The organism is Sorangium sp. So ce693 (assembly GCF_051521375.1).
Lineage (GTDB): Bacteria > Myxococcota_A > Polyangia > Polyangiales > Polyangiaceae > Sorangium > Sorangium atrum.
The window spans coordinates 3,168,657-3,225,439 of sequence record NZ_CP150347.1 but is presented as its reverse complement, the minus strand read 5'-3'; the positions used below and the strand labels follow the sequence as shown (position 1 = coordinate 3,225,439).

50 protein-coding genes and 3 pseudogenes are annotated in these 56,783 nt (G+C 69.7%); 22 read left to right on the top strand and 31 right to left on the bottom strand.

Annotation, left to right across the window (positions count from 1 at the left end):
* Positions 1-294: 294 nt before the first annotated feature.
* The gene (locus WMF14_RS12440; RefSeq protein WP_437801124.1) at positions 295-1,803 is read right to left on the bottom strand and encodes a choice-of-anchor Q domain-containing protein; all 1,509 of its coding nucleotides are present in this window, start codon (positions 1,801-1,803) and stop codon (positions 295-297) included.
* A 473-nt stretch (positions 1,804-2,276) separates the two neighbouring features.
* Between WMF14_RS12440 and WMF14_RS12435 the strand changes: the two genes are divergently transcribed.
* Entirely contained in the window at positions 2,277-2,426 is a 150-nt protein-coding gene (locus WMF14_RS12435) for a hypothetical protein (RefSeq protein WP_437801122.1), read from the top strand.
* A 689-nt stretch (positions 2,427-3,115) separates the two neighbouring features.
* Here the strand turns inward: WMF14_RS12435 and WMF14_RS12430 are convergent.
* The 3 genes from WMF14_RS12430 to WMF14_RS12420 all read right to left on the bottom strand — a co-directional run bounded on the left by WMF14_RS12430 (position 3,116) and on the right by WMF14_RS12420 (position 7,475).
* Positions 3,116-6,058: an SBBP repeat-containing protein gene (locus WMF14_RS12430; RefSeq protein ID WP_437801120.1), complete on the bottom strand. Its 2,943-nt coding sequence runs from the start codon at positions 6,056-6,058 to the stop codon at positions 3,116-3,118.
* Between the two features lie 426 nt (positions 6,059-6,484).
* Complete coding sequence (locus WMF14_RS12425; protein WP_437801118.1) at positions 6,485-7,207, bottom strand: serine/threonine-protein kinase; 723 nt, start codon at positions 7,205-7,207, stop codon at positions 6,485-6,487.
* 52 nt (positions 7,208-7,259) lie between these two features.
* A complete protein-coding gene (locus WMF14_RS12420) occupies positions 7,260-7,475 on the bottom strand; it encodes a hypothetical protein (RefSeq protein ID WP_437801116.1) in 216 nt (71 codons plus the stop codon).
* A gap of 704 nt (positions 7,476-8,179) precedes the next feature.
* On the opposite strand from WMF14_RS12420, the gene WMF14_RS12415 reads away from it, so the two are divergent.
* Complete coding sequence (locus WMF14_RS12415) at positions 8,180-8,335, top strand: hypothetical protein (RefSeq protein ID WP_437801114.1); 156 nt, start codon at positions 8,180-8,182, stop codon at positions 8,333-8,335.
* Positions 8,336-9,238: 903 nt separating this feature from the next.
* Here the strand turns inward: WMF14_RS12415 and WMF14_RS12410 are convergent.
* Positions 9,239-9,439, bottom strand: a complete 201-nt coding sequence (locus WMF14_RS12410; protein ID WP_437801112.1) for a hypothetical protein — start codon at positions 9,437-9,439, stop codon at positions 9,239-9,241.
* On the opposite strand from WMF14_RS12410, the pseudogene WMF14_RS12405 reads away from it, so the two are divergent.
* Positions 9,348-9,596 (top strand): annotated as a pseudogene (locus tag WMF14_RS12405) (nuclear transport factor 2 family protein); the annotation flags it as partial. The gene WMF14_RS12410 and the pseudogene WMF14_RS12405 overlap by 92 nt on opposite strands.
* Positions 9,597-9,731: 135 nt before the next feature.
* On the opposite strand, the gene WMF14_RS12400 reads toward WMF14_RS12405, so the two are convergent.
* Positions 9,732-10,643 (bottom strand): SDR family NAD(P)-dependent oxidoreductase, encoded by a 912-nt coding sequence (locus WMF14_RS12400; protein WP_437801110.1) that lies wholly within the window; start codon positions 10,641-10,643, stop codon positions 9,732-9,734.
* Positions 10,644-10,854: 211 nt separating this feature from the next.
* Between WMF14_RS12400 and WMF14_RS12395 the strand changes: the two genes are divergently transcribed.
* From WMF14_RS12395 to WMF14_RS12385, 3 genes are all read left to right on the top strand, one after another.
* Positions 10,855-11,211, top strand: coding sequence for a DUF5906 domain-containing protein (locus WMF14_RS12395; protein ID WP_437804197.1), 357 nt, complete (start codon positions 10,855-10,857; stop codon positions 11,209-11,211).
* Between the two features lie 267 nt (positions 11,212-11,478).
* A complete protein-coding gene (locus WMF14_RS12390; RefSeq protein WP_437306528.1) occupies positions 11,479-11,898 on the top strand; it encodes an outer membrane protein assembly factor BamB family protein in 420 nt (139 codons plus the stop codon).
* Positions 11,899-12,225: 327 nt separating this feature from the next.
* Positions 12,226-12,348: a hypothetical protein gene (locus WMF14_RS12385; protein WP_437801108.1), complete on the top strand. Its 123-nt coding sequence runs from the start codon at positions 12,226-12,228 to the stop codon at positions 12,346-12,348.
* Between the two features lie 26 nt (positions 12,349-12,374).
* Here the strand turns inward: WMF14_RS12385 and WMF14_RS12380 are convergent, their stop codons facing one another.
* The 4 genes from WMF14_RS12380 to WMF14_RS12365 all read right to left on the bottom strand — a co-directional run bounded on the left by WMF14_RS12380 (position 12,375) and on the right by WMF14_RS12365 (position 15,799).
* Positions 12,375-13,286, bottom strand: a complete 912-nt coding sequence (locus tag WMF14_RS12380) for an MBL fold metallo-hydrolase (RefSeq protein WP_437801106.1) — start codon at positions 13,284-13,286, stop codon at positions 12,375-12,377.
* 34 nt (positions 13,287-13,320) lie between these two features.
* Entirely contained in the window at positions 13,321-14,079 is a 759-nt protein-coding gene (locus WMF14_RS12375) for a hypothetical protein (protein ID WP_437801104.1), read from the bottom strand.
* A 67-nt stretch (positions 14,080-14,146) separates the two neighbouring features.
* Positions 14,147-15,166: an NAD-dependent epimerase/dehydratase family protein gene (locus WMF14_RS12370; protein ID WP_437801102.1), complete on the bottom strand. Its 1,020-nt coding sequence runs from the start codon at positions 15,164-15,166 to the stop codon at positions 14,147-14,149.
* 84 nt (positions 15,167-15,250) lie between these two features.
* Positions 15,251-15,799, bottom strand: a complete 549-nt coding sequence (locus WMF14_RS12365) for a TetR/AcrR family transcriptional regulator (protein WP_437801100.1) — start codon at positions 15,797-15,799, stop codon at positions 15,251-15,253.
* 364 nt (positions 15,800-16,163) lie between these two features.
* Here WMF14_RS12365 and WMF14_RS12360 point away from each other — a divergent pair, with 364 nt between their 5' ends.
* Entirely contained in the window at positions 16,164-16,721 is a 558-nt protein-coding gene (locus WMF14_RS12360) for a dihydrofolate reductase family protein (protein WP_437801098.1), read from the top strand.
* Positions 16,722-17,696: 975 nt separating this feature from the next.
* Here the strand turns inward: WMF14_RS12360 and WMF14_RS12355 are convergent.
* Both WMF14_RS12355 and WMF14_RS12350 read right to left on the bottom strand, forming a co-directional pair.
* A complete protein-coding gene (locus tag WMF14_RS12355) occupies positions 17,697-18,152 on the bottom strand; it encodes a GNAT family N-acetyltransferase (RefSeq protein ID WP_437801096.1) in 456 nt (151 codons plus the stop codon).
* A 642-nt stretch (positions 18,153-18,794) separates the two neighbouring features.
* On the bottom strand, positions 18,795-19,376 hold the full coding sequence (locus WMF14_RS12350) for a MarR family winged helix-turn-helix transcriptional regulator (protein WP_437801094.1): 582 nt from the start codon (positions 19,374-19,376) through the stop codon (positions 18,795-18,797).
* 105 nt (positions 19,377-19,481) lie between these two features.
* Between WMF14_RS12350 and WMF14_RS12345 the strand changes: the two genes are divergently transcribed.
* The 7 genes and pseudogenes from WMF14_RS12345 (at position 19,482) to WMF14_RS12315 (ending at position 22,747) form a co-directional block, all read left to right on the top strand.
* On the top strand, positions 19,482-19,982 hold the full coding sequence (locus tag WMF14_RS12345) for an SgcJ/EcaC family oxidoreductase (protein ID WP_437801092.1): 501 nt from the start codon (positions 19,482-19,484) through the stop codon (positions 19,980-19,982).
* Positions 19,983-20,064: 82 nt separating this feature from the next.
* Positions 20,065-20,286: a hypothetical protein gene (locus WMF14_RS12340; RefSeq protein WP_437801090.1), complete on the top strand. Its 222-nt coding sequence runs from the start codon at positions 20,065-20,067 to the stop codon at positions 20,284-20,286.
* Between the two features lie 329 nt (positions 20,287-20,615).
* A complete protein-coding gene (locus WMF14_RS12335; RefSeq protein WP_437801088.1) occupies positions 20,616-20,795 on the top strand; it encodes a hypothetical protein in 180 nt (59 codons plus the stop codon).
* A gap of 383 nt (positions 20,796-21,178) precedes the next feature.
* Positions 21,179-21,496 (top strand): hypothetical protein, encoded by a 318-nt coding sequence (locus tag WMF14_RS12330; protein ID WP_437801086.1) that lies wholly within the window; start codon positions 21,179-21,181, stop codon positions 21,494-21,496.
* Positions 21,472-21,876: pseudogene (locus WMF14_RS12325) on the top strand (transposase); the annotation flags it as partial. The gene WMF14_RS12330 and the pseudogene WMF14_RS12325, both read left to right, overlap by 25 nt.
* Positions 21,789-22,514, top strand: coding sequence for a transposase (locus WMF14_RS12320; protein WP_437804195.1), 726 nt, complete (start codon positions 21,789-21,791; stop codon positions 22,512-22,514). The pseudogene WMF14_RS12325 and the gene WMF14_RS12320, both read left to right, overlap by 88 nt.
* Entirely contained in the window at positions 22,511-22,747 is a 237-nt protein-coding gene (locus tag WMF14_RS12315) for a hypothetical protein (RefSeq protein WP_437801085.1), read from the top strand. Before WMF14_RS12320 ends, WMF14_RS12315 begins: the two co-directional genes overlap by 4 nt.
* Before the next feature lie 25 nt (positions 22,748-22,772).
* Here the strand turns inward: WMF14_RS12315 and WMF14_RS12310 are convergent, their stop codons facing one another.
* The 3 genes from WMF14_RS12310 to tnpA form a co-directional block, all read right to left on the bottom strand.
* On the bottom strand, positions 22,773-23,972 hold the full coding sequence (locus WMF14_RS12310) for a poly(ethylene terephthalate) hydrolase family protein (protein ID WP_437801083.1): 1,200 nt from the start codon (positions 23,970-23,972) through the stop codon (positions 22,773-22,775).
* A gap of 746 nt (positions 23,973-24,718) precedes the next feature.
* Entirely contained in the window at positions 24,719-25,120 is a 402-nt protein-coding gene (locus WMF14_RS12305) for a hypothetical protein (protein WP_437804193.1), read from the bottom strand.
* 244 nt (positions 25,121-25,364) lie between these two features.
* Positions 25,365-25,703 (bottom strand): IS66 family insertion sequence element accessory protein TnpA, encoded by a 339-nt coding sequence (tnpA, locus tag WMF14_RS12300; RefSeq protein WP_272101983.1) that lies wholly within the window; start codon positions 25,701-25,703, stop codon positions 25,365-25,367.
* Between the two features lie 519 nt (positions 25,704-26,222).
* On the opposite strand from tnpA, the gene WMF14_RS12295 reads away from it, so the two are divergent.
* Both WMF14_RS12295 and WMF14_RS12290 read left to right on the top strand, forming a co-directional pair.
* Positions 26,223-26,534 (top strand): hypothetical protein, encoded by a 312-nt coding sequence (locus WMF14_RS12295; protein WP_437801081.1) that lies wholly within the window; start codon positions 26,223-26,225, stop codon positions 26,532-26,534.
* Between the two features lie 453 nt (positions 26,535-26,987).
* Positions 26,988-27,143, top strand: a complete 156-nt coding sequence (locus WMF14_RS12290; protein ID WP_437801079.1) for a hypothetical protein — start codon at positions 26,988-26,990, stop codon at positions 27,141-27,143.
* Positions 27,144-27,670: 527 nt separating this feature from the next.
* Here WMF14_RS12290 and WMF14_RS12285 read toward each other — a convergent pair.
* Both WMF14_RS12285 and WMF14_RS12280 read right to left on the bottom strand, forming a co-directional pair.
* Complete coding sequence (locus WMF14_RS12285; RefSeq protein ID WP_437801077.1) at positions 27,671-30,703, bottom strand: glycoside hydrolase family 3 protein; 3,033 nt, start codon at positions 30,701-30,703, stop codon at positions 27,671-27,673.
* A gap of 416 nt (positions 30,704-31,119) precedes the next feature.
* Entirely contained in the window at positions 31,120-31,257 is a 138-nt protein-coding gene (locus WMF14_RS12280) for a hypothetical protein (protein ID WP_272103049.1), read from the bottom strand.
* On the opposite strand from WMF14_RS12280, the gene WMF14_RS12275 reads away from it, so the two are divergent.
* Positions 31,221-31,961, top strand: a complete 741-nt coding sequence (locus WMF14_RS12275) for a transposase (protein WP_437804192.1) — start codon at positions 31,221-31,223, stop codon at positions 31,959-31,961. The genes WMF14_RS12280 and WMF14_RS12275 overlap by 37 nt on opposite strands.
* Positions 31,962-32,510: 549 nt before the next feature.
* On the opposite strand, the gene WMF14_RS12270 is transcribed toward WMF14_RS12275, so the two are convergent.
* Positions 32,511-33,689 carry a cytochrome P450 gene (locus WMF14_RS12270; RefSeq protein ID WP_437801075.1) on the bottom strand — a complete coding sequence of 393 codons (1,179 nt, stop codon included), beginning with the start codon at positions 33,687-33,689 and terminating at the stop codon, positions 32,511-32,513.
* A 131-nt stretch (positions 33,690-33,820) separates the two neighbouring features.
* Between WMF14_RS12270 and WMF14_RS12265 the strand changes: the two genes are divergently transcribed.
* Positions 33,821-34,570 (top strand): helix-turn-helix domain-containing protein, encoded by a 750-nt coding sequence (locus WMF14_RS12265; RefSeq protein ID WP_437801073.1) that lies wholly within the window; start codon positions 33,821-33,823, stop codon positions 34,568-34,570.
* Positions 34,571-34,586: 16 nt separating this feature from the next.
* Here WMF14_RS12265 and WMF14_RS12260 read toward each other — a convergent pair whose 3' ends face one another.
* The 3 genes from WMF14_RS12260 to WMF14_RS12250 form a co-directional block, all read right to left on the bottom strand.
* Entirely contained in the window at positions 34,587-34,841 is a 255-nt protein-coding gene (locus tag WMF14_RS12260) for a hypothetical protein (protein WP_437801071.1), read from the bottom strand.
* A gap of 229 nt (positions 34,842-35,070) precedes the next feature.
* Positions 35,071-35,535 (bottom strand): hypothetical protein, encoded by a 465-nt coding sequence (locus tag WMF14_RS12255; protein WP_437801070.1) that lies wholly within the window; start codon positions 35,533-35,535, stop codon positions 35,071-35,073.
* 230 nt (positions 35,536-35,765) lie between these two features.
* Complete coding sequence (locus WMF14_RS12250) at positions 35,766-36,704, bottom strand: hypothetical protein (protein ID WP_437801068.1); 939 nt, start codon at positions 36,702-36,704, stop codon at positions 35,766-35,768.
* A 1,129-nt stretch (positions 36,705-37,833) separates the two neighbouring features.
* Between WMF14_RS12250 and WMF14_RS12245 the strand changes: the two are divergent.
* From WMF14_RS12245 to WMF14_RS12235, 3 genes and pseudogenes are all read left to right on the top strand, one after another.
* A pseudogene (locus WMF14_RS12245) lies at positions 37,834-38,796 on the top strand (arabinofuranosidase catalytic domain-containing protein); the annotation flags it as partial.
* Between the two features lie 250 nt (positions 38,797-39,046).
* Entirely contained in the window at positions 39,047-39,541 is a 495-nt protein-coding gene (locus WMF14_RS12240; protein ID WP_437801066.1) for a DUF6194 family protein, read from the top strand.
* A gap of 152 nt (positions 39,542-39,693) precedes the next feature.
* Entirely contained in the window at positions 39,694-40,299 is a 606-nt protein-coding gene (locus tag WMF14_RS12235) for a Uma2 family endonuclease (RefSeq protein ID WP_437801064.1), read from the top strand.
* Positions 40,300-40,433: 134 nt separating this feature from the next.
* Here the strand turns inward: WMF14_RS12235 and WMF14_RS12230 are convergent, their stop codons facing one another.
* The 6 genes from WMF14_RS12230 to WMF14_RS12205 form a co-directional block, all read right to left on the bottom strand.
* Positions 40,434-42,242, bottom strand: a complete 1,809-nt coding sequence (locus WMF14_RS12230) for an ABC transporter substrate-binding protein (protein WP_437801062.1) — start codon at positions 42,240-42,242, stop codon at positions 40,434-40,436.
* Positions 42,235-42,951 carry an SCO family protein gene (locus WMF14_RS12225; protein WP_437801060.1) on the bottom strand — a complete coding sequence of 239 codons (717 nt, stop codon included), beginning with the start codon at positions 42,949-42,951 and terminating at the stop codon, positions 42,235-42,237. Before WMF14_RS12225 ends, WMF14_RS12230 begins: the two co-directional genes overlap by 8 nt.
* Before the next feature lie 7 nt (positions 42,952-42,958).
* Complete coding sequence (locus WMF14_RS12220) at positions 42,959-43,576, bottom strand: SCO family protein (protein ID WP_437801058.1); 618 nt, start codon at positions 43,574-43,576, stop codon at positions 42,959-42,961.
* Complete coding sequence (locus WMF14_RS12215; protein WP_437801056.1) at positions 43,573-45,807, bottom strand: YncE family protein; 2,235 nt, start codon at positions 45,805-45,807, stop codon at positions 43,573-43,575. The genes WMF14_RS12220 and WMF14_RS12215 overlap by 4 nt, the downstream gene beginning before the upstream one ends.
* A gap of 20 nt (positions 45,808-45,827) precedes the next feature.
* On the bottom strand, positions 45,828-50,540 hold the full coding sequence (locus WMF14_RS12210) for a copper oxidase (protein WP_437801054.1): 4,713 nt from the start codon (positions 50,538-50,540) through the stop codon (positions 45,828-45,830).
* Positions 50,541-50,872: 332 nt separating this feature from the next.
* Complete coding sequence (locus WMF14_RS12205) at positions 50,873-51,328, bottom strand: DUF3574 domain-containing protein (protein WP_437328841.1); 456 nt, start codon at positions 51,326-51,328, stop codon at positions 50,873-50,875.
* A 237-nt stretch (positions 51,329-51,565) separates the two neighbouring features.
* Here WMF14_RS12205 and WMF14_RS12200 point away from each other — a divergent pair, with 237 nt between their 5' ends.
* Entirely contained in the window at positions 51,566-53,155 is a 1,590-nt protein-coding gene (locus WMF14_RS12200) for an IS1182 family transposase (protein ID WP_437801052.1), read from the top strand.
* 38 nt (positions 53,156-53,193) lie between these two features.
* On the opposite strand, the gene WMF14_RS12195 is transcribed toward WMF14_RS12200, so the two are convergent.
* The 4 genes from WMF14_RS12195 to WMF14_RS12180 all read right to left on the bottom strand — a co-directional run bounded on the left by WMF14_RS12195 (position 53,194) and on the right by WMF14_RS12180 (position 56,252).
* Positions 53,194-53,565 (bottom strand): DMT family transporter, encoded by a 372-nt coding sequence (locus WMF14_RS12195; protein WP_272102931.1) that lies wholly within the window; start codon positions 53,563-53,565, stop codon positions 53,194-53,196.
* A 145-nt stretch (positions 53,566-53,710) separates the two neighbouring features.
* Positions 53,711-54,145, bottom strand: a complete 435-nt coding sequence (locus tag WMF14_RS12190; protein WP_272102930.1) for a nuclear transport factor 2 family protein — start codon at positions 54,143-54,145, stop codon at positions 53,711-53,713.
* Complete coding sequence (locus WMF14_RS12185) at positions 54,142-55,104, bottom strand: aldo/keto reductase (protein ID WP_437801049.1); 963 nt, start codon at positions 55,102-55,104, stop codon at positions 54,142-54,144. The genes WMF14_RS12190 and WMF14_RS12185 overlap by 4 nt, the downstream gene beginning before the upstream one ends.
* A gap of 56 nt (positions 55,105-55,160) precedes the next feature.
* Positions 55,161-56,252, bottom strand: coding sequence for a type III polyketide synthase (locus tag WMF14_RS12180; RefSeq protein WP_437801046.1), 1,092 nt, complete (start codon positions 56,250-56,252; stop codon positions 55,161-55,163).
* Positions 56,253-56,783: the final 531 nt, after the last annotated feature.

Below are 56,783 nucleotides of genomic sequence, written 5' to 3'. Positions count from 1 at the left end.
CCCGGGTGAGCTGGCTCAGATCACGTGCAACGCTGCGCGCCCCCCTCCCTCCTTCGAGAGTCCGCGGCGAGCGTGTCGCGTCGACGAGAATCCGGTCCCTGTTTTCAGTCCTCCCGGAGCAGGGGCCCGTGGCTCAAGGAAGTGTCACCGCAACTCCGGGTCACGTGTTCGGCCACGGCCCGCTCGGGAGCGCTAGGCCTGGCACGCGCCGCGCGAGCGCCTTCGGTGTTCGTATGTTCGCGGTGCCGCCACGGCGCGTGCACGACCCCGGGGCGAGCCTCGCCCCCTGCGAGGTCATTCACACCCCCTTCTCCCTCCGCGGATCTCGTAAGCGCCCATATCGGGAGCGGCCCCCGAGACGCGCGGATTTCCATCCAGGTCCGTCTTCGGCAAGGAGCTTGTGAAGAGCCCGGCATCCCGGGCGGGCGAGGAAGCCTGGAGGTGCAGATCGCCCTCAGCAGGGGCCACGAAGAGCGGATCCTGGTCGATGTTGCCGGTGCCGGGATAGCCGCCCATCACGTCGCTGTAGGTGATCACGGCCGTTCCGGGGCCCGCGATCTCATTGGGCGAGTCTCCCCAGAGGATGGAGTTGAGCACCGTTGTGGTCCCGGAGGCGACGTACAACCCGCCGCCATCCGAGGGGAGTTTGAAGCCTTGGGCCAGGTTGCCATAGAAGGTGCAGTTCGTCACGCGCAGATCGCCGTTCGCGTAGATCGCGCCGCCTAGTGCCTCGATATCGTTCAAGCCGCCGGCGCCGTTCGCCGTGTTGGCGAAGAAGACACTGTTGGTCACGCGCGCAGTGCCCGTGGTGTTGATCCCTCCACCCCTCGTTGCGGTGTTGTTCGCGAAGGAGCAGTCGAGCACCGTGAGGTCGCCGATGGACGCGATCCCGCCACCCAGGTTGCCGGTGATGCTCGACCGGAACATCGCCAGGCTCCCGCTGACACGGATTACGTGCTGCTGGCGTGAGTCCGATTCGTTGCCGTCGATCGTCGAATAGGCGACCTCGACGCTGCTGTTGGAGCCCCCGAGCGCGGCCCCGCTGAAGTCGCTGACGTTGCCGGAGAAGACGGAGCCGGAGACCTTCAACTCGCTGTCGACGGACCAGATCCCGCCCCCGCTCCTGCCGAAATTCCCCTCGAAACGGGACTCAACCACCTTCGCGCTGCTGCCGTCGAGGACGATGAGGCCGCCCCCTGACGGGTTGGCGAAGTTGAAGGAGAAGATGGATCGCACTACCTTCACCTCGCCACCGAGCGTGATGCCCAGCCCGCCGCCGCCGCCGCCGCCGCCGCTGCTGCTATCAGCCTCGTTGTCGAGGAAGCTGGCGTCGTGGAGGGTCACGTTGGCCCCCTCGATCCACAATCCACCTCCGTTCCCGAACGCGAGGTTGTTCTGGAAAACCACCCTCTTGACCTGCAGACGGCCCCCCTGGATCAGCATCCCGCCGCCGTCCGGGCTGGTCGCGTCGGTCGTGCCGTTCCGGCAGGTGAAGCCCTCCACCCTGGTGCCAGGGGGGACGTCGACCAGCATCAGACACCGGCCGCCCGGCCCGAGGCTCGGATCCACGATCGTCGCGTCCGGCCCGGCGCCGATCAGCGCGATGGACTTGCCGGTCCACGCGATGGACTCCGGGTACGTGCCCGGGGCGACGCGGATCCTGTCGTGGTTTTCGGCCGCCTCGACGGCGGCTTGGATCGTCGGGTAGTCCTCCGGCACGTCGATGGTGCGTGCGCGCGCGGCGCGCGACCCTGCGACCACGACAGCCAGCGCGACGAACGCGGACACGGCTCTTCGTACCATGCTCATCCTCGGCCCCTCTGTGAGAAAGGAATGCTGCACGCGCGGAGGCGTCTTGGGCGTGGATCCGTTCAACATCGCACGCAGCCCTTCCGCGCCTTTCCAGTTTGTCAGCTCGCGGTACGAGCACCATGCGCATTTTCCTGGTTCCAAGAACGCTCCCACCTGACATCGCTCAGCGTTTCATCAAGGCCTCTCTTCCATGGAGTTCGTTGTAGGAAATCCCACCCTGCGCCTCGTGAGGCAGTGGGTGTTGACGTTTCGCTTCGGAGCTACCGGGTACGGGGCACCCGACCGCGAACCTCCAGGCCATGCTGGATCGTAAATCCTGGCGGGACGATTCCGCGGGGACGAACCGTCGCGATACGTCGGATGCCCCGGGATTTTGGGAGGGCGTGACGACGGATCGCAGCCCCTCGGAAGGCGTGGGCGCAACCCGGGCCCAAGCGTCAAGCCTCGGGCGTGGGGAGCTCGCCGTGATCGGGCCGTCGCCTCGGGCAGCCGTGGTCGCCTCGCTCGCCAGCACCCTGAGCCGCGCCGTCGCCCTCGGAGACGAGGTGGCGGCCCGGATCGTTCACGAGGCGCTCGGTCGGCTGCTCGGGCTGCCGGTGGCACCGGAGGGGTGAGCAAGCTTGGGCCGAACGTCGAGCCCGCCGCTCGCGTCGACTCGCTGCCGGAGCCTTGCCGCTCGCCAGTGCGCGCAGGCTTTACTGGGATCGCCCGCGCGCGGCGGTTGCGTGCCGAAGCGCCCCGGAGGCATCCGGAAAGTGATGCCGGCAGGCAGCAGGCCTGTGCCGGGAGGCAAGCGCGGCGGCGTGCGCAGGCGACGACCCTCTCGCCGCGATGCTGCATGGCGACGCCTTGGCGGAACTGCGGACGCCACGGGGAGCAGTGGGGAAACGAGTGGTGAAGAGGCTCCTGCATGCTGGCACGGAGGCGGCACGCGCACCATGCGCGTCGGCGCCAGAGAGCGCAGATTCAAGCACGTGCCTGGCACGCTGCTCATCCATGGTCCCGATGAGAGACATGACCATCACCTGCTCGGTGATCGGGATCATCGGCGTGGACAGCTCCGCTAGCCGGCTCTGCTGCACCCGGATGATCTCCTCCTGCAACGCTGCGCGCTCGCGCTCTGCGTTCTCGCGCGCCGACATATCGAGCGCGAGCCGGGTGCTCGGCGAGCGCCTCCGCCGCCGCGGCAGCGAGCTTCGCGGGCCGCCGCCCCCCCGGCCCGCCGCTCCGCCATGGGCGATAGCCCGGCGGGTTATGGAGATGCCCGCCCGTCGAGGTTACTTCACGGCTATTTCAGGGAGCGTCAGCGCCCCTGGACCTCGAAGTTGGCCACGCCCCAGCCCTCATCGAAGAGGCCGGTCAGCCCAGCCGCGGACAGGTCGAGCGCGAGGTCGGGCGCGGAGTGCGGGAAGACCAGCTTCATGCGGTACACGGAGTCGCCGTACGGATAGGCGAGGGTGTTCACCTCGCGCGCTCCCGACCCGGCCAGGCTCCCGTCCAGCGGATAGCTCTGGGAGCTCAGGGTGTTGGAGAAGGTCCCGCTGAGCAGCTCGACGCCCTCCGCGGAGGCGGTCCAGACGCTGGGGCCAAGGGGGCCATCGCCGTCCCAAGCGTTGGCGAGGTAGAGGTCGAAGCTGACGGTCAGCTCGGTGTGGGGGGCGAGATCGTTGAGCGTCAGGTTCACCGTCTCGTTGCCGAACTGCCCCAGGAAGGTGCGGTCTCCGAGCGGGGTGACGCTGGTGACGATGGACTCCCACTCCGGGCCGATGGATCCGGTGAAGTTGTTGAAGTAGACGCTGCGGGGGCTGTTGATGACCAGCCCGCCCTGCCCGTGGCTCGCGAGATCCGTGGCGGCGTCCTGGGCCGAGTCCGCGAAGCTCGGGTCGCCGGTGAGGCCCACGTCGAGGATGCACGTCTGCTTGAGGGCCTCGTCGGTGATGCCGGCGCAGGCCAGCTCGCCCGCGGCCCTCTGCGCGGGGGTCAGGTTGTTGAGCCACGCCGGCTGCCCGGGACCGGCCGGACCGCCGCACGGCGTGCCCTGCTGGATGAGCGCGACGTCGCCCGGGGCGGCGCCCACCCGCCAGACGTCCGCGTAGCTGTTCGTGTCCTGGTACATCTCGAAGAACGTCAGCCCGCTGCTCAGCGCGCTGCCGTCCCGGGCCATCATGAACTCGTTGGTGGGGTCGTTATCGGCGTTCCCGAAGAGGCCGACCATCTTGCCCACGCTGGCCTGCGGGACGAGGAAGAGCATGTCCAAGTACAAGCCGAGGACATAGCTCCTTGGATGCAGCGCCAGCCGCTCTCCCGTCGGCCAGGCCAGCACGGTCCTGCCGCTCGCGGACTGGTAGACGCTCCCGCCGCCGGCGAGCGCGAGCGCGCCGCTCGACGGCACCGTCGTCTGTTGCCCGTTCAAGTAGAGCGCGCCGTTCACGTGGAACTCCACGAGATCACCCGCGATGCGCGCGCCCACGGCCCGGCCGGTCGAGACGCCCGGCGACACGGGGCACTGCCGGATCTGGATCTCCAGATCGGGAGTGGCCGCGCTGGTCGCCATCACGAAGTCGCCCTCCCCCTGGAAGTCGAAGGCGACATTATCGAAGCTGACGTAATGGGGGTCTCCCCAGCACACGGCGGGCTTGCAGGACTGATCCGGGGTGTCCACGCGGCACCCCTTCATGACCTTGACGAGGAGGGCGTCGCTACCACCGCCGCCGAAGGAGTGACCGCAGAACGGCGCGTCCGTCCTGCCCGTCAGGAAGACGTTGCCCCTCGGATCGACGGCGAGCCCTTGTCCCGTCTCCGTCGCGTTCGTGCCGATGTACTCGGTCCGCAGGTGTGCCCCCGCCGTGCTGTACTCGCGCAGGTACATGTCCTCGCTCCCGAGGGGCGCGTCGGAGTCGAGGTCGCGGGAGGTCTGGCCGGTCAACACGACAGATCCACCGACGACGGCCACCGACGTAGCGGAGACGTTCTCGCTCGCCGCTGTCTGCCGGATCCATTGCGTCGTGAGGCTCGCGTCCAGCTTGGCGAGGAAGGCGTCATACTTCGTCGAAGAGGCATAAGGGGGAAAGTTCCCGTTCGTCGTGCCGGAGACGTAGACGACGGTCTGACCCGACTCCACCGCAGTGGCCAGGCTGAACGCCTGGTCCTGGAGGTTCGTGCCGAGGAGAGCCAGCCCGCCCAGAGCACCGCTGTCGCTGTAGCGGGCGACAAAGGCATCAGCGCTGCCGCCCGCGTACGGTTGGCCTGCCAGCGCGTTGGTGGTGTAACCGGCGACGTAGACCTGCCCATCGGCTCCGACGGACACGCCACGCGCGATGGTCGTCTTGTTGTTCACTCCGAGCTGCCTGGTCCAGACATGATTGCCGCTCGCCGAATACTTCGCCACGAACAGCGACGTGGTGCCGTTCGTCGGCGGCGGGTTCACCCCGGCGAGATTCCCGGCTGTGGAGCCCACCACGTAGACGCTGCCATCAGGTGCGTGGGCCACAGACCACGCTTGATCCACCCCAGCCGTACCGAACTGGCGCCGCCACGCCTCGGTCCCGTTTGCGTTCAGCTTGACGAGGAAGACGTCCGAAGATCCCTTGTTCTGGCCGGCTACGATCGCGCCGCTCGTGTGGCCGACCACGTAGAGCGACTCGTTGCCGCTGGTGGGGCACTGGGCCGAGGAGACGGCGACGCTCGTCGCCTGGTCGATAGCCGACGTGCCGATCTGCGCGCCCCACAATAGCTTCCCGTCATGCCCGACCTTGCGGATGAAAGCGTCACTCGCGCCGCTGTTCACCTCGCCCAAGATGGCCCCGGTGGTGGACCCGACCTGGTAGACGGCGTCGCAGGACGCGGCGACCGCATTCCCGAGGTCCGCGCCGGTCGTGGGAGTCTCGTCATGCCACGTGAATCCCTCGAAGCTGGGGCAGGTCACGTTCTGCAAGGGGAGCGGGAGGCCCTTCGGGCGATCCCCCCCCGTGGGGTCGAACGGGAGCGTGGACAGGGGGGAGTCGTCCTCCTTGGGCCTCAGCTCCTCCTCGGTCGCGCTGGTATCTTCGTTCAGCTCTCCGGCGGGCGCGAGATCATCCCCCTCCGCTCCGGAGCCGTCGTCCCCGGAGGAGATCGGCGCAGACTGGTCGGGCTGGGCGCCTCTCGTCGAGCCCACCGGCAGAGGATCGCCGGTCGAGCCGCTGCAAGCGGCGACGCCTGCTGCTAGGATGCACACGGAGAGCGTCTCACAATGAAATCGTTTCATGCTTGAACCTCGCAGTAAATGATGTCAATTCGACATGGCCCTGAGGCTGGGAAAAACCGATGCTTCGTTCTCTTTGTTGGTTGCCCCGTACTATCCAGCCTGTGTGAGGCCGCGAGTCCGGCGTTGACTCCGCCTGCCCTCGACGAGCGCGCGTTCCTCGCCGCCGAAAGCTCAGAGCTTCCGGATAGCCCCTCATCGCGCTCCGATTCTCGCGGGAGTCGCTGGCGCCATGGGCAACGAGCGTGCCTGACCTTTCAAGCTTCAGATCTGCACCACCTAGCCGCAGGCTAGCTCCTCGGCTGAGCCCGTACCGCGCGCAGGTGAGCGCCACTCCAGGGACGGGATTGTTCCGCCTCCGTGCAGGGGGCACATGCGGCAGCGTGCTCGTCACCCAGGGACGCAGCGCTTCATCCAGGGACGCGGGCTCTATCGCCCCCAGTCCGGCCCGCGCCCGCCGGACTTCTTGCGAGGACCCGGTAGTGTCTTGTGCGGCGCCGGTGTCGGCGCGGTCCGAGCGGTGGCCGGGGACGTGGGGCGCGCGGGCGCGGCGCTTCGCGCTGCCGCCCCGGAGGGGACGGGCACCCGGTCGGAGCCCCGCCATGACCCCCCGGAGCCCAGCGAGATGTCGGACGCGAGTGCCGCCGAGATGTCCTTCGCGGTCCCGAAGTCGAGCAGCTTCACGATCTCGCCATCCTCGCCGTCGACGCGTGCCAGGAAGAAGTTGGCGGGCTTGAGATCGCGGTGCACGACCCCCGCTTCATGGACGCTGCGGAGCGCCTTCCCGGCCTGGACGATGATGTTCAGCGTCTCCGGGAGCGAGAGGCGGCCGCACCGCTGGAGGCGCTTGCCGAGATCCTCGCCTTGCAGGAGATCCATGACGAGGTAGGGCACCTCGTCCTCGAAGCCGAAGTCGTGGACCTGCACGATATGAGGACTCTTGAGCTGCGCGGCGGCGCGCGCCTCCCGCTCGAAGCGCGCCCGAAGCACCGGCAGCTCCGAATACGCGTCGCGCCAGTAGGGGACAGCTATACGGTAGGATGCCTTCCGCTTGGTGCTACGTCGCGGTAATCCCAGGCGTTTCAGGCGTGGAAGACCTGCCTGATCGCATAAGGCCCGTTCTGTCAATGAGCTCGTACCGCCGGACTGCACGAGTCAGGAACGGCTCCGAGAATCTTGACTTTGGGGAACGCGTTCGATTGTCCTATCCGCTCGGAGCGATGAGCACGCCCGAGCACGTCAGCCGGCCCCCGGAGAAGCTCCGGAGCCCGACGACACCATCGTGGACGCGGTCGGCATACCCGTCCTGGATGGGCATATCGGCGCGGCCCTCGCGCTCTGTGCCTCCCTCGTTCTCCTCGGCCTCCCACGCGCAGCCAGCCAGGGCCAGCACCGCGGCGCTGGCTGCGCACCACAGCAAGACCGAGCACGCCCCTGCGAAAAGCACTTTGGCGGGCGCTCGACGGCGATATGAAACCATGTTCCCTCCATTTCCAGATCGTCTCGCATCGACGACGGGTGCAGCCGATATCGATGTCGGGTAGCGTCACGCTCCGTGCGAATGGCGCAAATATTGAGTTGAGGGGCAATGCCGTATGCCGTCGCCGCGCGCCGCCGGGCCATGGTCATCGCTTGACAAACGCGGCGCGGTTCGTTGTCCTGCGGCGAGGAGCCGCGCATCGCCCGGGTGAGCATCGCTGCCGGCGGCCGGCTCCAGCGCCGCCAAGGGGGGTGACAGGACATGCTCGCGCGCACCGGCCGCCTTCCAGGGAAACGGAAATCGACGCTCCGTCGACAGCGCCGCAAGGGGTCAATCCCGCGCACGTGAGCCTCACGACCTGGTATCTGGAGTGAGCCCCGGCGATCTGCGCCCGTTCACGCCGGACCGGCCGGACGTCGCCATCCTCTGGGCGGAAATCCCGTCGTCCGAGCTGAGCAGGTTCCTCTACACGGGCGTCGGCGGGGACTGGCACTGGATCGATCGGCTCGGCTGGTCTTACGACAGGTGGCTCGCCTACCTCGACCGGCTCGAGCTCAATCCGCATCTGCACGTGACCGTGGGCCGAGCTCTTGCGCCGCACATTTGCGCTCGATGTCCTCGAGGGCCCAGCTTGCAAGGGGCGGATGAAGCTCGTCGCCCTGGTGACCGAGCCAAGGAACATCGCCCGCTTTCTCTCCGCGCTCGGCGAGCCGACCCATGTTCCAACACGCTCTCTCAGCGCCGACGCAGCGGCCACCGTACTGGAAAAGCACCATTTTGCGCCGCAAGGCGCTCGGTGACGCCGCATAGCGTCTCGCGACGCGCCGCCCGGGCCAGACCAACGCCCGGACGGACACGTGTGCCCACGGCACGCCGATGCGCACCGTAGCGCGCTCGGCGCCGCCCGGACCACGCTCTTTTGACCCAGGACCGAGCCATCACGACGCTCGCGGTCCCACCCTTTCGGATTGCTGCGATGCACTTCCTCGCGCTGCGCTCCGGCTTGATTTGCCTACGCACTCGGCGCCCTCGTCGACGCGGAACGCGCCTCGATCTGGATCGACGGCGTTGACATCAGTACATGATGCCTCCAGCGTCGCGCGATTTGATCCTCCAGGTCCGATCGACGATCTTCACAAAGCCGCCGAGCTTGGCCACGTCCGCTCGGACTTCTTCCTTGAACTTTTCGTCGTCGCGCTCACCCCGGATGTCCAGAGTGCGGGGACGCAGGCACGATTCCGAAACAGGCGGCAGCGCATCGAAGGGCCCGGCAACAGGGCGGCGAGCGAAGGAGAATCCCTCGGCGCTGCGCTGTCAGGCTAGGCGCCGACCCCGATCGGTGGTGCCGCGGGCCCTTCACCGCAGGCGACGCGACGGCGGAGGACGCCCCGTTGGGCCACACCGGAGCCGCCTTCGGCGGCGAAACAGGCGGAAACTAGGAAAATGGCTACTGTTTCCGGCGGCCGCTCGTTATCGCCCCGTTTTTCTGGCGGGACGATTCCGCGGGGACGAACCGTCGCGATACGTCGGATGCCCCGGGATTTGGGGAGGGCGTGACGACGGATCGCAGCCCCTCGGAAGGCGTGGGCCCAACCCTGACCCAAGCGTCAAGCCCGGGGCCTGGGGAGCGCGTCGCGACCGATCCGCCGCCTCGAGCGGTCGTGCTGGCCTCGCTCGCCAGCATCCTGAGCCGCGCCGTCGCCCTAGGGGACGAGGTGGCGGCCCGGGTCGTTCACGAGGCGCTCGGTCGGCTGCTCGGGCTGCCGGTCGCACCAGAGGGGTGAGTCCGCGGCGCAAGCGCTCGCTACGAGCGTGGAGGCCGCGAACAGCGCGTTGTTCCGCGCCCGCTCCGCGACCGGCAGCAAGATCGGCGGGGCGGAGCCGGTCGACATCGCGAGGACCACGCAAGTGGATCCGCGTCTGCTCGAACAGTACGTGCGCGCCTTCGAGGAGGCGAACCTGGATGCCCTGGTCGCGTTGTTCCACGAAGACATGCGCACCACCATGCCGCCGGCGCCAACCTGGGTCTCCGGGCGCGCCGCCAACGAGCCCTTCTATCGGCTGATGTTCGGCAGCATCGTACGAACCGTCTCAGGGGGCCAATTCACGATCTGCGCGAGCATGCGCTCCTCGGGAACGACGTCGCGGCGAGGTGCCGGCAGCGCGCCTGGATCTTCCGAGGCGCGCCGCCCCGGGTCACACTGCGGTGTAGCCGCCGTCCACGGTCAGCTGCGTGCCGGTCATGTACGACGACCAGTCGGACAGCAGGAAGACCGCCGGTCGAGCGATCTCGTCTGCGTGCGCGTACCGCTTCATCAGCGTGGCCGCGCCGAAGGCGTCGAGCACCTGCTCGCCGCTTTGCATATGATCCCAGATCTCGGTCTCCACCGGGCCGGGCAGGATGGCGTTGACGCGAATCTTGTCCGCCGCGTAGTCGATGGCCGCAGACTTGGTGAGGCCGAGGATCGCGTGCTTGGTCGCGGCATAGACGCCGAACCCGGGCGCAGAGACCGTGGAGGCGATCGAGCCGCAGTTGACGATCGAGCCGCCGCCGCCCTTCTTCATGACGGGCACTTGATACCTCATGCACAGATAGATGCTGTGCAGGTTGACCTGCATGAGAGCGAGGTAATCGGCGACCGGCACGTCCGCGAGCGGCCCGAGCGCGGTGGCGATACCGGCGTTGTTGAAGACGCTGTCCAGCCGCCCATGGGCCTCCACGGTGCGCTCGATCAGAGCCTGGATGTCCGCCTCGACGGTGACGTCGGTGCGGACGAACAGCGCGTTTCCACCCTCCACCTTGATGCGGGCCACGAGCGCGTCGCCCATCTCCTGGCGTCGCGCGGCCAGCACCACCTTGGCGCCGGCCCGCGCCGCCGCGATCGCTGTCGCGGCCCCGATTCCCGATGTGGCCCCGGTGATCAAAACGACTTTATTGCTGAGCATGGCAACCTCAACTCCGTGTAATAAGTATTGGAATGGATCGAAAGACTGGCTGTCTCCAGCTGACGGGACGACGGCGAAGAGGAGCGGCCCGAGGGACCGTCGGTGCTCGTCGCGACGTTCGCGGCGCCGCGGGCTCGCCTTGACGAGCTCGAGGCCGTCCAAGCATTCGCGCTGGCATGCCACCGAGGATAGCCCGCGCGAAGTCATTCCGGCCTGTCAAGAATTTTCTGCCAACGACCGGCAGTTGGCATAACGTACAAGAAATACGATCCACTGATCCGCGTATAAATACCAACAGATCCAACGAGTTCACTCGAATATGTAATATTGTCTACATTACGCTGGCGACACCGTCAGATTTCAGCGCTGCCCGATTCTATTTGGCGAGGGCGGGAACGGCAAGAGCGCGGGGATCAACCTCGTGAGGGCGATGTTTCCGCCGGAAGCACTCGCGAGCCTTCCGCCGCAACGGTGGACGGAGCGATTTGCGCTGTCTGCGCCAGAAGGGAAACTGGCTAATTTCGTGTCGGAAACGCCCAGCGGAGAGCGCCTCGAGGGTGGAGCGTTCAAGGCGGTGGTGACCGGCGATCCGGTGACGGCGGAGAGAAAGCACCGTGATCCCTTTGAGTTCCGGCCGGTCGCCGGGCACGCCGGCGATCGGGGTCTCGAGCTCGTCCACGAGGACGACCTCGTAGAACGAGAGATCGGTCCCCGCCTCGCGAGCCCGTGACGCCGCCGCGAGCGGCCCCGAGCCCTCCGCGAGCGGAGCCACCCCCGCGCTCTCCGAGGTGTTCCGATAGACTACCATTGCGCCGGAGGAGCGCAGCGAGGAGCCGCTTGAGATGAGCTCGCTCCCCGCATCACCTTTCCGCCAGGAGCCCATGCGAGCTCGCATCTTCGCCGTGCGCGCGGCTCGCGACCCCGCACGTGCTCGCAGCTTGCCGCGCCGCCCCCCCGCTGATAGCTCGCTGGACGCAATCAGGAAGCGAGGGGACGTATGAGCGAATACCGAACAATCGCGGCGGCGCCGGTGCTGGTGGCGGCGTTCCGGGATCAGATCTTCGGCGTCGACCCGGCCACCGGGCGCGTGCTCTGGGAGTACAAGCAGGCCGGGGTCGGTTTCTCTTCCACAGCGCTCCTGATCACGCCTGCGGCGATCTACGCGGCGAGCTTCAGCCGCGTCGCCTGTCTGCATTACCCGACGGGCGAGCTGCTCTGGGAGGTGAAGGCGGCCACGCAGGGCCGCGCCACGCTCCTCCTGGAGGGAGACCGGCTCTTCGTCGCCAAGCAGGGCGAGGTGGAGTGTTTCTCTCTCACCGGCAAGAGCCTCTGGCACAACCAGTTCAAGAGCAAGGGGATGGGCCCGGTCGCCCTGGGCGTGCCGGACAATGTGGCGCAGCCGGACGACAAGGACTGACGCCCCCCCGGCGCTACGCCGCCCGCGCCTCCCGCGACAACGTGGAGACGCTGTACGGGGCCATCGACGACGGCGCCATCGCCGTCCGGACACCCAAGCACGCGAAGAAGGAGCTCGAAGCCTACCTCGACTGCGGACTGCTCTGCCGCGGGTTCGCGCGGCTCCGGTGCGAGCGCTGCGAAGAGAGTCGGCTGGTGCCTTCAGCTGTAAAGGACGCGCGTGGCGGCTATCGGGCGGTCGACAAACCGCGCCGAGCTCTTGCGCCGCATATGTGCGATCGATATCCTCGAGTGCCCAGCTTGCAAGGGGCGGATGAGGCTCGTCGCCATGGTCACTGAGCCCCGGAACATCGTCCGCTTCCTCTCCGCGCTCGGCGAGCCGACCGATGTTCCAGCCGAGCTCGATGTCGGGACGACGTTCAGCGTCGTGTTGCCGTTCGCGAGCGCGTAGGAGCGACCTCCCTCCGGCGCTCGATCCTAGCGGCCGAGCAAGATTCGTTGCTCTCCCGGCGCGAGGATGTGGACCTTCCCAGGCGCGATCCGCCGGGCCGCCATCACGCGCTTGAGCTCGGAGACCGCCTGGCCGGGCTCGTCCGAGGAGTTGATGAACGTGTCGAAGTGGATCGGCACCACCCATTTCGCGCCCAACTCTTCGCAGGCCTCTAGCGCCTCTGCCGGGTCCACGTGGCGCGAGTGCATGAAATCGCGCGGCCCGATCGGCGCGATCGGCATCAGCGCGAGATCGATCGCGGGGAACCGCGCCCGCGTCTCCGTGAACACCTTGCGATCGTAAGCGGTGTCCCCGCCGAAGTAGACGGTGACCCCATGATATTCCACGACGTACCCCGTGAATCCACCCCAGCCGAGGGCGATGTCGACTCCGTAGCGGCCTCCCCCGTGCTTCACCGGGACGGCGGTGATCCGCAGCCCGTCGTGCTCCCAGCGCTGCCACGTGGAGAGCTCGATCGTGTCGAACGCGAAATCGGGCACGTAGGGGAGGGCGCCGCGGGGGACAAAGAGCACCGGTGTCTTCTCCTCGATCATCTCGAGCGAGCCGAGCGACAGGTGATCGAAGTGCGTGTGCGAGACCAGCACCGCCGAGAGGGGCGGCACGTGCTCCGGGTCCAGGCCCGGCTCGACGAGCCGCGCGGAGAGGAGGCCCACGGTCGAGGTGAAGACCGGATCCGTGAGGATCTGCTTGTCGTCGATCTGGACGAGCGCCGTCGCGTGGCCGACCCAGAGGACGGCCAGGCGCGCGTCTTTGCGGTAGGGCTCTCGCACCTTGTTGGCGACGGGCGCCGGGCCGCCGAACAGCGCGCCCGTGTTGCCTGACAGGACGCGCCCCGGCATGCTGTTGCAGGACAGCGCCGAGGCGGCGAGGAGCGCCATGAGAGCGGTGGAGCTTGCTGCGCGGAGCATGGGGTCAGAAGTACCTGAGGTTGAGCGTCAACGTGGTCCCGCGCAGCGCGCGCGTCGGAGAGTAGGCGACCTGCACGCCGATGACACCGAAGAGCGTGTAGAGGCCGGCCTCGTACGCCGCCGCGACCTCGCCGCCGAGCGTGAAGGCGGAGCCGCCGAGCGAGCAGGAGAGGTACTCTCCGCGGTGGAGCAGGGGGAAGTAGGCGCGCACGCCGCCAGTCAGCTGCACGTGATCTTCGATGCCGGCGCCGGAGAAGAGGTATTCGGGCGTGACATGGATCTCGAGCGCTCCGGCATGCCGCGCGAGCGGCTCGGCGAGGAGGCTGCGCCAGGGGGACAGCCTCCGATTTCTGCCGAAGGAGTAGAGCAGGGGGGTGAGCTGCCAGCGCAGGCCGAAGCGCGTGTCGTCGGCGTAGAGGTGCCAGGTGGGGCTCGGAATGAGCTGCGACGCGGCCCAGGCGAGGTCGGGGCTTATCCCCGCCTCGGCGAGGCTCTGCGTCTCCGCGGCGCGGGCGGGGGAGCCCCAGGCGAGCGCGCCTGCCAGCGCGGCGCCGGCGAGCGAGCGCCGGAGCGCTGTCGCGGGGCCGCCGCGCGCAATGCAGGGCAACCGAGCGCCCGCAGCCGCCCGCAGCCGCGCGCAGCCGCTTGCCGAGCATCGCGAGGATGGCGAGGGCGCGACGTTGCCCGAAGCGAGCGCGGTGGCATTCTCCTCGGCGCGATGGCAGCTCGCTCTCGCCACCGTGCGCCCTCTTGCCTTCTCCATCTTCTCTCTTCTTCTCTGCCAGCCGCTGTCACCCTCACGGAGAACCAGTACAGGCACCGACCGCGCCTCAATGCGCGAGCGCGGGGCTCTCGCCGCTCCGCCGAACGGCGCTGCCATGGGCCCGGAGCGCGGCGAGGCCTTCCGCGCGGCTCCGCACGGCGCGGTAGCCAATCTCCTTCTTCGCCCGAGCAGACGAGAGGTGAAGCGTTTGCCCGAGGAGCCGCACGTCCTCGAGGGTGAGCGGTGGGCGCCGTCGCGGCGCGAACCACCCGAAGAGGTTGGTGAGGAGCCACCCGAACAGCACCGCCAGGGGGAGGGGTACGGACCAGGCCTTCGCGTCCACGCCGCGCGTCGCCATGAGCTCCGTCAAGAAGGTGCGCATCGGCGTGACCTCGTCGTCGGTCACAAAATACGCGCGCCCGCCGACGTCACTGCGCACTGCGCAGCTCACCGCTTCGGCGACATTGTCGACGTGGGCGACGCTGTAGAGGTGTTTGCCCCCGCCGACGTAGGCGAAGCGCCCGGCGCGGAAGGCCTCCGCGATGATGTCGAGGGTCGGCGCGTCCGGGCCCCAGATCATCGGTGGGCGGAGGCTCACGGTGCGCATCGCGGGGCTGTCTGCCTCGAGCACCATCGCCTCGGCGAGCGCTTTCGTCGCGCTGTACGGCAAGGAGCGGTCGACCCTGGGCGGGAGAGCGTCCTCCTCCCCTTCGCTCGGCCGAGAGCCCTCGATGACAACCGACGCAGCCCCGAGGTAGATGAAGCGGCGGACGCCGGCCGCGCGCGCCGCTGCGAGCAAGCCGCCGGTGCCCTCGACGTTGGTGCGGGCGTGCTCGCCCCAGCGCAGGGCCGAGGTGAGGGACGCGGCCGCGTGCACCACGACCGCGGCGCCCATGCAGCCCTCGGTGAGCACGGCGGCGTCGTGGAGGTCGCCGCGGACGGGCTCGGCGCCGAGAGCGGCGAGCTTGGCAGCGCTGGCGGCGCTTCGCGCGAGGGCACGGACGCGGTACTCACGCGCGATGAGCGCACGGACGATGGCGCGGCCCACGAAGCCGCTGCCTCCGGTGACGAACACGGTCTCTGCCATGACGAATCTCTCCTGTTCGGGCCCGCTCCGGCGCGCCCTCCAGGATCATCTATAGCATCGCTACACTTATTGTCTATAGCGTCGCTACAATTGGTCGGCGATCGCTTGGAACACCGCGTCGAGCGCCCCCGCCGAGGTGGCGCGGCTCGGTGGTGCGCCGGAAGGGCTGGCGACGATGCTCAGCGCGAGGCCCTGGACGACGGCCCAGACGTGCTCGGCAGCGCGCTCGATCGGCACGCGCAGGGCGCCCGCCCTGGCGCAACGCTCGAGGCGGTGCCGCATCAGGGCGTAGCTCGGCTCGAATATCGACGGCTGCTCGATGCCGCGCGCCATCAACGCGGCCGTGACGGAGGGGTGGGCCTGCACGAATTCGAGCACGTGCTCGCAGCCCATGCGGAGATCCGCGACGGGGTCGTCTGTCGGCGTGAGCGCCCGTTTCTTCGCCATGAACTTCTCGAGCGCGACGGCGTGGACCGCAGCCACGAGCCCGTCCCGGCTGCCGAAGTGGTGGTAGAGGGTCGGCATCGTCACGCCGGCCTCCTCGCACACCCGCCGCGTCGTGAGCGCTGCTGGGCCTTCGCTCTCGAGTACCCGGTACGCTACGGCGAGCAACTTATCCTTGACGTCGGCCATCGCCGTCAGGCTAGCACAGCTAGCCTCTGGCAGCTCCTCGCGACCCGGAGGCAGCCCGACTGCGCGCTGAACGAGACCGCGCGGGCGACGCTCTCGGCCGTCGATGTGCGCTATGCGACGGCGTTTACGTGGATTGACCCTGGGCGATGAGGGCGACCTACTTGGCCGCGATGCTCGCCAGGGCCTGGGCGATGCGTGGCGGCGCCCGGACCACGCTCTTTCGACCCAGGACCGAGCCATCACGACGTGCTTTTCGACACCACGGACTCGAGAGTCTTGCGAGACGACAAAGCCGAGAGCCTCGCGGTGCGCACGGCACTACCGCAACATTGACCGATGCCTCGTTCCGAAGGAGACTCGCCGCATGGGACTGCTGACCTTCGCCATCAACGTCACCCTGGACGGCTGCGTCGACCACCAGGAGGGGATCGTCGACGACGAGACGCACGCCTTCTTCACCCGCCTCATGGACGAGAGCGGCGCGATGCTGTGGGGCCGCGTCACCTACGAGATGATGGAGAGCTACTGGCCGGCGGTCGCCCGCGGCGACGAGGAGGCGCCTCCGGCGCTGCGCGAGTGGGCGGTCAAGCTGGAGACCAAGCCGAAGTACGTGGTGTCGTCCACGCGCAAGGACTTCCCGTGGACCAACAGCCACCCCATCGCCGGCGATCTGCGCCTGGGCGTGCAGAAGCTCAAGGACGCGACCCCGGCCGGCGTGCTCCTCGGCAGCGGCAAGCTCGCGACCGAGCTGGATCAGCTGGATCTCATCGACGAGTACAAGTTCCTCGTCCACCCCAAGGTCGCCGGCCACGGCCCGACCCTGTACCAGAGCGGGCTGCCCGCCACGCGGCGGCTCGATCTGGTCTCGGCCAAGCCGCTCCGCTGCGGCGCGGTGGCGATGCACTACCGGCGCGCGCGCTGACGCAGAGGAGCCCCATCGCGCCCAGCTCGCGGGCCAGCGCGTCGTCGAGAGCCTTCTCGCCGCGCAGCACCGCGGCGATGTTCGGGGTGATCGCGCCGCGGATGGCGCGGCCGGCGAGCGCGGCGTACAGGATCGGCGGGTCGCCGGCGAATGGCGAACCAGCCGCGCGGCGCGCGGCGCACCTCGGCGGGCACCACGAAGGCCGGCTCGGGACAGAGCGCGAGGGCGCGCAGCTGGGCGGTGAGCCACTCGTCCGGCCGCACCGCCGGGTTGCCCAGGCCGACGTACTCGCAGAAGCGGTAGAACGCCTCCTCAAGGCACAGGCCGGCGCCGTGCTCGCGCCAGTCGAGGGCGGCGGGCGACTCGAGGAAACTGGCGGCCAGCGGCCTTCGGCCGCATCCAGACCCTAGCGTTCAGATCCGATAAGGTCGATTCCGTCGCCTCGATGGCACTCGGAGGCAACGGTCCCGGCCGAGCTCCAGCTCGAACCGCGCGTCCGCTGGCGCGGACTGGATCTCGATCAAGCCGGCGCGATCCCCAACCACCGGCACCGCGGCAGCCAGCTGGGCCTGCTTCGACGGCGCGGATCGTTCACGAGGCGATCGGTCGGCTGCTCGGCCTGGTGCCAGCACCGGAGGGGAGAGAAAGGTCGCGCCGACGGTAGCAAGCCGCATTGACGAGGCGCCCGGATAGGACAGGTGCGGAGATCCGCGGAAACCGAACTGTCTTGGCCTTGGCTGGCACTGTCGGAGATGGCGGCCGATGGGGCACAGGACAGCTGTTCGCGCCCGATCGAGTGAACGAGCTGAGCCCTTGGGTCGCCGCGTCTCCGACGCCTGCTCTCCGTGTTCACGGAGACCAAGCCCCGGGCCGACCGAACATTCAGTACGACACGCCATCGAGGACGAACAGGATCCGGAGATCGATTCACGTTGCCGATATCGTGGAGGCTCGGCCAGCGCGAGCGGCGGCGCGTCAGCGCGACAGGTCGAGCTCGAAGAGCGGGAGCAGCCGGCCAGGGATGCTGGCAGAGCCCTTCTCGCCCACGCGCCGCGCGCCGCAGGCCTCGTAGAACCGCCCGGCGTTCGGATCACCCTGGATCACGAGGACGCGGTACCCGCGTCGCCGCGCCTCGTCGCGCGCGTGCGCCAGGAGCGCGCGGCCATGACCGGGCCCGATCTCCTCCGGCTCGACGAAGAGGTGGCCGAGCTCCACCCGGGTCGGGCTCAGGGCCTCGAGCGTGTAGAACCCGAGCGCCTCGTCTACACGCACCAGGACGAAGGTCGGATGCCGCGCCACGTACGCCGGCGAGATCGAGAGCTCCGCGCGGCACGCCTCCATGAACTTGCGCGTGTAGCCCCAGTGCGCCTTGGAACGGAGGGCGGGCGCGCCGAGGAGCTCAGCCTCCTCGGGGCGAGCGGCCCGGATCACGGGGACCTCAGGCAGGCGAGCCGACCGGGCGCGCCGGGGACGGCGGCGCGCCCCGCATGCGCGCGGATGCGCTTCGGCGCCGCTCGGCCAAATGTTCGAGCGTTGATAGATCTCCGCGGCCTGCTCGACGACCTCGGTTTCCGCTGCGCTCCCGCAGCACCCGGCCATGGTTCGACCGATGACCAGGAGGGGAACCATGAGGCCGATCCAAGCGCCGCTGCCGCCATCGACAAGGACGCCGCCGCCGACGTCGAGCCCGCGACCATGCCTGCTGAGCGTCGCCATGAAGATGGAGGGGCCTCTCGCGCATCCTGATCACCTTTCTCGAGGGATGCGGACCGGCTGGGACCCTGCTCACCGGCTGATCGGAAGGCGCGCGGTGAAGTTGGGGCTAGGCATCATAGGAACGTGGCGTCCGCAAGGTCGATCCTGCTGGTTCCCGCACCTGCCGATCGTGGCCGCGCAACCGGACAGGTCGGAGAAGCTCCGCCGTCACCTGGCGAGCGTGGCACCGTGCTCGCGCGCCTCCAGGTGCTTCGCCCCGCTGCGCGGGCGCCTGCGGCGGCCTGGATCCGCGCTGCGCGCGGTGCCTGCACGGCAGCGTGAGCGGCGGCGGAGGGGCGCTCCGCTTTGGAGCGCTCTTCAGGAGGTGCGGCGCGGGCGCGCCCTGGTGCCCTTGGCGGTCGGTGCACCGACGGCAGGCGCGGCGCTCGCCGGGGCAGCTTCGGGCCCGCCCGGGCGCTGCATCCGGGCGATCTCCTCGGCCATCAGCGCGATCGCCTGCTCGAAGAAGTCGCAGATGAGCCGCAGCTCGGCGAGCGAGTAGCGCGAGCAGAGCGCCGTCCAGCGCTCGCGGAACCGTGCGAAGAGCGCGCCGAGCTCGGCGTAGCGCTCGGGCACCGGCTCGATCACCAGCTGCCGCCGGTCGCTCGGGTGCTTCACGCGGCGCACGAACCCAGCCGCCTCGAGCCGGTCGAGCACCCCCGTCACCCCTCCCGAGGTCAGCCCCGTGAGCTGCACCAGGTCGCCCGGCGTGACCGGGCCCGCCTCCGCCGCGCGCTGGATGACGTCGAGGTACTTGTGGTCGGTGCCCTTCAGCCCCAGCCGCTCGGCGATCGCCTGGTGAAAGAGCACCGACTGCGTGCTCAGTTCGCGGCCCAGCCGGTCGCCCAGGGTGTCGACCAGCTCGCTCACCGCCTTCGCGCTTGTCCGTTTCGCGGCCATCGCCTCTCGCCTCGACCGCCCGCACTCTACCCGAGCCGCCGCCGGCTTGACAAGCCTGCCTGATTATCTTACTTACTAACATAGTTACCAACAAGGAGATCTTCCATGGATCGTTTGACCGACGAGGCGGCCATCCGGCGCATGTTCAAGGCCCTGAGCGAGGCGTGGGCGCGCGAGGGCGCGAGCGCCGTCGACGCGTTTTACACGCCCGACTCCGACTACGTGACGTTCGACGGCTCGTGGCTGCGCGGCCGCGAGGCGAACCGCCGGGTGCACGAGGAGCTCTTCGCCGGCGTGCTCGCCGGCACCCGCCTGGTCTCCGAGATCGAGAGCGTGCGCTTCCTCAGTCCCAACGCGGCCGTGGTCGTCAGCACCGGCGCGCTGCTGTGGCCCTGGCAGAAGACGGCGCCCGCAAGCCGGCGGTCGCGGCAGATGACGGTGGTGGTGCGGGGCGACGACGGGCGCTGGCAGGTGGCGGCGTTTCAGAACACGCGGGTGCGGCCCCTGCCCCCGTCCGACAGCCTGTCCATGCGCCTCTTCGCGGCCGTGCTGCGCGTTCGCCTCGCCTTCTGGCGACGTCGCCACCCCGCGGCCCTCGCGGCCTGAGCGCCCGGAGCGGCCGCTCTCGGCCCCGACGGCGCTCACCGATTATCGCAATTGGCTCGCGAAGCAGCCGAACCCCGGCGACGTGACCATGTTGAACCGGATCCAACAGGAGGTCGTCGCCGTCGTACCCATGAAAAAGGGCGGCCCGACCTCGGGGAGCTACAAGGCACCGTGCGACTTCTGCGGTCCGCCCCTGAACAACATGGGATTGTCGAACCAGGTCATGACGCCGCAGGCCACCGCGCAGGCCATGCCCAACATCGCCCAGGTGTTCACAATCCAGAACGTGCCCGTGTTCCGCTGACAGACCGCCTATGCGACCTTCCCTGCCCCTGCACCTGCTTTCCCCTCGCGCTCAGCGGCTCCTCCTCTCCGCGGAGCGCGACGCCCTTTGACGACGCGGCGGCGGAGGGCGCCGCGTTGGGCCACACCGGAGCCGCCCTCGGCGGCGAAACAGGCGGAAACCATGAAAATCGCTGCTGTTTCCGGCGACCGCTCGTCATCGACCGGTTTCTCTGGCGGGACGATTCCGCGGGGGCGAACCGTCGCGATCCGTCGCTTCCCCGGGGATTTGGGGAGAGCGTGACGACGGATCGCACCCCCTCGGGAGGCATGGGCCCAACCCGGGCCCAATTGCCGAGCCCTGGGCCCGGAGAGCTCGCGACGGTCGATCCATCGCCTCGAGCCGCCGTCGTTGCGTCGCTCGCCGGCACCCTGAGCCGAGCCGTCGCCCTCGGGGACGCGGAGGCAGCCCGGGTCGTGCACGAGGCGATCGGTCAGCTGCTCGGGCTGCCGGTGGCACCGGAGCTGTGAGCAAGCTTGGGCCGAACGTCGAGCCCGCCGCTCGCGTCGACTCGCTGCCGGAGCCTTGCCGCTCGCCAGTGCCCGCGGGCTCTGACCTGCGCGGTGATCGGGATCATCGGCGGCTCCGCTAGCCGGCTCTGCTGCACCCGGATGATCTCCTCCTGCAACGCTGCGCGCTCGCGCTCTGCGTTCTCGCGCGCCGACATATCGAGCGCGAGCCGGGTGCTCGGCGAGCGCCTCCGCCGCCGCGGCAGCGAGCGTCGCGGCCCGCCGCCCCCCGGCCCGCCGCTCCGCCCTGGCGCCGCCATGGGCGATAGCCCGGCCGGTTATCGAAATTCGCGGCGAAAACGCGCCCTCACCGCGTGGCGTGCGGCGTGCGGTGTCGGCGCCGTGTGGCCAGCGCGGCTCACACCACGGGCGTCGTCTACGAGCGCCGTCGTCCCGAGAAGACGACGCTCTACGAGATCGTGCGCGACAACGTGGAGACGCTGTACGGGGCGATCGACGACGGCGCCATCGCCGTCCGGATACCCAAGCACGCGAAGAAGGAGCTCGAAGCCTACCTCGACTGCGGGCTGCTCTGCCGCGGGTTCGCGCGGCTCCGGTGCGAGCGCTGCGAAGAGAGTCGGCTGGTGCCTTCAGCTGTAAAGGACGCGGCTTCTGCCCGTCGTGTCTGGGCCGACGCATGTGTGCCACGGCGGCGAACCTGATCGAGGACGTCCTGCCCCAGGTGGCGCACCGTCCGTGGGTGTTGACGTTTCCGTTTCCGTGGCGGCGCAGGCTCGCCCAGGACGGGGCGTTGTTCGGCGTGCTGACCCGCATCTTCGTCGAGAGCGTGGAGCGGTTCTGCGAAGAGCGCGCCGCGCGCCGAGGCGCGTGCGGCGCGGTCAAGAGCGGCGCGGTGACCGTCGTGCAACGCACGTCCGGCGACATGCGGCTCAATCCGCATCTGCACGTGGTCTTCCTCGACGGGGCTTATCACGAAGACGGCACCGAGCTCGTGTGGAACGAACTCGGTCACCTGCGAACGGGCGAGGTCGGTCAGGTCCTAGAGCACGCCGTCGGGCGGATGCTCCATTACCTCCGGCGGCACGGGCATGTCGAGATCGAGCACGACGTCGAGGAGGACGACGAGCCCGAGGCAGCGCTCTGTGCCTCCGCCGTCTCGGGACGAGAGCCGCGCCACACGTCATCGCCCCGCAATGGCTCCGCGGGCTCTCGCCGTCCTCTCCGAGCGCGCTCGCGTACGACAAGCCGCTGTGCGCTGCGCTCGATGGCTTCACCTCGCACGCAGCGACGCGCGCCGGTGCGCACCATGCCGCGGCGAGGGAGGCGCTGCTGCGTTACGTGCTGCGACCCCCGATCGCAAACGAGCGCGTCGAGCCGCAGCAGGACGGCCTGGTGCGGCTCTCGCTCAAGCGCGCCTTCGCTGACGGGACTGCCCTTGTGGACATGGATCCGCTCTCGCTCTTGTGCCGCCTCGCAGCCAGCGTTCCGCCGCCGCGCTTTCACACCGTCAAGTACGCTGGCGTGCTCGCCTCGGCAAGTCGCCCACGTTGGCGCGCAAGCGCATCGGACCGCGCCCTGCGAAGCCACAAGAGCCTACGAAGGCGGACGATGACGCCGCTCCGAAACGCAAGCGTGGCGGCTATCGACCGTGGGCCGAGATCTTGCGCCGCACATTTGCGATCGATGTCCTCGAGTGCCCAGCTTGCAAGGGGCGGATGAAGCTCGCCTACACAAACGACAGCGGCAAAGTCGTCGTCGTCGCCATCAACGAGACAACCTCCGCCCAGACCGTTCCCCTCGCCTTCGCAGGCGGCACCGCGCCAAGCGCGATGGTCCCCTTCGTGACCGCCGCTTCGAAGAACTGGGCCGAAGGAACTCCCGTCACCGTAACGGACGCCACGCTCCCGATGGCCCTCGAAGCCATGAGCGTGACGACGTTCGTGAGTCAGTGAAGCCTAGCCAGATCGGCCCCGTCGCTCAGGGGACCTTCATCAGGGCGTTCTGCTCTGCTTGCACGCGGCCATCGGTGCAGAACTTGCAGTTGTCGCCGTAGAAGAAGTTCCTGTTCGCTGTGTCATCCATCAGATGAACGCGGAACCAGGCCGCGGCCGACGACAGGGACACGCCATTTGCGCCCTGATAGACCCAGCTACCGTGATCCGCGTTGAGCTCGTTGAGGAAAAACGCGGGCTGATCGGTGACCGTCTTGAAGACATCGTGGACCCCGCTGCATTTCACCGTGGAGTCCTTCCCTCCGCAGAAGAACAACATGGGGGTGTGCACTCCCTTGAGGGCAGTGGTGCCGCAAATCGTGCCGAGGGCCGAGAAACGGGGATCGGAGGCCGTCTTGCAAGTCGACATGCCCCCATAGGAATGGCCAAGCTGGCCGATCTTCGTGGTGTCGAGGGCGTGATAGTACGGGCTGCTCGCATCCTCGGCTTGTTCCAAGATCCAATCGAGGCCCGCGGTCGTGGGAAGAGGATCGCCTTCGGCGGTCGCGGTGCTGAGAGAAGCCACCACGACGAAACCGTGGGACGCGAGATGGTTGACGATCGGTCCGTATTGTCCGCACCACTGATTGCTGCCGGCGTTGACGACGCATTTCGGCGGGTTCTGCTCCGGATTGTCCCGGAAGCCATTGGCCCAGATCAGGATCGGATGGCAGTGGCCGCTGGTTGCGATATTGCTCGGGCGGTACACGTGGAAGCGCTGTTGCTCGTCCCCATAGATCGGATCGGGAATGACGCCGGCGAGGGGGCCGACGTTCTTGTCTGCGGTGACCGAGAAGGGGCCCGTCTTGGTAGGATCGGCCGTGGGGAACGGGTCGCCGACGCAGCTACTGACCGAGCCGCCGCTACCGGTCGTGCCGCCGCTTCCGGCATTTCCTTGGCCGCCGCTGCCCGGTTGCCCGCCCGAAGCCGCGCCACCCGTGGCCCCACTCGAGCCGCCCGACCCCGAGCCGCCAGCCCCACCACTGGATGCGCCGCCGCTGGATGCGCTGCCGCTTTCGGCCGTTCCCCCAGAGCCCGTCGCACCACCGGAGGCCGTGCCCTCGCTGCCCGTCCCACCGCTGTCCGTGCCAACCGCGCCCCCGCTCGCGGCAGCGTCCCCATTCGATCCGTTACCACACGCCGCGGTGGAAACGCACACGCCCAAAGCCAGTAGCCAACGCCTCATGGTGACTCTGTCCTCGCCCAGCCGCTCAGCGTCGTCAAGCGCTTTGGCGGATAGGACAAGCAAACGCGTTCCGCAAAGTCAAGATTCTCGGAGCCGTTCCTGGCTCGTGCAGTCCGACTGTACGAGCTTATCGACAGAACGGGCCTTATGCGATCAGACAGGCCTTCCACTCGTGAAACGCCTGCGATTACCGCGACGTCGCACCAAGCGGAAGGCATCCTACCGTATAGCTGTACACTACTGGCACCAAGCGGAAGGCATCCTACCGTATAGCTGTACACTGCTGAGCTCGTCCAAACGGCCGCCGTCGCGGTTCGCGGCGCGTCGTGATGGCCGGCGCACGCACCTCAGGGCAGACCTCCCCCCGGCCACGTCGTCGAGCAGCGTCCCTCCCTTTCAGTTTCGTCACGCGGGGTCCGCCGGGTACCGCGCGCGGCACTCCAGCGGCTCGGCGAACAGACCGAGGTGGCTCAAGATCTTCCTCGCCGTCGCCTTGTCCGTGATCGCGGCCATGAGTCGCATCCGCCCGCTGCATCGCGGGCACGCGAGAACATCTACTGCGTAAGTCCGCCGCAAAAGCTTCGCCCATTCGACGCGAGGCGACGTCGCCAGAAGGAGCCCATCCAGCAGCCGATCAAGATGCCGGACCGAGATCCCCTCCGACACGAATCCAACATCAGCCCACGGCAGTACAGCGCCCAGCGCAGTCGACACCCGCTCGCGCTCGACCGCGCCATGCACCATCGTCAGCAGCGCCCCAACCGCCACGTCCCGAGCGCCTCGCTCTGGTCCTCCCCCGCTTCCGTGGACACCCCCGACGGCACCAGGAGGCAGGGATGGGACGGAGAAGGAGGACGGCGAGGGCCCGCGGAGCCATTGCGGTGCGACGACGTGTGGCGCGGCTCTCGTCCCGAGACGGCGGAGGCACAGAGCGCTGCCTCGGGCTCGTCGTCCTCCTCGACGTCGTGCTCGATCTCGAGATACCCGTGCCGCCGGAGGTAACGGAGCATCCGCCCGACGGCGTGCTCTATGACCTGACCGACCTCGCCCGTTCGCAGGTGACCGAGTTCGTTCCACACCAGCTCGGTGCCGTCTTCGTGATAAGCCCCGTCGAGGAAGACCACGTGCAGATGCGGATTGAGCCGCATGTCGCCGGACGTGCGTTGCACGACGGTCACCGCCTCGCCGATTCCTGAACACGAACAGATGTCCGCAGAGCGGGTCGGCTCCAAAGCGCTGCGCGACCAGCACCGACAGGCCATCAAAGCTCTTGCGCAGGTCGGTAGGCTATACGCGTTCGGTGGAGCCCATCCTGACGTCGAGCCGGCCGGGGACATAGGCTTGCCGTGGTAGGCTCGGCCGCGACGTAGACGCGCACCGACGGCGGCAGCGTCAGCACGGCGACTCCTCGGCCGCCAGCGCCAGCACCCGCTCGAGCGTGGCCGGGTCGAAGCCCGGCCGAACGCGAACCACCCGCCCGTTGGGCAGCGCGATCTCGATCGGCTCGGCCGCGACCGGCGATGCGTCGATCACTACGTGCACCGGCAGGAACCGCGGCGGCTCGGTCGACGACGACGGCGAGGGCTGCGAGCGCCCGTCAGCCCGCAGCTTCCAGCGCCACCAATAGAGCTGCTTGGGCTTGTACCCCTCGCGGCGCGCGAACTTCTCGGCACTCAGCCCGCTCCGCTCCCATCGCCCCACCCGCTCGGCCCACTCCACTCTCGTCGCCATCGCTTCCTCCTTCGTCGCGATGGGAACAGGTAACCGGCGCCGCGCGGACGGTCACGATGCCCTTGGCTGGGCGGTTACAGCGGAAAGACCGTCGGCGAGCCGCTGCGCGAGCTCGGGAGCTTCGCAAGAAACGACACTATTGTCGATCGCATCGAACGCGACGCCGTGCTGCATACCACCGAGCACACGCGCGACCAGTACTCTTGCAGACCCGTGACATTCACACTCCCGCTTCGCGCGATTCCAGAACCTCGCGCTCGTCTACTCGAGATTTCTCTTTGCAAAAAAAATTGCAAAAATTGAGCAGTTCACGCGACAGGGTTCGCTTCGAGACTCCAGGGAACGTCAACCTTCGGGAGTCTTGCCGGCTGCGTCGGAAAACCTCCCTAAATCGTGCGTGGCGCATCTGCAGGCGCACCTGCGCCCTGGTGGACGAAGAGCCACCGCTTTATATAGCACTTCGCGCACCACGACCGATCGCACACAGCACTGAGTAGAGATCACAGGGGAGGGCTCGCAATGGCACGCAACAAGACCTTGTTTATCTACAACACCTCGAAGCAGAAAGAACAGGAATGGTCGATTTACTCGGAAAACGTCATCAACAAGAGTGTCACAGTTGGCTCGATACGCAAGACCTATACCATTTCTCTAAGCGGAGACGCGACCATCCAATTTGGCGTCAATGACACAGTTTACCTCAGAGCGGAATACAATTACTCAACAGACTCCTGGAAATCGCACACCGATACACCAAAAGAAATCAATTTCACAGTCTCGGGCAGCGCCGTGACCGTCAGCTCTTCCTACAGTCCAGAATTGCCAGCATGATGATCCTCTGCTCGGGTAGGATTTCGGCATTCATCCTGGCGCAACCTGTTCCCATTGCAGTTCAGTCAGGGCGTCCCCGGCGGCTGCAGGAGCGATTCGCCGCTCACCTTGCTGCCGAACCAGACCGTCGTATAGCGGTCGGGTAGCCCCGGGTCGTCGCCTTCCCGGGGCCCCCACGGATCCGGACGTGCAGATTTCCCGCATCCGGCTCTTCGAAACACGGCTTCGCTACACGATTCGGACGGCGGTCGGCTTCAGAAGCGGGTAGCGCTTCAGGAGCCGATTCATTGCCGCCCAGGAGAGACCACGCTGGGAGCGGCGATGCAGCCACCGCCACCACACCCGCGTGGCCCAACCACGTCGCTATCGAGCACGCGATCCCGCTCTCCGGCCGGTTTTCGGCTTTACGTTCGCAGGATCGACGTCCTCGAGTGCCCAGCTTGCAAGGGGCGGATGAAGCTCGTCGCCATGGTGACCAAGCCAAGGAACATCGCCCGCTTCCTCTCCGCGCTCGGCGAGCCGACCGACGTCCCAGCTCGCTCTCCCAGCGTCTACGCGGCGGCCACCGTACTGGAAAAGCACCGTTCTGCGCCGCAAGGCGCCCGGTGACGCCGCATAGCGTCTCGCGACGCGCCTCCCGGGCCAGACCAACGCCCGGACGGACACATGGGCCCACGGCACGTCGATGCGCCCCGTAGCGCGCTCGGCGCCGCCCGGACCACGCTCTTTCGGCCCAGGACCGAGCCATCACGACGCCCGCGGTCCCACCCTTTCGCTCTGCCGCGCTACACTGCTTCGCGCTGCGATCCGGCTTCTTTTACCTACGCGCTACGCGCGCATCGCCGGGTACACCACCCGAGCGGCGGCGGCGCGCGGCAGCGACGCCGGCCGCGGGAGGCGCCCGGCACGCGCGGCGGCGGCCCGGCCGGCGCTCCAGGGGTGAAGCGGGGCGCCCGAAAGGCGCCCGGGAGCGGTGCTCAGCCGCGTCCGGTACATGAGAAACAGAGCGGCGGTCACCCGCACAGGAGACGGGCCCAGATCGGTGTTTTCGGCGCGGAAGCGCACGAAAGGGAGCTGAGCACCGAAAACGTCGAGGTGGGCCCGTATCCGAAGCGGGGGCCCGCCGCTCTAGAGGATCAGAACGTGCAGGTGGGGGTGGGGCCGGCGGTGAAGGGCTCCCAGCGGACGTCCTCGATCGCCACGTCCATCGGCGACTCCGAGTAGAGGAGGAAGGGCGTGTTGACGTTGGTGATGTCGAGCCCGTTGTCCGTCAGGCACTTCAGCGGGACGGAGACCTCGTGCCACTCCCCGTCCGCGATGGAGGTCAGCGTATTGGCGATGTTGATGTCGCCGAGGCAGGGATACACGCAGTGGGCTGACAGCGTGACCAGCGGGCCCTCGGGCGGAGCATCGACGCGCGCCCGGAAGACGATCGAGGTCTCCGAGTTGTAGTAAGGCGACAGATCGACCCCGGGCGCGCCCGCCGAAACCTGCGCGTAGATCTGGCCCGTCGCGCTCCAGGTCACCTGCTTGGCGCTGCCCTGGATCTCGCCGTCGATCGTGCTCACGCTGACCTCGCCGCCGGGCAGGGTGGCCCCCATGCCCACGTCGATGCCGCCCCAGTTCGAGGGGCCGCCGATGCGCAGCACGTAGTCGCCCTTGTCCTCGCCATCCACGAAGATCTCGAGCGGCTCGCTCGTGGTGCCGGCCGCCCCCGGGTCCGGGGCATCGCAGCCGTGGCCCGTGGAGACCTCGGGCAGATCGTCGCCGAGCGCGTCGGCGTCGGTGGTCACGAGGCCATAGCCATACGCGAAGAGCGGCTCCTCGCCGTCTCCCCTGTTGATGGACGTCTGGCAGTCGGCCGAGGGCCACGAGAACGACAGCTTGCCCTGGAACTCGTGATCGCCGAAGAGCACGTCGGCGACGCCGCCGCCCTCGCTGCCCGGCAGCCAGGCCGCCACGAACGCGTCTGACCGGTTGAGCTCCTTGTTGGTGTGGAGCGGGCGGCCCGACACGAACACCGTGACGATGGGCACACTCGGCGCCTGGGCGCGGATGGTCTCGATGACGGCGAGGTCCTCGGGGTAGAGGTTCGCGTGCTCGAGCGTCTCGAACTTGCCTATATCGCCCTGGCCCTCGGCGTAGGGCGTCTCGCCGATGACCACGATCGCGGCGTCGAAGGTGTCGGCCGCGGCGGTGCCGTCGGGGCTCAGGGTCGCAGCGCCGCTCAGCCCGGCGGCCGTGATCGTCTCCTCGATGCCGGCGTAGATGGACTGCGCGTTCGGGAAATCGGCGTTGGTGTTGCCGGTGCCCTGCCAGGTCAGCGTCCAGCCGCCGGACTGGTTCTGGATGTTGTTTGCGGTCTTGCCGGCCACGAGGACGTTCATCGACTTGCTGAGCGGCAGGACATCGCCCTTGTTCTTGAGCAGGACGAGCGACTTGCGCACGGCCTCGCGCGCCACGGCCCGGTGCTCCGGCGCGGCGAGGAGCGCGGCGTCGCCGGCGACCGACCGGGTCGACGGGGCGCCCTTGCTCGCCCTGGGGCCGAGGAGGCCGGCCCGCATCTTCACGCGCAGGATCCGGGTCACCGCGTCGTCGATGCGGGCCATCGGGATCTCGCCGCTCTCCGCCTGGGCGATGGTGTTCTCGATGAACGCCATCCAGTCGTTGGGCACCATGATCATGTCCACCCCGGCGTTGATCGCCGCGGCGCACCGCGTGTTGTTACAACCCGGGAGCTGGCCGTGCCCGTTCCAGTCGCCGACGACGAAGCCGGTGAAGCCGAGCTGGCCCTTGAGGATGTCGGTGAGCAGGTACTGATTGCCGTGCATCTTGTCGCCGTTCCAGCTGCTGAACGACGCCATCACGGTCTGCGCGCCCGCCGCGAGCGCGGAGAGGTAGCCCTGGGCGTGGATGTCGCGCAGAGCCTCCTCGGAGCAGACGGTGTTGCCCTGGTCCTTGCCCTGCTCGGTCCCGCCGTCGCCCATGAAGTGCTTGGCGGTCGCGACCACGTGCGCGCCGTTGAACAGGTCCGCGCTGTCCGCCGGCCGGCCCTGCAGGCCCCGGATCATCCGGCCCGCGTAGCTCCTCACGATCTCCGGATCCTCGGAGTAGCCCTCGTAGGAGCGGCCCCACCGATCGTCCCGCACCACGGCGAGCGTGGGGGCGAAGGCCCAGTCGAGCCCGGTGACGGCGACCTCGGCGGCGGTGATGGCGCCGATCTCCTCGATGAGATCGGGATCGTTCATGGCGCCGAGCCCGATGTTCTGCGGGAACAGCGTCGCGCCGATCACGTTGTTGTGGCCGTGCACCGCGTCCACGCCCCAGATGACGGGGATGCCGAGGTGCTCGCCGGGCGCGCCGCTCGTGTCGATGGAGGCCGCGTAATAGGCGTCCGCGAGGTCGACCCAGTCGGCCATCGTCGCGTGCTTGGAGCGGCCCGGCCAGGAGCCGCCGCCGTTCAGCACCGAGCCGATGTGGTACTCCCGGACCTGGTCCGGCGTGATCGCCAGGATCTCGGGCTGGACCATCTGGCCGACCTTCTGCGCCACGCTCATCTGCGCGAGCAGCTCGGCGATGGCGTCCTCGATCTCCGGGTCGAGCGCGATCTCGCTCGTCACCGTCGGCCATTCGACCGACGCGCTCTCGCCGCCCGCGCCGCCGCCACCGGCGGTGCCGGTGGTGGAGCCGGCGCCGGAGCCGCCTTCGCCGCCGCCGCCGGCGGTGCCCGTGGAGCCGGCGCCGGAGCCGCCCGCGCCGCCGCTGCCGCCGGTGCCGGTGGTGGTGCCTGCGCCGGAGCCGCCCGCGCCGCCGCTACCGCCGGTGCCGGTGGTGGAGCCTGCGCCGGAGCCGCCCTCGCCGCCGCCGCCGGCGGTGCCGGAGGTGGAGCCCGCGCCGGAGCCGCCCTCGCCGCCGCCGCCGGCGGTGCCGGTGGTGGAGCCCGCGCCAGAGCCGCCCTCGCCGCCGCCGCCGGCGGTGCCGGTGGTGGAGCCCGCGCCGGAGCCGCCGTCGCCGCCGCCACCGGCGGTGCCGGTGGTGGAGCCTGCGCCGGAGCCGCCCGACCCTGTCGCGTCAGCCGGGGGATCCGTGGAGTCGTCCCCGCAGGCGGGAACAGGGATGGTCAGGGCTGCGACCAGCAGCCATCTACCGTATTGGTTACAATGCTTCATACCAGCGCCGGAGCATGGTCCCGGCGCAGTGGGGCGTCAAATTAATAGTCCCGCAGTCTGCTTCTATCAGGACCTCTGTCGGCCATCGCTCACGCCACACCTACACGCAGACCACGATTTATCGCTTCTCGGCGGACCAGGCTTTCGGTATCCTCGATCCTCCTCCAGCCACCAAGGCAGCAAGGAAGAACGCCATGTCGCAACATTGGACGATCGCGGGCGCGCTGCTCGCCTTTGCGCTGCTCGACGCCGCCTGCGCCGACCCCGAGCAGGACGCTTCCTCCGGCGCGGCGAGCGGCGGTTCCACCTCGGTGAGCCTGCACGTGGTCTTCCTCGACGGGGCTTATCACGAAGACGGCACCGAGCTCGTGTGGAACGAACTCGGTCACCTGCGAACGGGCGAGGTCGGTCAAGTCCTAGAGCACGCCGTCGGGCGGATGCTCCGTTACCTCCGGCGGCACGGGCATCTCGAGATCGAGCACGACGTCGAGGAGGACGACGAGCCCGAGGCCGCGCTCTGTGCCTCCGCCGTCTCGGGACGAGAGCCGCGCCACACGTCGTCGCCCCGCAATGGCTCCGCGGGCTCTCGTCGTATTGTCCGAGCGCGCTCGCGTACGACAAGCCGCTGTGCGCTGCGCTCGATGGCTTCACCTTGCACGCAGCGACGCGCGCCGGTGCGCACCATGCCGCTGCGAGGGAGGCGCTGCTGCGTTACGTGCTGCGACCCCCGATCGCAAAGGAGCGCGTCGAGCCGCAGCAGGACGGCCTGGTGCGGCTCTCGCTCAAGCGCGCCTTCGCTGACGGGACTGTCGCGGTGGATATGGATCCACTCTCGCTCTTGTGTCGCCTCGCAGCCAGCGTCCCGCCGCCGCGCTTTCACACCGTCAAGTACGCGGGCGTGCTCGCCTCGGCAAGTCGCCCACGTTGGCGCGCAATCGCATCGGACCGCGCCCTGCTAAGCCACAAGAGCCTACGAAGGCGGACGAAGGCGCCGCTTCGAAACGCAAGCGTGGCGGCTATCGAGCGGTCGATAAACCGCGCCGAGCTCCTGCGCCGCACATTTGCGATCGACGTCCTCGAGTGCCCAGCTTGCAAGGGGCGGATGAAGCTCGTCGCCATGGTGACCAAGCCAAGGAACATCGCCCGCTTCCTCTCCGCGCTCGGCGAGCTGACCGATGTTCCAGCACGCTCTCCCAGCGCCGACGCAGCGGCCACCGTACTGGAAAAGCACCGTTGTGCGCCGCAAGGCGCTCGGTGACGCCGCATAGCGTCTCGCGACGCGCCTCCCGGGCCAGACCAACGCCCGGACGGACACATGGGCCCACGGCACGCCGATGCGCCCCGTAGCGCGCTCGGCGCCGCCCGGACCACGCTCTTTCGGCCCAGGACCGAGCCATCACGACGCTCGCGGTCCCACCCTTTCGGTTTGCTGCGCTACACTGCTTCGCGCTGCGATCCGGCTTCTTTTACCTACGCGCCCGGAGACAATGGCACCATCGCGGTGTCACGCTGTTTGTCACTGGCCGAACTCATGTTCGCCCCTACCGACTGGCCTCGGCCCGTCGGCCTCTGTTCGCAATCCATCATGGAGAGCCGGGTGCATAACGAAAGGTGCATGCCCGGTTCGGAAGGGGGCGCCCGGAGACCTACCGGCGAGAGCCGGCAAGGCGCCGGGCGCCCACCTTACGCCACCAGCCGACTCTCTTCGCAGCGCTCGCACCGGAGCCGCGCGAACCCGCGGCAGAGCAGCCCGCAGTCGAGCGGCGGGGTGAAGTGCTTGACCCTCGAGCTGCGCGGCTGAGACGCCTCAACGCCTCCCCGGCTCGAACCGGATCGGCAGCCGCGTCGGCCCGTGCACGTGGAGCGTCTTGCGCGGCTCCCACGGCGCGTCGCTCGCGAGCCGCAGCCCTTCGAGCCGCGACACCAGATCCGGCAGCGCCACCTTCGCCTCGAGCCGCGCGAGCGGCGCGCCGATGCAGAAATGGATGCCGTGGCCGAAGCCGACGTGCGGGTTGGGATCGCGGCCGACGTCGAAGCGCTCGGGAGCCTCGAACACCTTCGGATCGCGGTTGGCCGAGCCGATCATCGCGAGCACCAGCTTGCCGGCCGGGATCGGCTGGCCGTGCATCTCGACATCGCGCCGCGGCGTGCGGAACACCGCCTGGACCGGCGAGCGATACCGCAGCACCTCCTCGATGGCCGAGGGCCAGAGCGCGGGAGAGGCGCGGAGGCGCGCGAGCTCGGACGGGTGATCGAGCAGGCAGAGGATCGCGTTGGTGATCAGGTTGGTGGTGGTCTCGCTGCCGGCGAGGAGCAGGAGCATGAAGAAATCGAGGATCTCGTCCTCGCCGAGCCGCTCTCCGTCGACCTCGGCCTCGACGAGGCGGGTCAGCAGATCGTCCTTCGGCGCCCGCCTGCGCTCGGGGAGGATGCCCGCGAGGTAGGCGCGGATCTCCTCCCGCGCCGCGCCGAACTCCCGCGCTGCGCGCGCCCCCTCCTCGCCGCCGCCGATGATCTGGCTGAGGTTCAGGATCGCGTCGCTCCAGCGCTTGAAGCGATCGCGATCTGCGAGGGGGATCCCGAGCATCTCGGCGATCACCAGGATGGGGAGCTGCACGGCGTAGTCGGCGCAGAGATCCATCTCGCCGCGCTCGATGGTCCGATCGACGAGCTCGCGCGACAGCTCGCGGATCCGCGGCTCGAGGCCCGCGATCGAGCGCGGGGTGAAGGCCTTCACCACGATGGATCGCAGCTTGGTGTGGCGCGGCGGATCGGTGAAGATCATCCAGTCGAGAGGCCCGCCGCCCGGCGGCGCCGCGCGGGAGCTGAAGGTGTCGTGATCGTGGATCGCACGTTTGACACCCTCGTAGTCGAGGATCATCCAGATCTCGCCGCCCGGCACGGCGAGCACCGGAGAGACGCTCCGCATCTGCGCGTAGAGCGGATACGGGTTGCGGCGCATGTCTTCGGAGATGAAGTTCAGCACTTCGTTCGACCTCCATCGCTCGGAGTTGGGGTGCGACCCGGACGGACGCCCGAGCATGCCTCCCGCGCCGCGATCCCCGGAGAAAGGCGCGCAGCGGGTCGAGGCATGCGGCTACAGTACGGCCCTGCGCCATGCTGCGCTTGAACGAATCCCGGATCGGCGGCGTGATCACGGACGCGTTCGCGGCGCGCGCCTCGCCGTCGCTGGTCTCGACGCTCCACGCCCAGCACGCGACCATGATCTACGCCGGGCTCGACGGCGACGTGACCGTCACCGAGGAGGGTAGCCCGCCGATCCGCGCGCGCGTCGTCGTGGTTCCCCCCGAGGTGGATCACGCCACCTTCTGCCCGGGCCCCGCGATCGTGCTCCACCACGATCCGGAGCTCGCGCCCGAGGTCGCCGTCTACGCCCGCCAGCGGGGTCGCGCCTCACCGCTCGAGGGCCGCATCGCCGCGCGCCTCGGCGGCGCCCTCCATTCGCACCGCGCCTCGCTGTCGCGCCCCGACGTGCTCGCGGGTCTGGCGCGCGAATCCGCAGCATGGTTTGCGGAAGAGGCCCCGCGCCGCGATCTCGACACGCGGGTCGCGAGCGTGGTCGAGGCGCTGCGCGATCCAGACGCCGATCGGCATCTCGTGCTGGCGAGGACCCGGCTCTCCGCCGCGCACCTGCAAGCGCTGTTCGTGCGCGACGTCGGGGTGCCGATCCGCACGTACCTCTTGTGGCGGAGGCTCCTGATCGCGATCGCGTCGTGCGTGCGGCTCGACAACACGAACGCAGCGCATTTCGCGGGTTTTTCGGATCTCGCGCACCTGTCGCGGACGTGCCGGAGGATGCTGGGGTATTCCCCCACGCTGCTGCGCCGGGAGTTCGTCTCGACGTAGCCGCGTCCTCGACGGTTCACGGGCAGCCGTCGAGCGTCACGGCGGGGCCGTAGTAGTCGGAGCTCTCGGTCGTGTCGCCGGCCGCCGAGTAGACGATCGCCTGCAGCACGACGCTGCCCGACCCATCGAACGCGGGCGTGCTCGCGGCCTCGACGGTGCTCGGCAGGTCCGCGAAGAAGCGCACCTTCTGCCGCACCGGCGCGTCGGGATCGATCGCGATCGGGAAGCCGCTGGTGTCGTGCAGCGACGCCAAGAAAATCTTGACTTTCACGAAGCCGTTTGATCGCCCTATCCGCTTGAGCAACATCGTGTGCTGGTTCTCCGTGAACCGGACAGCGGTTACGCCCTGCGGGCACCGAGCCTTCGTCGCCATGCGCGATGCGGAGACCAACGGCCGGGTGTCGACGCGCTGACCGCATCCTCCACGAACGAGCGCCGGCTGCGACATCACGACCTCGGTTGCGACTGCCCGCGGCCGAAGAGGCCATGCGCGAGTGCGCTCACCGCTTGCGGGCGGCGCCAGGGCGACCAACGCGCGACGTCACCTTCTTGGTGAAGGTTCTCTTGGTCGAAGAACGCGGGCACGTCTTCCGCCGAGTCGGAGCACTCGTGCTGGCATCCGCCTCCATGCCTGGGAAGGGCTTGTGCCGCTCCTTGGAGAAAGCGGGGATCCACGCAACGAGATCCCCCGCCAGCCCATCGCTCGCTGCGTTCAGGTCCGGGACGGTCGTCCCGTCGGGCATCGTCACGGAGATGCGGATGCCGTGGTGGGTCGGGCGCTGGAACATGAACATGACGTGGTGCAGGGTCATGTCCACCATCTCGGGGATCAGGTCCTTGAGGAGCGCCACCGCCGCGGGGCCGAGCGGCTTGATCCGCTTCCGGTAGAGAGCCTTGTCCGCCGGCGCCTTGGAGCGGCCGCCGATGCGCCCCCGTAGCGCGCTCGGCGCCGCCCGGACCAGCACGTCACGGCCCCAACCGTCGATCGGCGCTCTGCCGCCGGTCCCGGCACCGACCCCGATCGGTGATGCTACGGGCCCTTCACCGCGGGCGATGCGGCGGCGGAGGGCGCTCCGTTGGGCCACACCGAAGCCGCCCTCGGCGGCGAGACAGGCGGAAACTATCAAAATTACTACTGTTTCCAGCGACCGCTCGTCATCGACGGTTTCTCTGGCGGGGTTTCTGAAACGCGGAGTCAGCGCAGGCGCAGCTGCACCCCCAGCATCCCCGTGACGCCGCCCTTCGGCAGCGCGGCCTCGGGCTTCGGGGTGAGGTGGAGGTCGGTCTGGTGGATCCGCACGAACGCCTCGGCGCTCCCGAGGAGGGCCACGCTGCCCTCGGCCGGCCATACGAGGTCGATCGCCGTGCGCGTCCCGAAGGCCCACCCGTGCCCTGTCTCTTCCGGCTTCTTCGGGTCGCGCGGGGAGGCCATCACCCAGTCGGCGGCGGCCTCGATCCTCGCCCGGACGAGCGCGTCGAGCGGCGCGATGGGCGCGGCGATGCCGCCGCCGCCCCCGAGCGTGAGCCACTGGACGGACAGGCCCGGGGCCGGCTCGCGCAGGGCCGCGGCATAGGACACCGAGAGGGTCCCGAAGAAGCCCGAGCGCCGGTCGAGCGACGTGGCCATGACCCAGCCGCCGACGCGGGCGGGGCCGGCGGCGCGCGCGGGGCCGACATCGAGGCCGTTGCCGACCAGCCCGCCGGCGGCGAGGAACCAGCCCAGCGGGCGCGGCGGCGGTGCGTCCGCGGCCGGCTCGGCGGCGGTCGGGGCGGCGGCGGTCGGGTCGGGCGGCGTCGCGGAGCCGGCGCGCTCCGACGCCAGGGCCGCGACCAGCAGCCCCGCGGTGCGGTAGCGGTCGGGCAGCGGATCCTCCTCGCGGAATTCGATCTCGCGCGACGACAGCGTGCCCTCGGGCGCGCCGAGGGAGGCGACGTCGACCCGCAGCCGGCGGTAGTCCGGGCCGTCCAGCCAGACGACGGCGAGCGCCCGGAGCGGGGTCCCGGCGTGCTTCGGATCGCCGAGCGCGCACCCGCCGCCGCCGGCGGCGCGGGAGCACGCCTCGACGAGGAGCGCCGGGAGCTCGCCTTGTACGGCAGGGCCCGACGCGATATCGACGACGATCGGGGCCGGCAAGAGGTCTACCCGGGACCGACGCTACCGAGCGGGAGCGGCGAAGGCAAGCAGGAGACGGCCGCCGGGCGCTCGCGGCGGTGCCTCGTATCCGTCGACCATGAGCAGATGATGACCGACCCCAGGAGGACCTCGGGGCTTGTCGTCGTTCCAGTCGACCGCTGATCGCCCCATGCACGCAGCAGAAGGAAGGTTGAGCACGACATCCGGACCAAGACCGGAACGGCGTCGTTCGCCTTCATCCTGGAGGACATGGACATCCAGCGATTGAATATTTGCAGGACGTGAAGCACGATGGGTATGTCGGAATCCCGACATGCGAAGGTGCGGCCTTCCCGCTTGCTGGGCGGGACCCTCGCCGGGCCAGCCCGACACGCAAGGCAGGCGACACGTGGTCGGTCAGCCAGACGCCGTTGGAGGCCTGGTGGACGAGCGGGCCGGCGAAGATCGCGATCCTGTGCCGATCTCTCCTGACGCCGCGCTCCGAACGATCCCTCGCTCGACGCGGCGCTCCGAAGGAGCCCCGCCAGCCTCGTCCTCCCCCGGGATCGAGGACAGCGGGAGGCCGGTCGATTGGAATTGACATCCGGAATGTGAACGCTCACATTGACCTGCAGGGGCATCCTTCTGCTTCGGCGATCTCAGTTCCCATCCGGCTCGACCAGCGACCCGAATCGAGGAGAGATGCCACTGGGACTACTGTCTTCGTTCGCTCGAGGCAAACTGGCGTCGCTATGGGCGCCACGGGCCCGTGGCACAGTGGCCAAGTCAGGTGGCCACTTGGCTTTGCGAGCCGCATTCACTCGGCAATAGCGCCCGATCAGGAGAAAAGATGAAAAAGACGCTGATGCTCACGTTCGTATTGGCCGCGCAAGGCTTGAGCTGCACCGCTGACAACCCCGGAGCCGAGAAGCCCACGGCGACCGGAGACGCTGGCGGGGCAACTGCTGGAGGAGGCGCTGGTGGTAACGGCGGCGGCGCAGCGACCGGGGGAGCGGGGGATGGCGGCGGCGCAACAAGCGGGGGAGCGGGGGATGGCGGCGGCGCAACAAGCGGGGGAGCGGGAGACGGCGGCGGCGCAACAAGCGGGGGAGCTGGTGGCACTGGCGGTTCCGGTGACGTGAACGCATCGACCGGGCCGTGCGATCTTTACGAGAGCGGCGGCACGCCGTGTGTTGCCGCCCATAGCACGGTGCGCGCCCTGTTCGGCGCCTACGCCGGGAAGCTCTACCAAGTCCGGCGTGCCTCGGACAACGCGACCAAGGACATCTCCGTGCTCAAAGCCGGGGGCCCCGCCGATTCCGCACCACAGGACGCGTTCTGCGCCGGGACCTCGTGCGTGATCACGGTGCTCTACGACCAATCCGGACACGGGAATGACCTCTGGTACCAGGGCTCGGACGTGGTGCCCGGCTCACCGAGGAGCAGCCCAGCGAAGGCCACCACGGAGTCGCTGCAGGTGAGCGGGAGCAAGGTCTACTCGCTTTACATCAACCCCGGCAACAGCTACTGGCGCGACGGCCACACCACCGGCGTTCCGACGGGAAGCGCGCCGGAAGGCCTGTACATGGTGACGAGCGGCATCCACGTCAACGGCGGGTGCTGCTTCGACTACGGCAACAGCGAGACCACCCGAAAGGCCGACAGAGCTGGCGCCATGGACGCCATCAACTTCAGCAAGCAGTGCTGGTTCGGAGGCTGCTCCGGCACCGGTCCGTGGGTGCAGGCCGACCTGGAGTGGGGTCTGTTTCCCGGCGGCAGCAGCAGCTGGAACCCGAACCAAAAGGCGCTTCCGCACAAGTACGTCACCGCGATCCTGAAGAACGACGGGACCACGCGCTTCGCGCTGAAGGGCGGCAACGCCCAGTCGGGAAGTCTGACCAAGCTTTACGAGGGCTCGCTGCCGCCCAACTATAGCCCGATGAAGAAGCAAGGCGCCATCGTGCTCGGCAGTGGTGGTGATTGCTGCAAGCCCGACGGCGGCGCGAACGACAGCGCAGGTACGTTCTACGAGGGCGCGATCGCCGCCGGCTACCCGAACGATGCTACGGAGGACGCGCTCCAAAACAACATCATTGCGGCTGGCTATGAGTGAGCGGGCGCGGATGGCGTGTCCAGCGCTGCTGCGGGAGCTTCATGGCGGAGAGAGAGGAACCGCCAAGAACGCCGAGTTCACAGGGAGTGAGCTACGCGCCTGACGCCGGTACGGAGGACGGCCACGTTGAAGTTGAATCAAGAGGCCAAGTCCGCTAAACGAACTCACGACGGGCTTCGCCCGACGCTCAGCGCCTGGCGCGCGGCCTCGCCCCACACACCTGCTGGCAGACACTGCCGCGGAGACTCCGATGAACGAGGCCTCGATCACCCGGTACATCACCGACACATTGGATGGCGTCGATGTGGTCGTCGCATCCCGCGAGGCCGGGTCTCCCGAGCTCGCCTGGGGCGACACCTTCTTCAGCTACGACCCCGGACGCCAGCTCCCGCCTGCTCACCGGTTCCCGTTCGCGACGATCGTCACCAAAGACTATGGCGAATTCGACTGCGCCTCCCAGCTGGATCGCCCGGGAGTTTTCCGGCTGAACATCGGCGTCAGCAAGGAGACGTACCGCTCCTTGTTTGGCCCCCAGCCGTCTCCTCCTCCTGCTGGCAGAGCCGTGGAGACCGGCCACGACTTCGCCGCCCTGGATCGACTGCTGCCGCACCCTGTGTACGCACCGCAGTCCTGGGTCTGCGTGCTGAACCCCAGCGAGGCAACCTTCGAGGCGGTGCGGCCGCTGCTGGCTGAGGCCCATCAGCTGGCTGTCAGCAGGTACGCGAAACGCGAGACCCGCGAATGAGGCTGAACAAGGCGATGCGCTCGACCGGACCGCACGCGAGCTTCCCCGGGCGAGCGCGTCGAGGCCGTGCTCCCTCTCCTTCTGGTCGGTCGCGGTGATGTGTCGGCGACGCCGGTGGTGCCCTCGACAGCCGCCGGCGCTATCCTGCGCGCATGTCCGGAGCCGCTTCCGCCCGCCGCCTCGCCACCGCGGACGATCTCCTGGCCATCCCCGAGCGCGAGCGCTTCCACGAGGTCATCGGTGGCGAGCTCGTTCGCAAGGCCATGCCGAGCGGCCCGCACGGGCGCGCCCAGCTACGGATCGGGAGCCGGATCAGCGGACCGTATGATCGAGGGCCCGGCGGACGCTGGCCCGGTGGCTGGTGGTTCGCGACCGAGGTCGAGGTCGAGCTGGAAACCCATGAGGTCTACCGCCCCGATGTGACGGGGTGGCTGCGCGAGCGCTTGCCGGAGCTGCCTGGGGAGGTGCCCATCCGGGTGCGGCCGGACTGGGTGTGTGAGGTGCTATCGCCGTCGAACAGCCGCAACGATCTGTTCAAGAAGCTCCGAACCTACCAGCGCTGCAAGGTGCCCCACTACTGGATCGTCGACCCCGAGACGGAGACGCTCATGGTCTACCGGTGGACGACCGAGGGATATCTGCTGGTGCTGGCGGCCGAGCGGGAGGATCGGGTCAGGCCCGAGCCTTTCGATGCGATCGTCCTGAAGGTAGGCGCGCTGTTCGACGACGACGAGGACGAGGAGGAGCGGCAGCGGTGACGGACCGCGGCCCCGCGACCTGGCGACGAGGGCGCCGCGCGGCAGGTGGCAGCAGCGGTGGAACCGGTGGATCGCGACGGTCCTCCCCTGCAGGTTCGTCCTCGTGGAACCACCCAGGTCGAGCTCGATCCGTCCTACGGAACCACCTCGATCCACACCGACGCGCGCACAGGAGCGTCGGACGCCGGATCCATCCGGAAGACGCTCGCTCCGAGCACCCCGGTCCGGCGGTTCCGGGCGAAGGTCACGGGCGGGGCCGGGCCTGCGTCGAAGTCGCGCAGCTGCTCGAGCGCCGCGATCAGCCCCTCCCGCGTCGCATGGGCGCCGGCGCGCTTCAGCGCCTCGATCGCGATCTGCGCCGCGACGTACGCGCTCGCCTGGACCCCGAGCGGCCCCGGCGCGACGCCCGCCCGGCGCAGAAACGCCTGCAGCGCGTCCTCCGACGCCCGCTCCCGCTCACCCAGGGAGCCTGGGTACAGGAACAGCACGCGGCCGGCGATCTCGCGGGACGGCGCCCCGGCGCTCCCGGCGATCGATCCCAGCGAGGCGTAGATCGGCGCGGCCGATCCGGCGTCGTCCAGCGCCGCCCGGGCGCTCGCGAGGTCCGCGCCGGGGCCCCAGAAGAGAACGGCCCGCGCCCCGTGCGCCCGCACCGCGCCGGCCACGTCGCGCGGCGAGAGGCGGCCTGGCTCGAAGGAGAGCGCCGGCGGTGCAGGAAGATCGCGGTGAGCTGCCTCCGCGCGCGCGCCCGACGCCCAGGCCTCGCCGGCGCGGTCGCGCGTGTGCACGACCAGCGCGAGCGACCCCGCGTTCGCAGGAGCGCCGGCGAGGTGCTTGACCGCCACGCGGGCCAGCACGTCGGGCCCCGGCAGCACCTGGAACACGACATCGTCGGCCCCGGCCGCGCCCCCTCCGGCTGCCTCCCGCGCGCGACCAGGGGCGCCGTCGGCCAACCCGGGTGCGCTCGCCGCCGGGGCGCCGTCGGCCAACCCGGGTGGGCCCGGGGCACCGTCGGCCAACCCGGGTGCGCCCGCCAGCGCCAAGGGCCCCACGAGCGGCGCCCGCTCCTCCGAGAGGCGCGCCCGCAGCGCCGGATCCCCGTCGAAGGCGCTCCCCACCAGCGCCAGCACGCCCCGGTCCAGCAGGCGCGCCGTCGCCCCGGCCTCGCCCGACGGCCCGGCGCTGTCCTCCACGCGCAGCTCGATCCGCCGCCGGTAGATGCCGCCCTGCGCGTTCACGTCGGCGAACGCCGCGATCAGCACGTCGCGCGCAGCCGCGCCGACCGGCGCATCCGGCCCGGTCAGCGGCAGCGCCGCGCCCAGCGCCACCGAGCCCGCCGTGACGCCAGGATCCAGATCCCGGCCGACGCAGCCCAGATATTCAACAAGATCCGATAAATCCGCCTCTTCCAGGCGGTACCGCGGCATCACCGGGCTCAGCCACGGCCCCGCGGGCCCTCGCCCCTCGCGGATGGCCGTCACCAGCGCGGCGGCGCTCATCGCTCCCTCGCCTGGCCGCCTCCCCTGCCCAGCTCCCCCACCCCGCTCGCCGCTCGACGCAAGGCGCCGCTCGGCCGCGAGCGGCGGCGCCGTGACGCCGCCCTCGGTCGTCCCCTGCCCGCTGGGGCCATGGCAGCCCGCGCAGGCGGCCTCGCGGCCGGAGAGCGCCGCGGCGCCGCCGACGATCGCGCCCTCGATGGGCCGGCCATCCTCGGTCGCGCCGCGCTGGTAGATGTGCTTGCCGCGCCGGGCGGCCGGCGAGAGCTCCTCGCACGACCCCACCTCGCCCGCCGCAGCCGCATGCGCTCGGGGCGCGCCGTCATCCCGGCCGAGCGCCCACGCCGCGACCGCGCAGAGCCCCAGCGCCGGCACCGCTGCCAGGAGGCCGAGCCGCGCCCTGCCAGGACGACGGGCCCTCGGCCGACGGGCCCTCGGCCTATCCACCGCCCGCGCTCCGCGCCACAGGCCCTCGCGGCGGCAGGAAGGCCCGGACCTCGTCCGCGAGGCGCCCCGGCGGCGCGATGCCCTCGACCCGCGTCCAGCGGCCCTCCGCCTCGCGCCCGATGAGCGTGATCGGCGCGTGCCGCTCCTTGATCGGGGCGCGCCCCCCGAGCGCGTCCAGCACGCGGTTCACGCGCTCGCGCCGCCCCGTCAGGAAGGACCAGCCCTTCCGCCGGCCGAACTTCTCGGCGTAGACGTTCAGCCGCTCCGGCGTGTCCATGGCGGGGTCCAGCGAGATCGAGACGAGCCGCACGTCCCGGTCCAGCGCGTCGCCGAGCTGGGCCTGGAGCCGGCCGAAGATGGCCGTCATCGGCGAGCAGATCGTCGTGCAGGTCGTGAAGATGAAATTGACGACGAGCACCCGGTCCTTCGCGAGCTCGCGGAGACGGACGGGCCGGCCGTCCTGATCCACGAGCTCGTCGTCCAGGACCTCGACGCCCGTCGCCGGCGAGGCGCGCACCTCCGCCGCGCCGTCCGGGGAGAGCCCAGGCGGCCCCGCGGCCGCAGCGACGTCCGGAGGACGCCCAGGCGGCCCCGCGGGAGCGGGGGCGGCGTGCTCGCCAGGAGGCGCGCTCCCGCGGCCGCACGAGGCCGCGGCGAGCGCGCCGGCCAGGACCAGCGCTTTCAATGCACAGAGCGACAGGAAACGCATGTCGGCCTCACCGTGGGTCGTTGAGGTGCTGGACGGCGCGCGCGAGCGCCTCGGGCTCCTCGGTGGCGAACGCCTTCAGCCACATGCCGGTCGACGTGTCGCCGACGAGCAGCGTCATCGTGTGCTCGTCGGGCCGCCGCACCTGGCCGCCGAGGCGCTTCAGCACCGTGGCGACGTTCTCGGGCGTGCCGGTCAGGAAGTACCAGCCCTCGCCCGCCTTGAACTTCGCGGCGTACTCCTTCAGCGCGGCCGGCGTGTCGTTCTCCGGGTCGACCGTGATCGTCAGCATCGTCACCGCCTGCCCGCGCGCCCGGAGCAGCGCCTGCACGCGCGCGAGGTTCGCCGTCATCGTGGGGCAGGCGCCCTTGCACGAGGTGAAGGCGAAGTTGATGAGCACCTTCCGGCCCCGCAGCAGCCCGGCATAGAAGCGGTGCGCGCGGCCGTGCTGGTCGACGAGCTCGGTGTTGGTGAAGTACCGCTCCGCGGCGGCGTCGTCCTCCCTGGAGACGCCGCCGATCTTCATGCGCTCCACGCGCGGCACCTTGCCCTCTGCGGGCGAGATGCGCGCGGACGAGGACAGCGCGAGCGCGAGGGCCACCGCGGCGAGGGCCGCCCCGGGCCTCATCGCCCACCTCCGACCTGCGTCCCGGCGCCGCGCGGCGAGACCCGCAGCGGGACGGACGGGAGCGCGCCGACAGGCGCCCCGCGCCCCGGAACGGCGGCGAGGAAGCGGTACTGGCCCGGCGTGGGCGGCGTGAACGCGACGGAGAACGTGCCGTCCCCCTCGGCCCGCGGCGCGCCGCGGAAGCGGTACCCGGTCGGGAACCGGACGACCATCACCTCGATGTCTTCCGCGTCGAGCGGAGGGCCCCCCTCGCCGGCGGTCGCGCGGAAGCGGAGCGTCGCGGGCTCGCCCGCCGCGAGCCGCAGGTCGGGCTCGAAGAGCGGCGCGATCGCGATGTCCTTCACGGGATCGCCCCCGCAGCCGGACCCGTCGGCCTCGCCGTCGCCCGGGGCGCAGCGCGCGGGCGCCACGGTGGCCTCGAGGCACACCCCCGTCCGCGGGCGGTCGAGGAGGAGCTCGACGTCGTAGCGCCCCCCCTCGCCGAGGCGCACCGTGGTCGCGTATACGCCCGGACGCACCTCCTTGAGCGACCTGTCCTCGACGAGGAGCGATCGCGGCTCGCGGCCGTAGCTCGGCAAGGTGCCGATCGGGGCCATCATGCCCTCCACGTAGACGTAGAGCGCCTTGTCGGCCGGGCTCGCGACGAGCGCGCCGTTGCCCTCGGGCAGGGGGGCGATGGGCGTGGCGAGCGCGGCCGGGCCAGGCCGCGCCGCGGCGGCCAGAGGCGGGCCCTGGCCGACCGCGATGTTGACGAGGGGCGGGGCCGCCGCGCCGCCGAGGGCCGCCCGGTCGACGAGCGAGACCCGCGCGGCGCCCCGGTTGCGGATGTAGGCGAAGGCCCCGGTGAAGGTGACCGCGTCCGGCGCGGCCAGCCCGGTGAGCGTGTGCGCCACCGCGCCCGTCGCGCCGTCGAGGACGGCGACCTCGTTCGCTGTCGGGTTCAGCGCGAACGAGAACCGCCCGCGCGGATCGAACTGGAGCGCGCCGAGCCCTGGCTTCAGGGCGACGCGCCCGGCGACGACGCGCCGCGCGGCGTCGAGGACGACGACCTCGCCGCGCGCGGCGTTCGCCGCGTGGACGACGCCCGCCTCATCGCTCGCCGCGATGGAGACGATCCCCTCGCCCACCGCGATCTCGCCGAGCGGCTCGAGCGTCTCGCCGTCGACCACCGCCACCGAATCGCCCTGCTGGCTCGTGATCCACGCGGCCCGGCCGCCGCCGGTGAAGGCGATCTCGTGGTGGCCCGGGCCCACCGGGAGCGTCTTCAGGACGTCCGTCGAGCGGGCGTCGATCACGCTCACCGTTCCGTCGCCGTCGTTGCCCACCCAGACCGTGCGCCCGTCGGGCGCGATCACGACGCGCGACGGATCCTGGCCGACGGGGACGTTCGTCCGGACGAGCCCCCGCCGCGTGTCCACCACGGCGAGGCCCCGCCCGCCCCGGAGCGTGACGTAGAGGCTCTCCCGGTCGGGGTGCAGGACGAACGAGACGCCGGGGCCCGCGAGGCTGACCACGCTCCGGAGCTGCGTCCTGGCGAGGGTGACCTGCGGGTTGATGGCCGAGAGGGTGTTGTCCTGGTTCAGCGTCCAGAGGAGGTAGGCGTTCATGTCGACCTCGGGGCGCACGGACAGGAGGCCCGCCATGAAGCTCCTGATCTTCCCCCGGCACGCCGCCTCGTCCGGCGCGGCGTCGACCGCGCCGCTGGCGAGGCTCGCCGCGGACACGCCGCTGGCGAGGCTCGCCGCAGGCGCGCCGCTGGCGAGGCTCGCCTCGGGCGCGCCGCCGGAGAAGCTCGCCGCGGCGGCGCCGTCGGCCCCGGCGCGGCGCGACATCCAGCCGAGCGGCGTGAGGCCACGGACCGGCGCGCCGGTGGACGCGTCGGTGATGGTGAACTCGGCCACGACGTCGGAGCCCGCCACCGCCGCGGCCGGCGGCGCGCCGAGGCCGCTCTCTCCGCCCTGCTGGCCGCGGTCCAGCGGCCGCAGGGCGAACGCGATGGAGAGCCCATCGCGCTCGACCCGGCTCTCCTGCAGGGGAGCCGCCGGCTCCTCGGGCTGCGCCGGCTGCGCGAGCTGCGCCGGCTGCGCCGGCGGCTCGGCCCCCGGGTCCTCCGGGGCGGGGAGCGCCTCTCTCCTGCCGCAGCCGAGCGCCGTCGAGGCGCTGAGCCAGGCCAGCGAGAGCCAGAGTCCGCGCGAGCCCATCGAGGTCCCGCCCATCGAGATCCTTCGCATCACAGCGCCCCTCCTCCCGCTCACGGCGTGACCCGCCAGATGCCCCAGAGCCCGCCGGTGAGCATGGCGTTCGACTGGTCCAGGTAGAGGCGATCGCCGGGGACCTCGAACATGCCGCCCGACCTGAAGTAGGGAGTCACGTTCCACGCGGTCATGGGGCCGATGCCGCCGTGCGCGCTCACGGCGAAGCTCTTGCTGTTCCGGCCCTGGTACCGGGATCCCGAGCCTTGCGCCCACGGGTTGTACGCCCACTCCGTGTTCGAGAGCCCGAACGAGTGCTGGCGCCGGTGCCCCGAGGCCTGCAGCACGCGGAAGCGCACGCGGTCATAGCGCCCCGCCGTGAAGATCGGCGTCGCAGGATCGCCGCGCCCCGCCGAGCTGAAGACGCCGCTGACGTCGAGGCCCGGCATGGTGCCGAGATGCGCGTCGGGCCCCACGCCGAGCCGCGCCCAGATGGGCTCGGCGCGGTAGTTGAACGCCTTGTGGCCAGTGAAGTCGGGATCGGGAGGGCCCAGGACGTTCGCGAGGACAGCGCCGCAGGCCAGGGCCGGGTTGAGGCAGCGGAACGCCGCCTGATCCGACTGCAAGGGCACCTCGTCCTGGTAGAGGAGCACGAACTCGCGGAACCAGATCTCGGAGCCGTTCTCGTCCCGGTACTTCACCTGGGCCGCCGCGCGCGAGTCCCGGCTCGGGTACCAGACGGCGCCCTCCGGCTCGACGACCAGCGCGCCGATCCCGCCGTGCATCGGGTGGTTCACCACGTCCGCCATGTCCTTGAGGTTCACGGCGCCGAGCTCGACGGGCTGCCAGCGGACGTCGCCCCGGGTCGTCACGGAGATGTCGCCGGCGTACCAGGTGTACGTCCGCTGCTTCCCGCGCTCGACCGTCTGATCGGGGTTTTCGCCCACGTTCGCGCCGTCGCCCGCCGTGACGTCATACCCCACGAGCTGCGCGTGCAGCGAGACGCGGTTCGACGGCCTCACCTGGTTGACGTTGAACCCGTCGACGATGGGAGCGTTGTAGTTCCACTGAGGCGACTTCGGCAGATCCTCGGGCAGGTCGTTGACGAGCGTGACCTCGACGCACTCGCCGGCCGCCGCGCGCAGGACGAGCGGCTCGGGCGGGCGCGCGCCCGAGCGCAGGGCGGCCAGATCCTCCTCGAGGACGAACAGGAGGGCGTCGGGATCGTTGAGCCCGTACGTCGCGTTGTACGTGAGGCGATCGCCCGGCAGGTTGCCCCTCGCGGTGATCGCGTGGACTGTATACGCCCTCTTCTGGGCCTCTGGCGGGCACACCTCGACCTCCCGGCGCCTGCCGCTCGGCAGCGACGCGCCCGAGAGCGGCAAGAGATCCGTCTGCCGCTCGCCGTGGACGCGCAGGATGCCCCACCGCCCCTCCCAGAGATCGTCCGTCGGCGCGCCCGCATAGAGGTAGTCCGCGCCGCCCGCCGCGTTCTTCCGGAAGAGGGGCGCCCCGTCGAGCGCGAGATCCGCCTGCTCCGAGACGCCGATGGGCTGCCCGTTGGCGTAGCCGCTGTCGGGATCGGTCGCCTCGTTCAGCCACTTCTTCCCGTGCACGGTGAACACGTGCTGCTCCGCCTGCGCGCCCTGGGTGAGGCGGATCAGCGTGCGATCGCCCTCGTACGCGCGGAGCAGCGGTGTCGCCGGATCGCCGTGGACACGCGAGCTGAAGACGTTGTGCATGTCGCCGGCGTCGCCGCTCTTCTGGACGACCGCGCGCGTGCTGCAGTTGCGCTCGGCGATCCGGAGCGGGATCGGCTCGTTCCGGTAGTTGATGAGCCCGACGCCCGAGTCACGCCACGAGATCGCGTCGGGGGTGGAGGGCCCATGGGTGATGGCCAGCGGCAGCGGCGCCGGCGCCTGCGACGACGGGTTCACCGGCCGGCCGCACTCGTCGTAGATGGGGCCGTAATCGGCGATGCTCAGGTTGAACTCGCGGAACGGGCTCCGGTGGTCGCCCGGGGGAAACAGGATGTCGGCGCGGTAGCTCGTCGGCCCGCCGTCGCTGCGATCGCCGAAGACCGCTCCGGTCTCCGGATCGCGCCAGATCGAGCCGGCCGGCTCGACGACGAGGCCGCCGTAGAGCCCGTGCTGCTGGTGCGATGAGGCGGCGAAGTGATCGTGGGTGAACGCCGTGTTCAGCGCGCGGTCCTGGCCGGCCTCGCTCAGGATCGAATCGGCCCACCAGCGCTGTATCGTTGTCTGCGCCCCGAACGACGGGGTGGTCATGCGCGGGTGGCGCGTCGGGTCGTCGAGCAGCACGCGCGCCCCGGCCTCACGGCTCCTGACGTCGGCGGCGAGGGCCCCGCCGAGCGCGTTGGCCGCCTGGATGCGCGCCGCCACCTCCTCCATCGCCAGGGACCCGTCCTCGTAGTTGAAGCCGTTCGCCCCGCCGTCCGAGGCGGTGACGTCGAACTTCACGAGGTGGATGTGCTGGCCGATGACGTCGGTGGGCGTGAAGACCTGGAAGTCGTCCGCCGCGAGCGCCGCCGGGATGAGGTTCGTCGCGTGGAACACGACGCACTCGCCGGATTGCGCGCGGATGAACAGCGGCTCCGGCGCCTTCGTGCCGTCGAGGGTGGCCTCGACGTCCTTCTCGAGGACGATCATGCGCGCCTGCGCGTCGTGCCAGCCGGCCCGGTTCACCGGGGCGTTGGTCTGGACGTAGGCCGCGCGGTAGGTGCGCACCGGCGCGCCTGGCGGGCACGGGTCCGCGAAGGGGGCGCCCGCGGCCGGCGGCTGGCCGTTCACGAGGAAGAGCGCCGGCTTGCCGTCCGCCGTGAAGGCCGGGTAGCCCTTGACGGGGAAGCCGTAGCGCTCCGGCGCGCGCACGGCGCCCGGGAACGCGCCGGCGTGGAAGTTGGCGGCCGCCACCTCCGACGGGGTGCCGTCCTTCGGCAAGAGCTGCACGTCGGCCTTGGAGAGCTGCACGTCGAAGAGGCCGCGGCCGCCGACCGCCGCGCCCCCCTGCGGGACGTTCGCGATGTAGTGGCGCGGGAGCCCGCCGTCGTTCTCCATGTCGCGGGGCGGCTGCGGCGGCCGGTGCCCGGCGACCGCGGCGACGTAGAACGGATAACCCGGCATGGGGTCGCGCTCCTCGGTCTTCCCGTCGGCCATCCTGACCGACGTCCGCGCGTAGGTCGGCATCGGCGCCAGCGCGACGCCGGGGATCGGCACGACCGCGGGCGTGGGCGTCCCCGCCGCGAGCTCGCCGTCCGGGAGCGAGCGGTCCGGCGTGCCCGCCTCGAAGACGTCGTGTGTGCGCCAGAGCCCCCACATGCCCTGCGCGAAATGGGCATACAGGTGGCAGTGGTAGATGGCGTCTCCCACGGAGAGGTTGCGGTTGCCGCCTCCGCCATAGGTGATGTCGTACGTGTAGGCGGCCCGCGGGCCGATGGTCTGCGAGTCGATGTACGCGCTCTTGTCGTTGCCCGGCGACCGCAGCCACTGGTGACCGTGGACGTGGAACACGTGCGTCTCGCTGGGGCCGGCGTGCAGGTTCCGGATGCGGACGGGATCCCCGAGGTAACCGTGGGATACGTTGGAGGGGTCGTCCGGATAGAGGGCCTCTGTCGCGTTGCCGGCGTCGTCCCGGTCGATGTTCAGCGCCGGATCCCCGTTGACCCACGAGCTCAGGAAGAACTCCTCGAACTTGCACTCCTCGCAGCGCTTGCTCGGGCCGATCCTCTGCTTGTTGGCGAAGACGGCGCTGCCCAGGCTGGCGGCGCCGTAGTTGATGCCGAAGCCGGTGCGCACGCCGTTGTAGCGCGGATCCGCCTGGTACTCCGCGATGGGCTGGACGACGCTCAGGATGTCGTGGAAGAGCACCGTGAACTCGCGGAAATAGCCCATGTTCTCCGAGGCCGGGGACCCGGCCTCCGTCTCGTCGAAGCCCGCGATGATGGCGTTGACGTCGCCGTGCACGATCTCTCCGGCGTCGTCGATCATCTTCAGGATCGGCTGACCGGACGCGTCGACCGCGTCGTAGTCGATGCGCGGGGTGCCGTCCGGGTTCGAGGGGTTCAGGGACGCGTCCTCGAGCTCGGCGGCCGTCACCTGCGAGCGGTACGCGACCGCGCCCGGCGGCTCGACGGTGACAGCGCCGTACAGCGTCTGCGAGATCCGCCGCCCCGGCCCGGGCTCCGAGCCGACCGTGGCGCCCCCGCTGTGCATGAGGAACGTGCCCTCGCGGCCGGCGAAGAGCTCGTACGTGCGCGTCTCGCCCGGCGCGGCCAGCGAGCTCTCGTTCTTCCCGACGTCGGCGGCGAGCGCGTCGATGCTCCGGATCTGGAGCCCGACCACCTGGATCGAGGCGTCGCGGGTCGACGTCGAGGTGCTCGGCAGCGCGCCTGTCGCAGGCGTGAGCCAGTTGGTGAACTTGATGGAGAGCCTGTCGCCGGCGTTGACCCGCAGGACGAGGGGCCTCGGGCGCTTGCCCGGCCGCAGCGTCGCGTTGCCCGGCCCGATGGCCTTCGACGGGTCGGCGGCCACCACGTCTCGGCGGAGCGCGTACACCATGCCTCCAGGGTTGAACGCGCCGAGGCGGTCGTAGACGAACATCTGATCGATGGCCACGACGTCCGCGAACACCGTCCTTCCAGACGCGGGTGCATGGAAGTCGTAGCGCACCTCATCTTGGCTCTCCGCTACGCTCTCCTCCTCCTGAGGAGGCGCTTCGGAGCCCGAGCACCCAACGACAGCCACCATCGTCATGGCCCATCCGGACCGCCAGGGAAGCCTCATCAGCACGGGGATCTCCTTGCTCCCGTTGGAGCCGAGCAGGAGCGCTCACGGCGAACGCTTGTCGTTATGAACGCCAGGCACGAGCACGCCGACGGATGCGCGCAATGCAATGCGCGCCATGCGCCGACCGAAGCCTGGCAGTTGTAATAAAACTTTGTCTCCCAGCCCCCAGCGGGTCAAGAATCTTCGCGATCAGGCGACCGCCGAAGGGGGAGAACAGGCGCTGTTCCGAACAGACACGCGCGGGACATGCGCTGTCCCCGCGGCGGGCGGAGCTCCACCCTCAGCAGCGGTCTCAGGCGTCAGAAGCCGACGCAGACGGGCTCGTCGATACGCAGCACGGACTCCTGGTTGAAGCGAACCTTGTATTCCTTGCGGATCGCGTCGATGGCGTCCGAGGCGACCTGGCCGCCGTCGTGGAGGAGCATGATCAGCCGGCTGTCCTCGCGGATCAGCTTCCCCGTCTTCGCGAGGTACTGGCCGTCGACATCGAACTGGGTCAGCCCGTCCTTGAAGCGCGGGGTGACCGCCGTGTCGACGAACTGCTGCCACTCCGCCTGCGTCACGGGGGGCAGCTCGAACCGATCCAGGCCGAAGAAGAGCTCGGTCCGCGTCATCGGATCGCCGCGCCCGCAGGCGGCGCCGGCCCGGCCGGGCGAGGGGTGCGCGGCGTCCTGGCGGGCGCCGTGGCACGCGGTCGCGAGGGGCGCCGCGAGGAGCACGGCGAGCAAGGCACGCGGGAGCGTTCGGCTGCGCATGGCGGCGGTCTCCGGGGTGAGGGCGTTCGGGCGCGAGGCGCGCGCCACCGTACCACGGCCCCACGCCGAGGGAGGGCGGAGAGGCAGGCCGGTCCGGCGGTCCGACGTCGCGCCGCGGAGGCCGGCCGGAGGCCTAGAGGACCGATCAGGTTGATTTTGTGATAATTCTGGTCGCTTCGATGGAAGGCTCGACGGTCTCGTCGGGCCATGATCTCGTCCGCGTCCGGAGGTGCACGGATGGAACGATGGTCGCCGCCCGTGGAGCTGTCGCGGCAAGAGCAGGCGCTGATGAAGCGGCTGACGCGCGTGAGAGCACTGTTCGGCTTTCTCAGGCAGCACCGGCACGAGCTGTTCGATGAGACGTTCCAGGAGCAGCTGGAGGGCATGTACCGGACGACGGGGGCAGGCGAGCCGCCGCATCCACCGGCGCTGATGTGCATGGTCACGCTGCTCCAAGGCTACGTCGGCGCATCGGATGCCGAGGCGGTGGAGTTGTCCGTCGTCGACCTGCGCTGGCAGATGGTGCTCGGGTGCCTGGGTGCGGCGACGCCCCCGTTCTCGCAGGGCGCCCTGCAGGCGTTCCGAGAGAGGATGGTCGCGCACGAGATGGACCGGATGCTGCTGGAGAGGACCGTGGCGCTTGTTCGGTCCGGCGCGATGACGGAGGGCGAGAGGCGTGCGGTGTCCAAGGCGCTGCGCGTGGCGATCGATAGCCGCCCTTTAGCGGGGGCCGGGCGGGTTGAGGACACGATCAACCTGCTCGGCCATGCTGCACGCAACATAGTCCGCGTCGTGTCGAAGATCACGGAGCGTCCGCCCGAGGAGATCTGCCGCAAGGCGGGTATCCCGCTGCTTCTGGCTCCCAGCATCAAGGCCGGGCTCGACCTGGACTGGAGCGACCCGAAACAGAAGGCGGCAGCGATTCAGATCCTGGAGCGGCAGGTCTCGTCGCTGCAGCAGTGGGTCGACCGCCACCTGGACGACGTCGTCGAGCAGCCGCTTCGCACCTATCTGGAGGCGGTCACACAGGTTCGAGACCAGGACCTGGAAACAGCCGAGGATGGGACCGTTCGCATCCGGCAAGGCGTTGCACCTGACCGCCGTGTCTCCATTGAAGACGCCGAGATGCGCCACGGTCGCAAGAGCCGCTCGAAGCGCTTCGACGGCTACAAGGAGCACATCGCACGCGACCTTGACCTTCCCGTTATTGTCGCCTGCGCGGTCACGCCAGCGAATCGGCCCGAAGAAGAGGGTGCCGCGCCGATCGCCGAGGACGTCCAGCATCAGCGGCTGCGCCTCGTCGAGCTGCACATCGATCGCGCCTACGTCCACAGTCCCGTCGTTGACGACGTGATCCGCGCTGGCGGCCAGGTGTTCTCGAAGCCTTGGGGCCAGCGGGCTCGCAGCCCCGATCTATTCAGCAAGCGCGACTTCAAGATCAACCTGCGCGCCAAGACAATCACGTGTCCAGCGGGACAGATCGAGGTGTTCGAACCGGGCGATACTGTCGAGTTTGACCCTGAGGAGTGTGGCGCGTGCCCCCTCCGAGCCAAGTGCACGCAAGCTGCCTCGGGGCGAGGGCGGACCGTGTCCATCGCCGAGGATGAAGCTCTGCAGGGCAAGTTCCGGAAGTTGCAGCAGACCGGGCCAGGACGCGCCGTGCTCCGGCAGCGGACAGCTGTGGAGCATGCGCTCGCCCATATCGCGGCGCGGAAAGGACACTGCGCGCGCTACATCGGCGCCAGGAGAAATCTGTTCGACCTCCGGCGCACCGCAGCCATCCAGAATCTTGAGGCGGCCCAGCGGCTGATCCGGGAGGCTGCATAACATGTCGAAATTAGACGATTTTCAACATGTTCGGCGTTCTAGGCGATGTTGTACGCGAGCAGCGCGATCCCCGCCGCGATCAGGACGATGCCGCCGATCTGCAGCGCCGTCAGCGTCTCGCGCAGGAAGTACACCGAGAAGACCGAGATGAGCAGGAAGCCGCCCGACGACATGATCGGATAGGCGATCGACAGGTTGATGCGCTTGAGCGCCAGGACGTAGAACAGGATGTTCGACGCGAAGAGCACGAGCCCCAGCACGAGGTGGTAGTTCGTGACGAGCGCGAGGGCCTTCTCGACGAGGGACAGCCCCTCCATCGAGGGGACGCGCCGCGACGCCAGCTTCATTAGGATGTTCGCTGTCGCGTTGAAGACGAGGGCGATGATCAGGAAGAGGTAACCTTGAGCCATGGCTGACGTGCGGCGAGCGCGCTCTCGGGGGGGCTCGCCGGTCCCGGGAGGGCACCGGCGCGGCGGGCAGCAGTAGCAGATCCGGGAGGACGGCGGGAGCGACAAAGGAGGGGGCAAGGCCCTCGTGGCGCGGCCCCTCGGCGCCTCAGGCGGGCGGGGCGCCGCTCTCGTCGCCGAGGAACGCCATCACGGAGGCCACGTCGTACGCGTTCTCCCAGTGCTCCGTGATCAGGCCCCCGCGGAAGCGCCAGACCCCGCAGAACGGCATCGCGAGGCTCGCGCCGCCGAGGTGGGCCCTCAGCAAGCCGAAGGCGGCGCCGAAGTGATCGTTGGCGAAGATGTGCTGCACATCCATCTGCAGGGTGCCGCCGGTCATGCGGATCAGCTCGCGCTCGTGGGTGGCGGCGGCCGCCCTGCCGACGACGCGGCCGGCGGCCCTGTCGCGGCAGAGCTCCCGGTGCGCGGTGTGCAGGACCATGTCGTCGGCGACGAACTCCCCGATGCGCGACAGATCGGCGTAGAGGGTGCGCAGCTTCTGGACGTTCGGATGGGCGGCGCTGGTTTGCTGCTGGGTGCTCATGGCGTCTCCTCCGTGTGGGCGGACCCCGATTCCGACGTCGATGGACGCCACGTCTTCGCGGCGGCGGCGGCGTCCTCGATGGCGGCCAGCTCGCTCTCGTCGAGCTTCATCTCCGCGGCGCGACAGTTCTCCTCCAGGTGCTTGATGGACGAGGTGCCGGGGATGGCGAGGATGGACGGTGACCTGTGCAGCAGCCAGGCGAGGGCCAGCTGGGCGGGCGTCGCGCCGCGCTCCTTGGCGAGCCCGGAGAGGACGCTGCCGGGCTTGGCGAGGTCGCCGTGCCCCATGGGGAACCACGGGATGAACGCCATGCCGTGCTGCTCGGCGTACCGAAGGGCCTTCTCCCCGGAGCGGTCCGCGACGTTGTACAGGTTCTCCACGGCGGCGATCTCGGTGATCTCGCGCGCCTTGGCGAGCTGCTCCACGGTGACCTCGGGCTGCCCGGAGAGCCCGATATGGTGGATCTTGCCCTGCTCCCGGAGCCGCGCGAGCTCGCCGAGCTGATCGGCCAGCGGTACGGCCGGGTCGATGCGGTGGAGCTGATAGAGCTCGATGCGCTCGAGCCCGAGGTTTCGCAGGCTCATCTCCACCTGCTGGCGGAGGTACGCCGGACGCCCGCACGGGACGATGTACGGGTGCCCCTGCACCGTCCAGTCCTCCGGTCCGGAGCGCAGCAGCCCGCCCTTGGTGGTGATCACGAGCCCCTCCGGGTACGGATGGAGGGCGCGGCGGATGATCTGCTCGTTGGTGTCCGGGCCGTAGGCGTCGGCGGTGTCGATGAAGTTGACCCCGAGGTCGACGGCGCGCCGCAGGAGCCGGACGGCCGCGTCCGGGTCGGCCGGCGGCCCCCAGTAGCCCGGCCCGGTCAGGTACATGGCGCCATAGCCCATGCGGCAGACGGGACGGTCGCCTCCGAGCGCGAACCTCAACGACGGAGTCTTCAGCGATGCGTTGGTCATCAGCCTTCCCTTCCTCTTCTCACACGATTTACATGGCAGGAGCGACAGGGCCGCTGTCACGCGGCGGCGGACGAACGCCCTCCGCCCCTGCTCTGGCCGTGATCGTTCACCCAGGAACCGACGGCCATCTCCGCCGTGATCCCCGGGCCGAACCCCGCGATCACGCCGCGCGCGCCGTCGGGCATCGGCCTGTCCGCGAACAGGCGTCCTAGGGAGTCGAGCACCACCGCGCTCGCGATGTTGCCGTACTCCGTCAGCGTGGCCCTGCTGTACCGGAACGCCTCCTGGGGCACCTCCAGGTACTTGCACAGATCGTTGAGGATGCGCGGACCGCCCGCGTGGACGATGTAGAAGTCGAGGTTGCCCACGTCCCAGCCGTGGCTCGCGACGAGCCGGCGCATCACGGGGGCGAGGGGCTTCATAGTCCCGGGGACCCGCTTGTCGAGCCGGAAGTGAAACCCGGTGTCCTTGACGGCGTACGAGATCCACTCCTCGGTGTCCGGGATGAGATACGCCTCGTTCCGCTCCAGCCGGATGCCGGTGCCTCCGCTGCCCCGGACGACGACAGCGCCCACCGCGTCCCCGAAGAGGCCGTCGGACAGGAGCGATCCGACGTCATCGTCCGTCGGCTGGTAGCAGAGGGAGCAGAACTCGCAGGCCACGATGAGCGCGTTGGCCTGCGGGTGAGCCGCGCAGAAGTCGTGCGCGCGGCTGATGGCCGCCGCCCCGGCCGCGCAGCCGAGCTGCGCCATCGGGATCTGCCGCGTGTCGTGCCGGAAGCCCATGGCGTTGATCAGATGGGCCGTCATAGACGGCATCATGAAGCCGGTGCACGAGACGAAGATGATGGCGTCGATGTCCCGCGCCGTGAGCTCGGCGTTCTCCAGCGCCTGCCGTATCACCGGCGGCACCCGGCGCTTGGCCTCCCGTTCGTAAATTCTATTTCGGATCTCGAAACCAGGGTGAGTGAGCGTTTGATCCAGAGGCTGCACGATGTGCCGCTTCTGCACCCCGGTGCCGTTGATGAGCCGCAGCACGAGCTTCAGCTGCGGGTTTCTCGCGTGCAGCCGCTCCGCCAGCTTCAGCGTATCTTCCCGCGTGACGATGAACTCCGGAACCGCGACCTCCGGCCTGCACAGTGTGGCCATACTTACCCCCTACACATGATGAACTCGGAACGTCCGGCGTCGGCCGAGCCGCAGCGAACGGCGCCATGGAGCGGCACACGGAAGCAAGGACGTCGCGTCGATCTACCGCGCTGCCGCGCCGTCGGCTCTACAAAGCCCGGAATTCCATCCGGACGCCCATGGCGCCGCAGCGTCAGGCCGCCAACGATTCCATCGAGTACCGCAGGAAACACACATCGTCAATGGAAGGCGTGCGATTCCTAACAAGCTGTGTCCAACCAGCGAACACCGGACTCGCCATCCGTGCTCAACGTCGATTGTTCCTCATCCGTGGACGCGTGCGTCCGCGCTCCCCGGCGGAGCGCAGCGCGGGCGGCGGCGCGCCGCGCCCCGCGCTGCGAGCGCGCCAGACGCACCCGGGTCTGCCCCGGGCAAGCCGTCTCTCGCGCTCGCAGCGCAGCGCGGACGGCGCCCCCATCGGGCGAGCATTGGCGCGCACGTTCAGAGTCGCAGTCTCGCGCGATCGCCCCTCGGCGCCCACCCGCGTTTTCC

What these genes read in the sequence shown, in the direction of transcription:
- WMF14_RS12240 (WP_437801066.1), top strand. Translation starts at nt 39,047, where the DNA reads ATGAACGAGGCCTCGATCACCCGGTACATCACCGACACATTGGATGGC.
- WMF14_RS12220 (WP_437801058.1), bottom strand. Translation starts at nt 43,576, where the DNA reads ATGAGGCCCGGGGCGGCCCTCGCCGCGGTGGCCCTCGCGCTCGCGCTG.
- WMF14_RS12315 (WP_437801085.1), top strand. Translation starts at nt 22,511, where the DNA reads ATGAAGCTCGCCTACACAAACGACAGCGGCAAAGTCGTCGTCGTCGCC.
- WMF14_RS12195 (WP_272102931.1), bottom strand. Translation starts at nt 53,565, where the DNA reads ATGGCTCAAGGTTACCTCTTCCTGATCATCGCCCTCGTCTTCAACGCG.
- WMF14_RS12440 (WP_437801124.1), bottom strand. Translation starts at nt 1,803, where the DNA reads ATGGTACGAAGAGCCGTGTCCGCGTTCGTCGCGCTGGCTGTCGTGGTC.
- WMF14_RS12350 (WP_437801094.1), bottom strand. Translation starts at nt 19,376, where the DNA reads ATGGCCGCGAAACGGACAAGCGCGAAGGCGGTGAGCGAGCTGGTCGAC.
- WMF14_RS12380 (WP_437801106.1), bottom strand. Translation starts at nt 13,286, where the DNA reads ATGGCGCTCCTCGCCGCCTCGGCGCTGTCCTGCAACAGCATGCCGGGG.
- WMF14_RS12345 (WP_437801092.1), top strand. Translation starts at nt 19,482, where the DNA reads ATGGATCGTTTGACCGACGAGGCGGCCATCCGGCGCATGTTCAAGGCC.
- WMF14_RS12180 (WP_437801046.1), bottom strand. Translation starts at nt 56,252, where the DNA reads ATGGCCACACTGTGCAGGCCGGAGGTCGCGGTTCCGGAGTTCATCGTC.
- WMF14_RS12265 (WP_437801073.1), top strand. Translation starts at nt 33,821, where the DNA reads ATGCTGCGCTTGAACGAATCCCGGATCGGCGGCGTGATCACGGACGCG.
- WMF14_RS12385 (WP_437801108.1), top strand. Translation starts at nt 12,226, where the DNA reads ATGGTCACTGAGCCCCGGAACATCGTCCGCTTCCTCTCCGCGCTCGGC.
- WMF14_RS12205 (WP_437328841.1), bottom strand. Translation starts at nt 51,328, where the DNA reads ATGCGCAGCCGAACGCTCCCGCGTGCCTTGCTCGCCGTGCTCCTCGCG.
- WMF14_RS12200 (WP_437801052.1), top strand. Translation starts at nt 51,566, where the DNA reads ATGGAACGATGGTCGCCGCCCGTGGAGCTGTCGCGGCAAGAGCAGGCG.
- WMF14_RS12310 (WP_437801083.1), bottom strand. Translation starts at nt 23,972, where the DNA reads ATGAGGCGTTGGCTACTGGCTTTGGGCGTGTGCGTTTCCACCGCGGCG.
- WMF14_RS12360 (WP_437801098.1), top strand. Translation starts at nt 16,164, where the DNA reads ATGGGACTGCTGACCTTCGCCATCAACGTCACCCTGGACGGCTGCGTC.
- WMF14_RS12235 (WP_437801064.1), top strand. Translation starts at nt 39,694, where the DNA reads ATGTCCGGAGCCGCTTCCGCCCGCCGCCTCGCCACCGCGGACGATCTC.
- WMF14_RS12365 (WP_437801100.1), bottom strand. Translation starts at nt 15,799, where the DNA reads ATGGCCGACGTCAAGGATAAGTTGCTCGCCGTAGCGTACCGGGTACTC.
- WMF14_RS12375 (WP_437801104.1), bottom strand. Translation starts at nt 14,079, where the DNA reads ATGGAGAAGGCAAGAGGGCGCACGGTGGCGAGAGCGAGCTGCCATCGC.
- WMF14_RS12390 (WP_437306528.1), top strand. Translation starts at nt 11,479, where the DNA reads ATGAGCGAATACCGAACAATCGCGGCGGCGCCGGTGCTGGTGGCGGCG.
- WMF14_RS12370 (WP_437801102.1), bottom strand. Translation starts at nt 15,166, where the DNA reads ATGGCAGAGACCGTGTTCGTCACCGGAGGCAGCGGCTTCGTGGGCCGC.
- WMF14_RS12430 (WP_437801120.1), bottom strand. Translation starts at nt 6,058, where the DNA reads ATGAAACGATTTCATTGTGAGACGCTCTCCGTGTGCATCCTAGCAGCA.
- WMF14_RS12185 (WP_437801049.1), bottom strand. Translation starts at nt 55,104, where the DNA reads ATGACCAACGCATCGCTGAAGACTCCGTCGTTGAGGTTCGCGCTCGGA.
- WMF14_RS12285 (WP_437801077.1), bottom strand. Translation starts at nt 30,703, where the DNA reads ATGAAGCATTGTAACCAATACGGTAGATGGCTGCTGGTCGCAGCCCTG.
- WMF14_RS12190 (WP_272102930.1), bottom strand. Translation starts at nt 54,145, where the DNA reads ATGAGCACCCAGCAGCAAACCAGCGCCGCCCATCCGAACGTCCAGAAG.
- WMF14_RS12305 (WP_437804193.1), bottom strand. Translation starts at nt 25,120, where the DNA reads ATGCGGCTCAATCCGCATCTGCACGTGGTCTTCCTCGACGGGGCTTAT.
- WMF14_RS12210 (WP_437801054.1), bottom strand. Translation starts at nt 50,540, where the DNA reads ATGACGATGGTGGCTGTCGTTGGGTGCTCGGGCTCCGAAGCGCCTCCT.
- WMF14_RS12290 (WP_437801079.1), top strand. Translation starts at nt 26,988, where the DNA reads ATGAAGCTCGTCGCCATGGTGACCAAGCCAAGGAACATCGCCCGCTTC.
- WMF14_RS12415 (WP_437801114.1), top strand. Translation starts at nt 8,180, where the DNA reads ATGAAGCTCGTCGCCCTGGTGACCGAGCCAAGGAACATCGCCCGCTTT.
- WMF14_RS12215 (WP_437801056.1), bottom strand. Translation starts at nt 45,807, where the DNA reads ATGCGAAGGATCTCGATGGGCGGGACCTCGATGGGCTCGCGCGGACTC.
- tnpA (WP_272101983.1), bottom strand. Translation starts at nt 25,703, where the DNA reads ATGGCGACGAGAGTGGAGTGGGCCGAGCGGGTGGGGCGATGGGAGCGG.
- WMF14_RS12225 (WP_437801060.1), bottom strand. Translation starts at nt 42,951, where the DNA reads ATGCGTTTCCTGTCGCTCTGTGCATTGAAAGCGCTGGTCCTGGCCGGC.
- WMF14_RS12295 (WP_437801081.1), top strand. Translation starts at nt 26,223, where the DNA reads ATGGCACGCAACAAGACCTTGTTTATCTACAACACCTCGAAGCAGAAA.